Genomic DNA, 45,292 nt, shown 5'->3' with positions numbered 1-45,292 from the left:
CGTGGGCACCCTCGTCGCCTCCCTCGTCGCCTCCCTGCGCGCACAAGGCGACGGCGGCCTGGACCACTCCGCCCTCCTGCGCGGCGTCGAACGCCTCTCCGGACACACCACCGAAAGCTGAGACGGTGGCGGCGCAGCGGATTCCCGCCATACGGGCGGCCGTCCAGATCATGCGGGACGAGGGCGTGGAGATCGCCTTCGGCTGCCCCGGTGCCGCGCTACGCCCGCTCTACGCGGCGATGGAGGAGGCCGGCGGCATCGAGCATCTGCCGGTGCGCCACGAAGAGGCCGCCGCGCACATGGCGGACGGCTGGGCCCGTACGAGCGGGAAGGTCGGCGTCGCCGCGGTGGCCGCGGGTCCGGGGGCCGCACGGCTGGTCACCGGGCTGTACGCGGCCCAGCAGGACGCGGTCCCCCTGGTGTGCCTCACCGGTCGGGAGGGGGCCGGTCCGGGGTCCGGCGGCCGGTTGCGCCACGCGGGCTTCCGGCCGCCGGACCTCCTCCGGCTGGCCGGGGCGGTCACCAAGCGCGCCGAGCGGATCGAGGATCCGGCACGGATTCCGGGAGCCTTCCGTGAGGCGTTCCGGATCGCGCGGGACGGCCGTCCCGGCCCCGTCCTGATCGACGTCCCGGCCGACCTGGCCGCGGCGGAGATCGTCTACGACGCCGAGCGCACCGCGGAGTCCGGTTTCCGGCCTCCGCAGGCCGGGACCCGGCGGGCGGCCGCCGAGCGAGCCGCCCCGGCCGGGGACACCCGCCCCGCGCCCGCCGCCGTCGCGGAGATCGCCGGCCTTTTCGGGCCGGACGCGTACGTCGTCAGCGGCGCGGTCGGCGCCTATGCCCGCAGCGGTCCTCCCGGTTGGGAGGTGCCCGCCGCGATCGGGGTCCGCAAGGCCCTGGACTCCCGGGGTGAGCGGGACGCCGAGGTCGTGGTGGTCGTCGACGGCCACGGCTGGCCGTTCATGGCCGAGGAACTGGCGGCCGCGGCCCGGCACGAGGTGCCGTTCGTACTGATCACGCTCACCCCTCCCGGCCAGGACACGGACTTCACGGATCCCGTGAAGCTCGTCGAGGCGTACGGCTGCGCAGGCCGGCACCTCGCCGGTCCGGCCGACCCCGCGGAGCTCCGCTCGGTGACCGAGTGGGCCCGCAAGGAAGCCGTCTCCACACGGCGACCGGTCCTCATAGCGGTCCGGCCCGCCTGACGGCCTCCCCCAAGCTTCCGGGCGGTGGCTGCGCTGACACCTGTCCTGTCGCGCCCAGGCGCGGCCGCCGTCCGGAATACCCCTCGCTACAGCCCAGGTTGTTTCAACAAACTGTTGACGTTTGGTCGGAGCCCTTCTTACGCTCCGACATGCGGAAGCCAACTTCCGCGCTCTCGTACGGAAGGTCACCATGTCGAAGCCCACGCCGACGGCGCGCGTTCTCACTACGGAGGCTGGCGCCCCCGTCGCCGACAACCAGAACTCCTCAACCGCCGGCGTCGGCGGCCCGATCATCCTCCAGGACCAGCACCTGCTGGAGAAGCTCGCCCGCTTCAACCGCGAGCGCATCCCGGAGCGCGTCGTGCACGCCCGCGGCTCGGGCGCCTACGGCTACTTCGAGGTGACCGACGACGTCACGGCCTTCACCCGGGCCGACTTCCTGAACACCGTCGGCAAGCGGACCGAGACGTTCCTCCGCTTCTCCACCGTCGCCGACAACCTCGGCGGCCCGGACGCGGCCCGCGACCCGCGGGGCTTCGCCCTGAAGTTCTACACCGAAGAGGGCAACTACGACCTCGTCGGGAACAACACCCCGGTGTTCTTCATCAAGGACCCGATCAAGTTCCCCGACTTCATCCACTCGCAGAAGCGCGACCCCTTCACGGGCAAGCAGGAGCCGGACAACGTCTGGGACTTCTGGGCGCACGCCCCCGAGGCCACCCACCAGATCACCTGGCTCATGGGCGACCGCGGCATCCCGGCCTCCTACCGCCACATGAACGGCTACGGCTCGCACACCTACCAGTGGACCAACGCCCAGGGCGAGTCCTTCTTCGTCAAGTACCACTTCAAGACGAACCAGGGCATCCGCAGCCTGAGCAGCGAGCAGGGCGCCGAGCTGTCGGGCAAGGACCCCAACAGCCACCAGACCGACCTGCTGCAGTCGATCGAGCGGGGCGTGTACCCCTCCTGGACGCTGTACGTGCAGGTCATGCCGGCGGCCGAGGCGGCCAACTACCGCTTCAACCCGTTCGACCTGACCAAGGTGTGGCCGCACGCGGACTACCCGCTGCAGCGGGTGGGCCGGCTGGTCCTGGACCGCAACCCCGACAACGTCTTCGCCGAGGTCGAGCAGTCCGCGTTCTCGCCGAACAACTTCGTGCCCGGCATCGGCCCGTCCCCGGACAAGATGCTCCAGGGCCGGCTGTTCGCCTACGCCGACGCGCACCGCTACCGCCTGGGCGTCAACCACACCCAGCTGCCGGTGAACGCCCCGAAGGCGACCAAGGCCAACAACTACGGCCGGGACGGCCTCATGGCGACCAACGCCTACGACCGGCACGCCAAGAACTACGAGCCCAACTCCTACGACGGCCCGGCCGAGACCGGCCGGCCGCTCTCCGCCCCGCTCGCCGTCTCCGGCTACGTCGGCACCCACGAGGCCCCGGCGCACACCAAGGACGACGACTTCTTCCAGGCCGGTGAGCTCTACCGCCTGATGTCGGAGGACGAGAAGAAGCGCCTGGTCGACAACATCGCCGGCGGTCTGTCCCAGGTCAGCCGCGACGACGTGATCGAGAAGAACCTCGCCCACTTCCACGCCGCCGACCAGGACTACGGCAAGCGCGTCGAGGCGCGCGTCCGCGAGCTGCGCGAGGACTGACGGGAGGTCAGTTCCTTGCGCATCCGTACCGGCCGGCCCGTTGAGGGGTGGTCGGCCGGTACGGAGAGGAAGCGCGAGCTCCGCGGTACGCGGGGAGAATCCAGTGCGGTGGCAGTGCTCGCCCGAAAGGAAGGGCGAGCCACCTCCCCCGCCGCGGAGCCCGCCTCCTCCCCCTTCCCCACCCCCGCCCAGACTCCGTCCGGCGGTGCGATGTCCCGTCGCGCCCAACTCTCGCACTGTCGGACGGGAACCACGGCACAGGCCCGGAATCCGTACGGTCACGGATTCCGGGCCCTGTGCGTCGGCCCGCCCCGGGGAGCGGACGCGGTGCGCGGCCATGCGCCCCACGCGCGCCGTGGCTCCCCCCGCTTCTTCCGCGAGCTGGCGTTCTCGTCGCGATTCGGCCCCGGGCACCCGGCTTTGGCGAGACGATGGGGGCAGCGGCAGAATCGAGTGGACAGCCGCCCTACCCGCCAGGAGCCGACCATGGCCGACAGCGTGCCGGTGCGGTGCCCCACGTGCCGCCGCGAGAACGCCTTCACCCCGCCCACCTTCCCGTGCGCATGTGGTGCCCCGCTGACCATGCCCGTACTGCGCGGCGGAGTGCCGGTCGAGATACTCCACCGCACCTGGCAGGCGTCCTGGGTCGAGGTGCGCTGCGAGGTCTGCGGCCGGCAGGACGAGTGGCCGGCGCCGGAGTCCGGCTGCGCCTGCGGCACGGTCGTCCGGGTCCCGGTGGCCCCGGCGCCGCCTCTGCCGCCGCCCAACTTCCCCTCGCCCGGCACCGGCAGGCAGACGTCCCGGCCCGCCCCGCCGGCGGCCACCGACGACCCGCCGCGCGCCATCCTGCGGCCCGCGTTCCGCCCGGTCACGATCCGTACGGCCCGCGACTGCGTCACCGCCGCCGAGCAGTATCTGAAGTGGCTGGGCTACGCCGATGTGGCACGGACCCAGGAGCGCACCGCCTCCGGCGTCGACCTGCGCGGCACCGGCGTGGTCGCCCAGGTCGACCCCACCACCCGGGCCACCAAGCTGCGGGAGATCGAGTGCGTCTGGCTCAACGGGCTCAACGACTCGGCCCTCGCCGTCTTCTTCTCCCTCGCCGGCTATGCGCGGGACGCCCGGACCCGCGCGGACGAGCTGCGCCTCCCGCTGTTCGTCATGGACCTCACGGGCACCCCGCAGCCGGTCAACGACTCGGCCGACGAGCTGATCAAGTACGGCGCGGACGGGCGCTGACCCGGCCCGCGCCGCCCGCCCCGGCCAGCCGCCGCAGGGCGGCCGCCGAGGCCGACCCGGGCTCCGCGTGGTAGAGCACCACCCGCTGCCCCGGGTCGTCCGGCAGCGTCAGCAGTTCGTCGGTGAGCGTCAGCGGCCCGACGACCGGATGGCGGTAGGCGCGGGTGTGCGTGGCGCAGGTCCGTACCGGGTGGTCCGCCCACAGCGCGGCGAACTCCGGGCTCTGCAGGGCCAGTTCGGCGAGCAGTGCGCCGATCCGGGGCGCTTCCGGCCACCGTCCGGCGATCAGCCGCAGATCCCCCACGGTGTCCCGGCACTTGGCCCGCAGGTCCGGGTACAGCGCGCGGGTCGGCGGATCGAGGAACATCATCCGCGCGATGTTCGGCCGCCCCCCGGGCTCCTCCGGCGCGTCGTACGGCAGATGACCGGCCAGCAGCGCGTGCCCCGCACGGTTCCAGGCGAGTACGTCCACGAACCTGCCGAGCACCAGCGCGGGAACGTCCTCCCCCAGCGAGCCGATCATGTTCCGTACCGAGGGCCGCAGCCGCTCCACCTCGTCCTCGGGCCCCGCCGCGCGCCGGGCGGACCGCCGCGCCGGCCGGGCCAGCCCGTACAGGTGCCCCCGCTCGGTCTCGTCCATCCGCAGCACCCGGGCGAGCGCGTCCAGTACGGCATCCGAGGCGCTCGCCCCGCCCGTGCCCTGCTCCAGGCGGGTGTAGTAGCCGACGCTGATCCCCGCCAGCCGGGCCAGTTCCTCCCGGCGCAGCCCCGGCACCCGCCGCCGGCCGCCGTACTCCGTCAGCCCGGCCTCGCGCGGTGACAGCCTCGCCCGCCGGGTCCGCAGGAACTCCCCCAGCTCCGTTGTCCGGTCCATCCGGCAAGTGTGCCGGGCGGACGCCTGCCTGCACCCGGCAGGGGTAGGCACCGCGTTCCTACCCTTGGTGGAGGGCTGGGTGACCGGCCCCGGACACGGCACGCTCATGCCCATGACGAACCCCCTGAAGATCATCGTGATCGGCGCCGGCGGCACGCTCGGCAGCGCCGTCGCCCGCCGGTTGGCGGACCACGGCCACCAGGTCGTACCCGCCGCACGCCGCGGCCCCGTACGGGTCGACCTGGCGGACCCGGCCACCGTCGACGCCCTCTTCGCCTCCGTACGGGACGTGGACGCGGTCGTCTGCTGCGCGGCGAGCGGCCGGCTGACGCCGCTGGACTCCCCCTCGGACGAGGACTTCACGACCGGCCTGCACGGCAAGCTCCTCGGTCAGGTGCATCTGGTCCGGCGCGCGATCCACCATCTGCGCGACGGTGGCGGCATCGTCCTCACCGGCGGAACGTTCGAAAAGCCCACGCCCGGCGGGTCGTTCGGCGCCCTGGTCAACGCCGGCCTGGAAGCCTTCGTGCACGCCGCGGCCCCGGAGATGCCACGGGGCCTGCGGCTGTCCGTCGTCAGCCCCGGCTGGCTCGCCGAGACCCTCGCCGCCATGGGCCTGGACCCGGCCGACGGCACCCCGGCCGACGAGGTGGCCCGGCGCTACGTCGCCCGGATCGAGGCCCTCCCGGCGGCCGGCTGACCGCCCTCGGCCGACGGCGCCGGCGGGCGGGCGTCCTCTCCGCTCACGCTCCCGGGGGCGCCGGGCCTGATCACCCGGCCCACGTCGGGGTCCAGGTCGTGGTGTCGGAGGGGCCGAACGGCCCGGAGCGGAGGTGGTCGCGGAGCGCAGCGAGCGCCGGGTGCGGGTTGTCGCGGTGCCAGACCAGTGAGTGCGGGTAGACCGGTGTCGGGTCGTGTACGGCGATCCGCCGCAGGCCGTGGTCGGCGGGCCAGACCAGGTTGGTCTGCTCGCCGACGAAGGTCGCCAGTGACCGTGAGTCGGCGATGGTGTCCAGCAGGGGCTCGGTGCCGAAGTCGGGGCCGGTGCTCTCGATGGTGAGCCCGAACGCGGCGGCGAGTGCGTCGTAGTAGGCGGCCCACTCGGTTCCGGGCACCAGGCCGGGCATCCAGATCCGGTGCCCGACGAGCTCCGCGGGCGTGACCTCGCGGGCCGCGGCCAGCTCGTGGGCCGGTCCGGTGAGCAGCTGGATGGGCTCGTCGAAGACCCGGGCGACCCGGATGTCCTCGGGGTGCTGCCGGCCGGACATGGTGACGGCGCGGAAGGACGCGTCGATCGTGCCGGACCGGACCGCGTCGATGGCCGCGTCGGCGTCGAAGAGGGTCACCACATCGAGCTCGACCTCGGGTTGCGCGCGATGGAAGTCACGCAGCAGGGCGGCCGGGGCGAGCCGTCGGCCGATCACGTCGACGCGCAGCGCGCGGCGGCCCGGACGCACGGAGGCGATCGCGCGCTCCTCGGCCCGTAGGAGGTCGCGGGCGTGGGGCAGGAACGCCTGTCCGTCGATGGTGAGCTTCGCTCCGCGCGCGGTGCGGGTGAACAGCCGCACCCCGAGGATCTTCTCCAGTGTGGCGATGCGTTTGGAGACGGCCTGCTGGGTGACCGACAATTCCGCGGCGGCGTCTTGGAACCGCCCCGCGTCCGCGGCGGCCACGAAGGTGCGCACAGCGTCCAGATCCACGCTGCCCAGGATATCTGCACAACGCATGGTTGTGACTCCCTGGCTGATCGGTTGTTTGATCCGGGCCTCCGCGAGCCGCTTTGATGGCCGACGGTCAACGTGAGGTTGTTCGGATCGACGAGATGGGCGTGGGGGATGACGGGTCGGCGGGCGCTGGGGCGGCAGTTCGGGTGGTTGTGGGCGGCGTTTGTCGTCAGCTCGTACGGCACCGGGCTCCGGTTCGGTGCGTTTCCCATGATCGCGGTCCTCGTGCTGCACTCCGGGCCGACCCAGGTGGCGGCGCTGGCTGCCGCGGGGCGGGCGGTGGGAGCGCTGGTCGCGGTGCCGCTCGGGCCGTGGGTGGAGTTCCGCCGCAAGCGGCCGGTCATGGTGGCGATGGACCTGATCCGGTGCGCGGCGTTGCTGAGTGTCCCCGCCGCGTTCGCGCTCGGCCGGCTCAGCTTCGCCCAGCTCCTCGTCGTGTCCGTCGCCGTCGCCACGGCGGACATCGCCTTCCGGGCCGCCAGCGGGGCGTATCTGAAGGGGCTCGTGCCGCCGGAGGACCTGCTCGTCGCGAACGGCCGGTTCGAGTCCACGACGTGGACCGCGACGGTGGTCGGACCGCCGCTGGGCGGGGCCGCGATCGGGATGTTCGGCCCGATGACGACCGTGGTGGCCGATGCGGTCAGCTACCTGCTCTCGGCGCTGGGCCTCCGCGCCATCGGCGGGACGGAACCGCGCCCCGCGCGAGCCGGTGCCGCACGGCTGCGAGCAGGCGAGCTGCTGGAGGGCTGGCGCTACGTCCTCGCCCACGCCACGCTGCGCCCGCTGTTCTTCAACGCGATCGTGGTCAACGGCCTGATCATGGCGACCGAGCCGCTGCTCGCCGTACTCCTGCTGGGCCCTCTCCGGTTCGCACCCTGGCAGTACGGTCTCGCGTTCGCGGCCCCTTGCGTCGGTGGCCTGATCGGCTCGCGTCTGGCGCCCCGCCTCGTGGCGCGGTTCGGGCAGCACAAGGTGATGTTCTCGGCCGGGGTGCTGCGTGCGTGCTGGCCGGTCGGACTGGCATTCGTCCGGCCCGGTGTCCCCGGGCTCGTACTCATCATGGTCGTCCAATTCGGCCTGGTGACCTGCTGCGGCCTGTTCAACCCGGTGCTGGCCACCTACCGGCTCGACCACACTCCCAGCGACCGGGTCGTCCGCACCCTGACCGCGTGGTCGGTCAGCAGCAGCGCCGCCATCGCCGCCATGACCGCGGTGTGGGGCCTGCTGGCCGCCCTCACCGGCCCGCGCACCGCGATCGCGGTCGCCGGAGTCCTCCTCCTCGCCACCCCGCTGCTGCTCCCGCGCCGCGAGCACGCGCCCCTGGACACGAGGGAACAGGCCGCGAGCCTGACCTGACACCCGGCACGACGTGGGCGAAATCCACTCGTCAGGGGCGACGGCACGGAGGACACTGGCCCGGTGATCATCCGCCCGCCGTCCCCCGACGATCTGCCTCTGCTGCGCGCCATCGAGCGGGCCGCCGGTGAGCCGTTCCGTGCCCTGGGCATGGCGGCGGTCGCGGACGACGAGCCGCCGACGCTCGCCGAGCTGACCGCTTTTCAGCGGGCCGGACGGGCGCTGGCCGCGTACGTGGAAGGCCGGCCCGTCGGCTATCTCCTGCGGGCGCCGGTCGACGGCTGCACCCACATCGAGCAGGTGTCGGTGCACCCGGAGCACTCCCGTCAGGGCATCGGCCGGGCGCTCATCGACCGCGCGGAGCGGGACGGCGGGCCGGTCGCGCTGACGCTGACCACCTTCGCGGAGGTGCCGTGGAACGCGCCGTACTACGCCCGCCTCGGCTTCCGGCTGCTGGCCGACGCCGAACTCACCCCGGGGCTGCGCGCCCTTCGCGCGCGGGAGGCGGAGCTGGGACTGGACCGCTGGCCGCGGGTGGGCATGCGACGGGAGCCCGGCGGGCGGTCAGGGGCCGGCGACTGAGCGGCCGGGAGCGACGCACGCGATGACAGCTCATCACATCTTTCTGACCGCTCCGGACATAATGGCGGGATGATCGACGCGAACGCCCTCCGGGCCACCTGCCTGGGCTTCAACGGCGCGACCGAGGAATTTCCCTTCCCCCGGAACCCGGACGTCTCGACCTTCAAGGTCGGCGGCAAGATCTTCGCGCTGACCACACTGACGGGCGCACCGCTCACCGTGAGCCTCAAGTGCGACCCCGAGCTGGCCGAACGGCTGCGCGCGGCGCACCCGGAGGTGGTGCCCGGCTATCACCTCAACAAGCGGCACTGGAACACCGTCTCGCTGGACGGCGCGCTGCCCGACCGGCTGGTGCGCGACATGATCGAGGACTCCTACGACCTGGTGGTGGCCTCACTGCCGCGTCCCCAGCGGCTGTTGCTCGACTGGCCGGGAGAGCGGCAGCGCTGAAGCTGCCGCAGGATCGCCAAGTGAACGACGGCTGGATACTCCTCCTCCCGTACGACAACGAAGAGGTCGGCGCCCACCGGGCGATGCCCGGTGGTGGCCTGGACCCGGGCGAGACCCCGCGCTCCGGCGGGACTGGGCCCCGCCCGGGTCGGAACCGGCCGGCGGAACACGGCGTCCGTACCGGACACACCCGCCCGCACCACACCCACCATCCTCACCACACCCACCCCACGCATCAGGAGTCGCATGACCCCCTTCGGTAGCCCAGGCCGGCCCGAGTTGCTGCCCTCCCCCGAGGTGCTCTGGCAGCATGCCGCCACCCTGGCGGCCTGGAGTGCGGAGAGCCCGTTGCCCGTGCACAACTACCGGGTGGACGGGACGGGGTTGCGCTCCGACGACGTGGGGAACGGGTGGTGGGCGCTCACCTGGGTCGAGGGCGGCCGAGCCGTGCTCCACGGCATCGACAACGACTACAGCGAGACCGTCGGCCGCCCCCGGCCGGTGGATCTCCTCGCCGGCGGACCGCACTGGCTGCCGTGGGAGTGGCTGACGGCGGAGATCGAAGGGGACGAGGAGATCGGCTTCGTCTACTGGTGGGCGGACGGGGCATGGGGCCGGGCCCCGTACCCCGCGGAGGTGCGCGACGACGGGGTGGCCGCCATGGTCCCCGCCGATGACGCCGAGGTGCGGGCGGTCCTCGACGCGCTGCGTGCGGACGGCGCCGACCCGGACGAGGTGCGGCGCAGGGGGACGGAGGAGGCGCGGGCCGCGGCCGCACGCTCGGTCGGCCGCCCCGAGCTGCCGGCCGGCCGGGGAGAGCCCGCGGGCCGCCGGGTGCCGTGCTGGCTGCCCGAGCAGTACGCGGCGGTGCTCGCGGTCGCGATGCGGGCGTCCGGTGAGGCGGAGCGGGCGCCGGCCGCCGAGAGCGGCGCCCTGGGTCGGCTGGTGACCTGGATGCGCGCCAACCATCCCTGGGAGGACGGGAGTTGCACGGTCACCGCGGCCTTCGTCGACGGCGCGGACCCGGGGAACCGGTACCGGGCGGACGGCTTCCTCGACGAGCAGGGCAGGAGGCTCGGCGAGGAGCTGTGCGCACTGCTGGGGGACCTCCGGCTGACGGATGCGGTCGGGGACGCGGACGGGGACGCGTCCGGACGGTGGCTGTACGTCCGGGTGCGGATCACCGCCGACGAGGTCACCGTGGACCGCGCCCATGACCACCTCCCCCGCTGGTGGCGGGCCCGTACCGGCACGGCCGAGGCGTGGCCCGGCACCGTCGCGCGCGAGATGGCGCGCCGGGCGCCGCACCGGCGGCCGTCCTGGGCCGGGCTCCTGGCGGAGGACATCCCCCGCACCGGGGCGCCCGCGCACCTCTGCGCGGTGCCGGTCCCGGAGGGTGCCGGCGCGCCGGCCGGGTGAGCCCACCCGCACCGGCGCCCCGGAAAGGCCCGTCGGGCCGGGGGCGCCTCGACGGCGCCCTCCGGCCGCGAGGACCTACGACGACACCGCGCCCAGTTCCTTGGCCAGCCGCTCGCGCAGCTCGACCTTGCGGACCTTGCCGCTGACGGTCATCGGGAAGGCGTCGACGATCTCCAGGTACCGCGGCACCTTGTAGTGGGCGAGCCGGGAGCGGCAGAAGCGGGCCAACTCATCGCGGGTGAGCGGGTCTTCGGGGTCCCGCAGGATGACGCAGGCGGCGATCTCCTCGCCGTACTTCTCGTCGGGGACCCCGACGACCTGGACGTCAGCGATCTTGGGGTGGGAGTAGAGGAACTCCTCGATCTCTCGCGGGTAGACGTTCTCCCCACCCCTGATGATCATGTCCTTGATGCGGCCGACGATCCGGACGTAGCCGTCGTCGTTCATCACCGCGAGGTCACCGGTGTGCATCCAGCGAGCCGCGTCGATGACCTCGGCGGTGCGCTCGGCGTCCTCCCAGTAGCCGAGCATCACGCTGTAGCCGCGGGTACACAGCTCACCCGGCGTGCCGCGGGGCACGGTCACCCCGTTCGCCGGGTCGACGACCTTGACCTCGATGTGCGGCAGCACCCGGCCGACGGTCGCGGTGCGGTGTTCGAGGTCGTCGTCGCGGCGGGTCTGGGTGGAGACCGGGGAGGTCTCCGTCATGCCGTAGCAGATGGAGACCTCGGCCATGTTCATCTCGGCGACGACCCGCTTCATGACCTCCTCCGGGCAGGGCGAGCCCGCCATGATGCCGGTGCGGAGGGAGGACAGGTCGTAGGTGGCGAAGTCGGGGTGGTTGAGCTCGGCGATGAACATGGTGGGGACGCCGTAGAGGGAGGTGCAGCGCTCGTCCTGGACGGCCTTGAGGGTGGTGCCGGCGTCGAAGGCGGGGCCCGGGATGACGATGCAGGCGCCGTGCGAGGTGCTGCCGAGGTTGCCCATGACCATGCCGAAGCAGTGGTAGAAGGGCACCGGCAGACACACCCGGTCCTGCTCGGTGTAGGCGATGGTTTCGCCGACCCAGTAGCCGTTGTTGAGGATGTTGTGGTGCGAGAGGGTGGCGCCCTTGGGGAAGCCCGTCGTGCCCGAGGTGTACTGGATGTTGACCGGGTCGTCGGCGGTCAGCGCCTTCTCGCACTCGGCGAGCCGGGACTGCGGGACGGCCGCGCCGGCGGCCAGCAGCCCGCCCCAGGTCGGGTCGCCGATGTAGACGACGTCGCGCAGCGCCGGGCTCTCGGCGCGCACCTGCTCGATCATCCGGCGGTAGTCGCTCGTCCTGTGCTGGATGGCGGAGACCAGGACGGTGATCCCGGCCTGCTGCAGGACGTACGCCAACTCGTGCACGCGGTAAGCGGGGTTGACGTTGACGAGGATGGCGCCGATCTTGGCAGTGGCGTACTGGACGAGGACCCATTCGGCGCAGTTGGGCGCCCAGATGCCGACCCGGTCGCCCTTGCGGACCCCCTTGGCGAGCAGGCCGAGGGCCACCTCGTCGACGGCGCGTCCCAGTTCCGCGTAGGTCCAGCGGCGACCGCTCGCCACCTCGACCAGCGCCTCGCGGTCACCGAACCGGGCGATGGTGCGGGTCAGGTCGGCGCCGATGGTGTGGCCGAGCAGCGGCCGTTCGGCGGCTCCGCTGGCGTAACTGAGCTCCTGGTGGCGGCTCATCGGTGGTTCTCCTCCCAGTACTGGGCTCCGCCGACGCCGCGCGCGGTGCGCTCGCGCGGGTCGATGCGGCGGATCCTGCCGGAGACGGTCTTCGGCAGGTCGGCGCACTCCCGCCGTCGGCTGCGCCGGCAGGGGGCCGGGACGTGGCGGGAGTGCGCGAAGGCCGGCGTCGCGGTCCCCGGGCCGGGCGGCCACCCGGGCGCCGGCAACGAGGACGGATCCTGCTTCCTCAACAGCCGGGCATCCACGCGTCCCCGGCCCTCAAGGGGCGGAGGCATCGCTCCACCCTTCGGTGGCGCCTCCCCCGGCGCCTCCACCCATGCGTTCATCAACTGCTCCCAAAAGCCCGATGCCGGCCATCGCTGCCGCACGCCCGGAGGGTTGCCCGCCGAAGAGGACGAGCCCTCCGCAGGACACCCGGTGCGCGCCTGCGTACAGCATGGCGTCCAGCGTGCCCCGAGGATCCCGCAATCGCCTGCTCTTTCGCTCAACGAAGCAAGGTTCGGCCGCCGTCCGGGCGTCATCCGTCAGCAGCGGAACGCGTCGCGCACGCTCCCGGAACCACCCACCCGGCACCGCATGCGCCGCGGATCTCCCTCCGGATCTCGCCCGGAATGATGACCGGGGTCTCCCGCGGGCCGCCGGGCGACGTCACCGGAAAGGGATCATCAGCCGGTTCCGGCACCGCGCCACCCTGCCGAGCCGCCCGCGGGCGCGCGGTCCCGCCGGCTCGGGCAGTGCTCGGTCATCCGGTAGGGCAGGGGCCGACGGGCCTGCGGCAGAGGGGCCGTGGCAAGATCCGCGAGCATGAGCAAGGAACAAGCGGATCGGCCCGTCGCCCTGGTCAGCGGGTCCACGTCGGGAATCGGGGAGGCCGTCGCGCGGCGGCTGGCGGCGGACGGGATGCGGGTGGTGGTGCACTCGCGGCGCAGCGCGGAGGCCGGGGAGGCACTGGCGGCGGAACTCGGCGGGGCCTACGTGCGGGCGGATCTGGCGGTGGAGGAAGAGGCCCGCGGGCTGGTCGAGGCGGCGCTCGGCCGGTACGGCCGGCTGGACGTCCTGGTGAACAACGCGGGCATCAGCTGGCCGATCCCGCACGACGACCTGGCCGCGGCGACACCGGCGGACTGGCGGCAGCTGCTGGAGGTCAACCTGATCGCCCCATGGGTGCTGTGCACGGCGGCCCTTCCCGCGCTGCGCCGCTCCCCCGCGGGCGGCAGCATCGTGAACATCACCAGCCACGCCGGAGTGCGCCCCAAGGGCTCGTCGGTGCCGTACGCGGCGAGCAAGGCCGCACTCAATCACGTGACCCGGCTGCTCGCGGCGGCGCTCGGGCCCGAGGTGCGGGTCAACGCGGTGGCGCCGGGACTGGTGGACACGCCGATGACGAAGGACTGGGCGCAGGCGCACGAGCTGTGGCGGGACCGCGCGCCCATGCACCGCCCGGCCCAACCCGCCGACGTGGCCGACCTGGTGGCGTCGGTGCTCGCCAGCACCTATCTCACCGGCGAGGTCATCGTGCTCGACGGCGGGCTGAATCTGACCTGAGAGGCCGGGTCCTGGACCTCGACGAGGCGCCGCCAGACGTCGGGCCGGCTCTCCTCGCTCACGCAGTCGTGCGCGAGCTCAGCGCGTCGCGAGGTCCACGAGACGCTCGATCAGGTCGGGATAGGTCCAGCCGGCGCCGGCCGCCGCGCGCGGCAGCAGGCTCGCCGCCGTCAGGCCCGGGAGCGCGTTCACTTCGAGGCACATCGGCTCGCCGCCGGCGTCGCAGCGGAAGTCGGCGCGCGAGTACGCGCCGCTGCCGAACCCCAGAGCCTGGTGCGCGCGCCGGGCCAACTCCTGGAGACGGGACGCGAAATCGTCCGGGACGCGCGCCGGGCACACTTCGCTGACGGCTCCCGGTTGGTACTTGGCGGCATAGTCGAACACCGGCGTCGTCAGCTCGATCTCGACGACGGGGAGCACCTGGTCGCCGACCACGGCCACGGTGAACTCCCGTCCCGGCAGGAACGGCTCCACCAGCAGCTCCCCCTCACCGGAGCGCACCTCGGCCGCGACCTGTGCCAGCTGCGACAGCGAGTCGACCCGGTGGACCGACACACTCGAACCGTCCGCCACCGGCTTGGCCACCACCGGCCCGGCCGCCACCAGCCGCTTCACCCCCTGCGGCACCTCCCCCGGTCCCGGCCGCCACAGCACCCGCTCGGCCACCGGCACGCCGGCCGCACCCAGCACCGCCTGCGCCCGTCCCTTGTGCCACGCCGCCGCACACGCCGCACTGCCCGCACCGGTGAACGGCACGCCGGCCATCTCCAGCAGCGCCTGCACGTGACCGTCCTCGCCCCAGCCGCCGTGCAGCGCCACGAACACCCGCTCCGCGCCGCGCAGCAGGTCCAGGACCGGACCGCCGGTCAGGGCGGCGTGCAGACGCCTCCGCAGCTGACCTCGGTCCGACAGGGACGGCGGCTCCTTCCCCACTGTGGCCCCGTCAACCACCGCACCGGGCCGCAGCGGCCCGGCCAGGACGGGTTCCGCGGCGGCCGGGTCGACCAGGACCACCTCGTGCCCCCGCTCCAGCAGGGCACCAGCGACCGACCACCCCGAGGCCAGGGAGACGTCTCGCTCCGGGCTCTCGCCACCACACAGGATCACCACACGCACAGGGGATTCCTCAGTCAGTTCTGTGGCGCATCGCTGCACCGCGCCGGATTCAGGACCATCAAATGCTCCGGGTGCGGGAAGGGCACGAAGCCGGCCTTCGAGTAGACCTCGTGAGCATCGAGGGTGGAGAGCATCACGCGCTTGAGCCGGTAGGGAGCAAGGTGGTCGCGCACCGCGCCGGCCAGCCAGGTGCCGAGCCCTTTCCCGCGGTGTGCGGGGGCGACGTAGACATCGCACAGCCAGGCGAAGGTCGCCCGGTCGGTGACGACTCGCGCGTACGCGACCTGAGGACCGGCGGCTTCATGGACGGCGAAGTTGAGAGAGCCGCGCACCGACCTCTCGACCGTTTCCCGGCTGCGACCCAGCGCCCAGAACGCATCGGTCGAGAGCCAGTGGTGTACCAGGCCGACGTTGAGACGGTCCGGATCCGTGGAGAGCTCGTAACCCACTACGCCGCTTGTGCTCATGCCGAGCAGCCTAGCGAGCGCAGTTGGAATTTCCAAGCACTAACTTGGAAATTCCAATCAGCCCCAGGGGGCACGCCGCTATCGGCTTCGCGGTGCCCACGGCGTGCGGGCCGGCGCGTTCCACTTCGTCCCTGGGACGGCTGGGACACATCTTCAGGTGCGTCGTCGGAAACGTTGAGTGACGCAGGGTCACGCTCCGGTGCTCCTGCCGCTCACTCGAGGAGAACCCGATGAATCGACGCACGATGCGCAGGGGTGTGGTCGCCGCGGTCGCCGCCCTCGCCATGGTCCCCACGCTGGCGTTCGCCAGCTCCTGCCCGCACCCCGCGCCCGGCCGGCACGTCGCGCACCAGGGCACGGCACCGATGAGGACCACCCCTGCGCACGGCCGCGTGACAACCCCGAACGGCGTCGACCTGAACGTCCGCTCGGGCCCGAGCACCGCCTACCGCGTGGTCGGCACCCTGCGCGACGGCAGCGTGCAGTCCCTCCGGTGCAAGAGCAACGGCAGCTCGGTGCACGGCACCGAGCGCTGGTACAAGCTCCCGCACCACCGGGGCTACGTCTCCGCGCACTACGTCCACGCCTTCCGCGCCGTCCCGTGGTGCCGCATCCTCGGCAGCTGATGCCACCGTCCGTGGTGACGCCGCAATGACCGCTGGCTGCCCGTCCGTTCGAGGGGGCGAACGGACGGGCAGCCGATCCGATTCCTTGGAGCGCGTGATGGTCGGAGACATGCAGGGGCCGCGACGCAGGACCGTGTGCGGCCTCGGGGTGATCGCGGCGGCCGCTGCCGTGGTGCCGGCGCAGGGGGCACGGGCGGCACCGGCGTCGAGCCGACAGCCACCCGCCCTGGCCGCGGCGGGCCGGCAGTTCCTCGCCGGGCGGCTGCGCCACACCACGGTGCTGCAGTCCTTCGCCGTCGACGAACGGCGAGGTCACCTCTACGCCCTCCAGCTGGTGGCGGGCGGGGTCCGGCTGCCGGGCGAAGGGACGGCGCTCCCGCACGCGGAACGCGCCAGGAACGGTGACCTGTGCCTGAACCGCCTCACCCTGGACGGCTCCGCGGCCGGCCACATGTACCTGAAGGGCTTCGGTCACGGAGGCTCGATCGGGCTGGAGGAAGCCGCGGGCGGCGTCACCCTGTGGACGGAGTGGAATGCCAACCCGTCGTCCGGCTACGGGCGCGGGGTGTGCCGTTTCCGCTTCACGGACGGGCGGCTGCTGGAACGGGGCAGCGGCGAACTCGCCACGTACCGCCCCGTCCCCGGCTCCACCAGCAACGCCCCCGCCGTTGATGTGACACACCGACACCTGCTGCTGCGGTACAAGAGGCACGGCATACCGAGGTTCGCCCTGTACGACCTGGACCGGTTCCGGGCCCGTTGGTACCTGCCGCTGACCGACTTCGCCCAGCCGGGCGCCGATCTGGGGCTGCCCTTCCAGGGCATGGCCCTGTACGGCAACTACGCCTACCAGCTCCTGGGCAGTGCGTACGGAAGGGGGAATCCGGCGTCGTCGGGCGGGAACACCCGGTTGTACCGCATCGATCTGCGGACGGGACGCGTGGTGTGGCAGCAACTGGAGCGGACGGCCCCGGGGCTCTCGCCCCGCGAGCCGGAGGGCCTGGCCGTGTTGCGGGGCGGTGGCACACCACGACTGTGCCTGGGCTTCGTCGAGGGTCCGGCAGGCAGCCGCACTTTCCGCCTGTATGACAAAGCGCTCAGCTGACCTGTTGCGTTCGGTGCGTTCAGGGTGTCGTCGGCCACCACCAGTGGGTACACATTCCGCCATCCGGGAGAAAACAGACCCCCGGACCCTCGGGTCAGGGCCGCTGAAGCGACCACTCCCGGGTCGGAGGCAGGTGGTGAGGGGAGGCGCACACGGTGTCCCACTGGCGGCCGCTGCCCGACACGCTCGGCACCGACGCGCAACGCCTGGCGGAGGAGTTGCGTGTCCTCAAGGAACAGACCGGACTGAGCCTGGACGGGCTGGCCAGGAAGACCCCGTACAGCAGGTCCGCCTGGCACCGCTATCTCAACGGCGAGAAGCTGCCGCCACGAAGCGCGGTGGAGGCGCTCGGCCAGGTGGCGGGCGCGGATCAAAAACGGCTGCTCGCGGTCCACGACGCCGCGTACCGCGCCCGGACCGCTCCGGTGGCCGCCCCGGCCGAGGCGCCCACGGCGCCCGTCGCGACGGAACGGGGCGGGCCGGCCCGAAGGACGCTCCTCGGCGCCGGGGTGCTGCGGACCGCCGGGGCGCTGGCGGCGCTGATGGCACTGGTGGCGACCATGGGAGCGGCAGCCTCGCTCGTGAAGATCCCCGCACGTGCCGCGCGTACGGACGCGGGCGCGCCCGACGCGTGCCACGGCCACAGGTGCCAGGGACGGTATCCGTGGAGGTTCGGCTGCAATCGCGACGCACGCACGGAGAGCACCATCGTGGACTCGACCTACACCGTGCGGCTTCGCTTCAGCCCGTCGTGCGGCTCCGTCTGGTCGGAGGTGGAGCCGCGCTCCGGCGGCGCGCAGAAGGTGTCGATCTGGGTCGGCCGTGACGCGCGGCTCACCTCCCACCCCGATGGCCGCGAGGGACTTGCCGTCAGCCCCATGCTGGCCACGTCCGACCTGCGGGAAGCGGTGGCGTGCGCGAAGGTCACGGACCGGGTGGCGTGCACCGGTGCCGTCGAACTGACCAGCCCGGCCCGCCCCCAGGACGGTGACGACTTCCCCGGCCCCAAGTTCCTTGAACGGGTGATGCGTTGAGGCACCCGGTGACTGACAACTGCTCAGCAGTCCCACTCGTCCCGCACGCCGAGTTCACCGCGGAACCTCCAGCGCTCGTCGCCGGAAGTCCCGCGGTGGGGTTCCGTATGCGCGGCGGAAGGCGCGGGTGAAGTCGGCCGCCTGGGGGAAGCCCCAGCGGGCGGCGATGGCATGGACGGGTGTGGTGTGCAGCACCGGGTCGGCGAGGTCGCGGCGGGCGGCCTCCAGCCGCCGGCGGCGGATCCAGGCGGCAACCGTGGCCTCCTCGTCCTGGAAGAGGCGGTGCAGGTAGCTGGTCGATATGTGGTGCGCGGCGGCGAGGGTGGCCGGGGTGAGGTCGGGGTCGTGCAGGTGGTCCTCGATGAAGCGCTTGAGGCGCAGGACGAGAACCCGCCGATGGGTGTCCGCGGGCAGGACGTTGCCCGTCTCGAAGAGGTGCGCGAAGAGCGCGGTGACCAGGTCGATCAGCACCCTGCCCAGCCGGGGTCCGTCCGACGGTTGATAGGCCGTGCTGTCCCTGCACACCTGGGTGAGGAACTGTGCCAGCAGGGCGCCGATGCCCTCTTCGGCCGGCAGGCGCCGCGGGAGCATGCGGCTCGTCATGCCGCGGGGCAGCGGCACCAGGGTTTTGGGCACCTCCAGCCCCAGCGCCGTCGCCGGGGTGTCCGATCCGGAGCGGATCTGCCACGGAATCGAGGAATCGTTGAGGTGCAGGTCGGACGCCCGGTAGACGGCTTCACAGTCGTCCCAGGTGCCGACCCCGGACCCCCGCGCAACGAGGGCGAGATGGAACCGCTCGGGATCGGACTGCCGGATCAGCTTCGGCGTACGCCGGATCACCAACTGCTGGAAGGTCGCCGGCCACAGCGACACGACACCCAGGTCAAGCACCCGTTGATGAGCCCGGAAGTCGTGGGCCCGCTCGCTGGACAGGTGTACGGGAGCGTGCGTCGCCCCCACGCGCTCCGCCCAGTACTCCAGGCGGTCCGCCGCCGGTACATCGTCACTACGGAAAACCATCTCGTTCAGCACGTTGGCCCCCACTCTGTCTCACAGGAGATCACACAGGGCGGCGATAAGCGTGCGATAAACGCAGCTCAGAGCGGACGGACCACCGCGTGGTCTCCCTCGCCCCCCTGCGGCCCGGCCGCGCTCGTACGCCTGCTCAGTCCGGCCGGGAAGAATCCCGGCGGGCCGCGACCGCCTCTTTCCTCGCCCGCGCCCGGTCGAGTGACCAGGCGCCCAGACCCGTGAGTACGGCCGCCCCGAGCCCGTACAGCGGCAGCCACAGGGTCGTCGTGGCTGACAGGCAGTCGGCCACAGCGACATGGCTCTGGTGGGCTTGCGCCTGAGCCAACGCGCCGCTGTCGCGGCCGGCCAGGTTCGCCAGCGCGGCCTCCGCCCGGATGCGCTCGTACGTGCCCAGCTCAGGACACGCGCCACGCGTGCCCGGCATCGGGAAAAGCCACGCCCAGCGCTGCAGCACGGGGGCCAGGGTGATCGCCACGCACAGGCCGACGACCAGTGAATACGCCGCCAGATTCCGGAAGTACGTCGAGCCGAGGCCGGGCTGCCTCGCCGGCAGCCGGTAGAAGGAGAAGATCACCGCAAGGAGCGTCACTCCGATGTAGGTGGAGAACCATTGCCAGGACCCCTGCGCGAGCGTGGCCGTCAGCACGGCGGCGAGCGCGATGCCGATGACCCCGGGCTGACCGGGTGTGTCATGGCCCGTGCCGGTGGAGGTCGCTTGCCGCGCTTGCCGAAGCCCGGAGTGGTCGCCCATGGTCTCTCCTGCACACGTCGGAGACCCTCAGCATCCGGACACCTCACGCCTCGTCATGGCGCCATGCCGGTCCGCGCCGCAAGCCCCGCCCGGTTGGCGGGACTCGCGGGGGCGTGCCGTGCGTGTGCAGCGGCCCGCCCCCGTTCGTGCGGCTTCGGTCAGTTGACTCCCCGGTCGGTGCCGGACCAATACGGCTGGCGGAGCTTGAACTTCTGGATCTTTCCGGTGGCCGTGCGGGGGATGGTGTCGCGGAACTCGACGGACGTCGGCGCCTTGTAGCCGGCCATGTGCTGCTTGCAGTGGGCGATGATGTCGGACGCGTCGGCCGTCGCCCCCTCGGCCAGGACGACCAGGGCTTTGATCGTCTCGCCCCACTTCTCGTGCGGGACGCCGATGACGGCGACCTCGGCGACCGCCGGGTGGCTGAAGATCGTGTCTTCCACCTCGATCGACGAGACGTTCTCCCCGCCGGTGATGATGACGTCCTTCTTCCGGTCGGAGATCGTGAGGTGGCCGTCGGCGGGGTCGAGGGTGCCGCCGTCGCCGGTGTGGAACCAGCCGTCCTCCAGCGCCGACGCCGTCTCCTCCGGCTTCTCCCAGTACCCGTCGAGGACCGTGTTGGAGCGGGCCAGGACCTCACCGGACTCGGAGACCTTCAGTTTCGTCCCCAGCACGGGGATGCCCGCACGGGACAGCTTGCGCGCCCGCTCCTCGGCGGGAAGGTCCGCGTCAGCCGGCTGGGTGCGGTTGAAGGTGAGCAGCGGTGACGTCTCGGTCAGGCCGTAGAGCTGGGTGAACTCCCAGCCCAGTTCCTCCTGCACCCGCTGGATCGTCCTGGTGGGCGGCGGGGCGCCCGCGCAGATGACCCGTACGCGGTCGCGGCCCGGGATGTCGCCCTCCCAGGTCGCCGCCGCGTCGAGCACCATGTTCCAGACGGCCGGGGCACCGCACATGACGGTGACGCCGTGCTCGTCGACGCGTCGGAGGATCTCGGTGCCGTCGACCTTGCGCAGCACCACCTGCTTGACGCCCAGACCCGCCATCACATACGGCATTCCCCAGCCGTTGCAGTGGAACATCGGCAGGGTGTGCATGTACACATCGCCCTCCCACACTCGGGTGTGCAGGCCGAAGGTCATGCCGTTGACCCAGATGTTGCGGTGGGTCAGTTGGACGCCCTTGGGACGGGCGGTGGTCCCCGAGGTGTAGTTGATCGTCGCGGTGGCGTCCTCGTCCGGGTTGGACCACGGACGCGGCTCGATCCCGAACCGCATCAGCGCCTCGGTCTCCTCGCCGAGGACGAAGCGGTGGCGCACCTTGACGTCGGACAGCGCGGCGTCGAGTTCCGGGTCGACGAGGAGCACCGAGGAACCGCTCTGCGCCACCAGGTAATCGACTTCTTCCGGCTTGAGGCGGAAGTTCACCGGGACGCAGATGCGGCCGCTCATGGGCACCGCGAACAGCAGCTCCAGCATGCGGGCGGAGTTGTGGCTGGCCACCGCCACCCGCTCCCCCTCGCCGATCCCGAGGGCGTCCAGGCCGGCCTGCCAGGCACGGACCCGTTCGGCGAACCGCCCATAGGTCGACACGGGCACCGGCGGGGCGGGCTGACGCGGCTCGTCGACCACGCCCGGGCTGTCGCGGAAGCCCAGGTCGGCGCGGTCGAGGAAGTCCGCGATCGTCATCGGTGTCCGCATGCTCTCTCCTGTGTTTCGGATGGATCCGGTACGACGTCTCTCGAAGGTGAAAGGGAGTCTGACAGGTCCTGGGCCGGAAGGAGTTGAGGCTACGAGATGCACGATGGCGAGGGTCAAGAGGTCGGACGGAGGTGGGGGAACGGCCGGGCGTGGCGTCCTGCTGGGGCGGGGCCGGCCTTCCCCCGTGGAGGCCGGCCCCGCCGCGTCGCCTACTTGTCAGCGGTCAGGGTGCCTGCCGCGCCCCAGCTGTCGGTGGGCACCTCGTGGATCCAGACCTGGACGGTCTCGGCGGGGATCCGGTACGCGTCGACGAACGCGTCGGTGATCTGCTTGACCAGCTCGCGCTTGAGCTCGGTGCTGCGCGGTCCCTGCTGGACGGTGACGATCGGCATGACGGAACTCCCGTTTCTCATCAGGCGGTTCGGGGCTCACGGGATCAGGGAGATCTCCGTGTTTCCCGGCCTGGGTTTCCCGGGTTCTCCCCGGGTTTCCGGTGCGGTACCGGCGTGCGTCCAGTCCATCGCGAACGGCCCGCGCGACCAAGAAGCGGATCGCGAACGCAGCGATCACCGATCGAGATCGGCGTCCCGGCCCGGGTCCGGGACCGCGCACGCCTTCAGCAGCAGGTCCAGTCCGGCGGGCGGGTCGGTGCGGCGTATCGCGAGGTAGGTGGTGAGTTCCATGCCGAGGTTGCGGAACGGCAGGAAGGCGACCCGCGGGGTGCTCAGCCGGGCGGCGTGCGCGGCGTAGACAACGGTCCACAGCCCCTCGGTGGGGACGCCGGGCGCGCCGATCGCGGTCAGGGTGTCGTCCAGCGACCCGTAGGTGGGCCCCGGCCGGGGGGTGAAACCGGCGTCGTGGCAGGCGTTGACGACCAGATCGACCAGGGCGCGGTTGTTGCGCCGCTCGGTCAGCACCAGCGGTACGTCCGCCAGCTCGGCGAGGGAGACGGTGCCCGGTACGGCGGCGAGCCGGTGCCGGGCCGGGACGACCGCCACCAGCGGGTCCTGCCACAGCGGGACGAAGCTCAGACCGTCGCGCCCACCGCCGTCCGGCTCGCCGCGCAGGAACGCCGCGTCGAGATCGTGGGACGCGACCCGGTCGAGCCGCTCCCGCGCCCGTACGGACACCAGCTCCACCCCGATCTCCGGGGCGATCCCGGCGAGCGCGTCCAGCACCCGGTCCAGATGGGCACCCAGGCCCGTACTCGTCCCCAGCCGCAGGGCGCGGGCACGGCCGGCGGTCAGCTCGGCGACCACCGCCAGCGCCCGCTGCTCCGCGGCCAGCAACGCCCGCGCTTCCGGCAGGAACCGCTCGCCGACCGCCGTGAGGCGCACCTGCCGCGCCGACCGGTCGAACAGGTCGGTCCCCAGCTCCCGTTCCAGCCGTCTGATCTGCTGGCTCACCGCCGACTGGACGATGTGCAGCCGTTCGGCCGCCCGCCCGAAGTGCAGCTCCTGCGCCACCGTCACGAAGTACCGCACCTGCCGCAGCTCCATGGTTCCCCTCCCCGGCCGGCTCGGGCCGCCGCTCAAATGCCTTGCCGTGGCGGCCGTGGCACCGACATCATCCCGCCATGATCGATGCCACCGCACTCGCGGAGAAGCCGGTGCTCCCCGGCACCCGGATTCAGCTCGTGCCGCTGTCGCCACGGCATGCGGCCGCCTTCCACGCGACCTTCCAGGACCCCGGCGTACGCCGGCTGACCGGCACCCACCACGACTGGACCCTTGCGGAACTCCAGGACTGGTGCGCCCAGGCCGCCACGCGCACCGACCGTCTCGACCTCGCCATCGAGGACCGGGAAACGGGCGAGTACCTGGGCGAGCTGGCGCTGAGCGGGATCGACAAGGACAACGCAAGCGGCACCTTCCGCATATCCCTCGCCGCGAGCGCCACCGATCGCGGCATCGGCAGTGAGGCGATCCGGCTGCTGCTGGACCACGCCTTCGACCGGGTGGGCCTGCACCGCGTCCAGTTGGAGGTCTTCCCGTTCAACCCGCGCGCCCGCCGTGCGTACGAGAAGTGCGGCTTCGAGGTGGAGGGCCGCCTGCGCGAGGCCCTCTTCTGGGACGGCGAGTGGCACGACGTCCTGGTGATGGCGGCGGTCGCCTCGCGGCGGAAGTAGCTTCCCACGTGTTTGTCCGTCCCGCCGTGGTGATTGCTCGCCGTTGCGCCTGCGGCGGGCCGGGTTGCTGTCGGGTGCGGTGCCGGCCCTCCAGACTTCGTCCTCCGGTCCGGCCCCTCCCGTTGGGGGAGAAGTTGAAGGCCGGTGGGGGCGAGCGTCGTTACTGACGCCCGCCCCCACCGGCCTTTTCCCACCCCCTACGGGAGGGGCCGCGCCGCAGGACGAAGTCCGGAGGAGCGGCACCGCACCCATCAACAACCCAGCCCGCCGCAGGCGCCACGGCGAGACGAAATACGGCGGGAAAGCCGACAACGTGCGGCGGCGGCGCACAGCGCAACGGCGAGCAACCACCACGGCGCCGCAGACAAAAACGTGGGAAGTCAGGCCACCCGGCCCACCACCGCCCCCGCCTCATGATGGATCGGTGTGTGCGCGCCCTTCAGGGGCAGGCCGGTGCCGCCGCGGCGGTTGGCGACTATTTCGGCGGCGATCGACAGTGCGGTCTCCTCGGGCGTGCGGGCGCCGAGGTCGAGGCCGATGGGTGAGCGCAGGCGGTTGAGTTCGAGTTCGGTCAGGCCGACGTCGCGCAGCCGCTGCTGGCGGTCCAGGTGGGTGCGGCGCGAGCCCATGGCGCCTACGTAGGCGACCGGGAGCTTCAGGGCCCGTTCCAGGAGCGGGACGTCGAACTTGGCGTCGTGGGTGAGGACGCACAGCACCGTGCGGGCGTCGAGGTCCTGGGAGTCGAGGTAGCGGTGCGGCCACTCGACGACGATCTCGTCGGCGTCCGGGAAGCGCGTCCGGGTCGCGAAGACCGGACGCGCATCGCACACCGTGACGTGGTAGTTGAGGAATTTGCCGACCCGTACCAGCGCGGACGCGAAGTCGATGGCGCCGAAGACGATCATGCGGGGCGGCGGCACGGAGGATTCGACGAGGAGGACCACCGGCTGACCGCACCGGGCGCCGTCCACCCCGATCTCCACCGTCGCGGTACGCCCGGCGTCGAGCAGGGCGCGGGTCTCCTCGATCGCGGTGCGGTCGAGGGCGGGGTGGCCGCCGAGGGTGCCGGTGTGGCTGCCGTCGGGGCGGACGAGCAGGGCGCGGCCGAGGAGTTCGGCGGGGCCCTGGACGATCCGGGTGACCGCCGCCGCCTCCCCCGTTGCGGCAGCGGCCAGTCCGGCGGCGAGCGTGCCGGCAGTGCTGTCCACCAACTCCCCGGCCCCGCCGCCGTCGTTCGCGGGGCGCGGGACGCTCGTCCGTACCGGGTGGACGAGGATGTCGATGATGCCGCCGCAGGTCAGGCCCACGGCGAAGGCGTCCTCGTCGCTGTACCCGAAGCGCTCCAGCACCGGCCGACCGGTCTGCAGCGCCTCCTGGCACAGTTCGTACACCGCTCCTTCCACGCATCCGCCGGAGACCGACCCGACAGCCGTGCCGTCACTGTCGACGGCGAGGGCGGCTCCGGGCTGGCGGGGCGCGCTGCCGTTGGTGGCCACCACGGTGGCCACCGCGAATTCGCGGCCCTGCTCGACCCACCGGTGCAGCTCTTCGGCGATGTCCAGCATGTCGGTCTCCTTACGGATTACGGAGGTGAGGAACGGCGGGTCAGTGGTGGACTCCCAGCCAGTTCTCGATCGGGTTGAGCGAGAAGTAGGCCAGGAACACCAGGGAGAGCACCCACATCAGCCAGCCGGGCTCGCGCCACTTGCCCTGGACGGCCTTGATCGCGACGTGCGCGATGACGCCGGCCGCGATGCCCGCGGTGATGGAGTACGTGAACGGCATGAGCACGGTCGTGAGGAAGACCGGGATGGAGGTCGCCGGGTCGTCCCAGTTGATGTGCTTGGCGTTGGTCAGCATCATCGAGCCGATCACCACCAGGGCGGCGGCCGCGACCTGGGTGGGGATGACCTGCGCCAGCGGGGTGAAGAAGAGGCACAGCGCGAAGCCGAGGCCGGTGACGACGCTGGCGAGGCCGGTGCGCGCACCGTCGCCGACGCCGGCGGTGGACTCGACGAACACGGTCTGGCCGGAGGCTCCGGTGAGACCGCCGACGATGCCGCCGGCACCGTCGATGGCCAGGGCCTTGTTGAGACCCGGCATCTTGCCGTCCTTGTCGGCGAGGTTGGCCTGCTGGCCGATGCCGATGATGGTGCCCATGGCGTCGAAGAAGCCGGCCAGTACGAGCGTGAAGACGATGACGCCGATGGTGATGCCGCCGACGCCGCCCAGGCCGCTGAAGGAGACGTGGCCCAGCAGTCCGAAGTCGGGCCGGGAGACGATGGAGCCGGAGATCACCGGCGCGTTGCGGCCACCCCAGTCCTTGACGGTCAGCCCGGCGAGCTGGTGGACGAGCGCGGAGAAGACCGTGCCGCCGACGATGCCGATGAGGATCGCTCCGGGCACCTTGCGGACCTGTAGCAGGAAGATCAGCAGGACGGTGAAGGCGAAGCACAGGACGGGCCAGCCGGTGAGCATGTCCGCGCTGCCGAGCTGGATCGGCTTGGCACCGGCGAGACCGCCCGGGCCGGGCATGGAGGTGACGAAGCCCGCCTGGACCAGGCCGATCAGGCAGACGAACAGGCCGATGCCCATGGTGATCGCGTGCTTCAGCGGCAGCGGGATGGCGTTCATGATCAGTTCCCGCATGCCGGTGAGCACCAGCAGCACGATCACGGCACCGTAAATGATGCACATCGCCCAGGCGTTGTCCCAGGTCATCTGCGGGGCGACCTGGAACGACATCACCGCGGAGACGCTCAGGCCGGCGGCCAGCGCCAGGGGCACATTGCCCAGGAAGCCCATCACGATCGTGGTGACGGCGGCGGCGAGCGCGGTCGCCGTGGTCACCTGGTCGGCATTGAGGGTGGCGCCGGTGATGTCCTTCGTCGTGGTCAGGATCACCGGGTTGAGGAGGACGATGTACGCCATCGCCATGAAGGTGGTGACGCCGCCACGCACCTCGCGGCCAAGGGTCGAGCCTCTGTCGGATATGTGGAAGTACCGGTCGAGCCAGGACCGGCCGGCGGGCTGACGTGAGCCGTCGCCCGCGTCTTCCGCCGTGGTCCTCGGCTCAGTGGACTGCTGGGTCATGGTGCCTTACTCCCAAGGTTCAAAGGGGCCCTCGCATCACGTGCGAGATTTGGGATGGATCTTCGGCTGCACGACCCGGGGGACGGCCCGAGGCGAACGGGTGCTGGCTGCGTCGAAGGGCAGCAGCGACTGCGTGGTGCGGGGAGGGACTCCGGGCGGTACGCGGAGGAGGACGGACAGGGACACCCCTGACACGCACCGCCCGGAGAACCGGGTCCGGGGAGGGCCCCGGACTGCTCTCTATGTGCCGGTGAGGTGCTCGGGGCGGACCGGCGTCTTGTTGAGCTCCAGCCCGGTCGCGTTCCGGATCGCCGCGAGGACGGCCGGGGTGGACGACAGGGTCGGGGCCTCGCCGATGCCGCGCAGCCCGTAAGGCGCGTGCTCGTCGGCGAGTTCGAGCACATCGACCGGGATGGTCGGGGTGTCGAGGATCGTGGGGATGAGGTAGTCCGTGAAGGAGGGGTTGCGCACCTTCGCGGTCTTGGGGTCGACGATGATCTCCTCCATGACCGCGACGCCCAGGCCCTGGGTGGTACCACCCTGGATCTGACCGACGACGGACAGCGGGTTGAGCGCCTTGCCGACGTCCTGGGCGACGGCCAGCTCGATGACCTTCACCAGGCCGAGCTCGGTGTCCACCTCCACGACCGCGCGGTGCGCGGCGAAGGAGTACTGGACGTGACCGTTGCCCTGGCCGGTGACCAGGTCGAACGCCTCGGTGGGGCGGTGCCGCCACTCGGCCTCGACCTCGACGGCCTCGCCTTCGAGCACGTCCACCAGGTCGGCGAGGACCTCGCCGCCGTCGGTGACGACCTTGCCGCCTTCCAGGAGGAGTTCGGCGGTGGCCCACGCCGGGTGGTACGTGCCCAGCTTGCGGCGGCCCAGCTCCAGGACCTTCTCGCGGACGAGCTCACAGGAGTGCTTGACGGCGCCGCCGGTGACGTACGTCTGACGGGACGCCGACGTCGAACCGGCGCTGCCCACCTGGGTGTCGGCGGGGTGGATCGTCACCTGGGCGACGCCGAGTTCGGTGCGGGCGATCTGCGCGTGGACGGTCACGCCGCCCTGGCCGACCTCCGCCATCGCGGTGTGCACGGTGGCGACCGGCTCGCCGCCCACGACCTCCATGCGGACCCTGGCGGTGGAGTAGTCGTCGAAGCCCTCGGAGAAGCCGACGTTCTTGATGCCGACCGCGTAGCCGACGCCGCGCACCACGCCTTCGCCGTGGGTGGTGTTGGACAGGCCACCGGGCAGCTGGCGGACGTCGGCGCCCTCGCTGGACTCCCACTGGCGCTCGGGGGGCAGCGGGCGGGCCTTGACGCGGCGCAGGATCTCGGCGACCGGGGCCGGCGAGTCGACCGGCTGCCCGGTCGGCATGATCGTGCCCTGCTCCATGGCGTTCATCTGCCGGAACTCGACCGGGTCCAGGCCCAGCTTCTTGGCGAGCTTGTCCATCTGCGCCTCGTAGGCGAAGCACGCCTGGACCGCGCCGAAGCCGCGCATGGCGCCGCAGGGCGGGTTGTTGGTGTAGAGCGCGACGGCCTCGATCTCGACGTCGTCGACCACGTACGGGCCGACCGCCAGCGAGGCGGCGTTGCCGACCACGGCCGGGGAGGCGGAGGCGTACGCGCCGCCGTCCAGCACGATTCGGCACTTCAGGTGGGTGAGCTTGCCGTCCTTGGTGGCGCCGTGCTCGTACCAGAGCTTCGCCGGGTGCCGGTGGACGTGGCCGAAGAAGGACTCGAAGCGGTTGTAGACGATCTTGACCGGCTTGTTCGTGCGCAGCGCGAGCAGGCAGGCGTGGATCTGCATCGACAGGTCCTCGCGGCCGCCGAACGCGCCGCCGACGCCGGAGAGCGTCATCCGCACCTTCTCCTCGGGCAGGCCGAGGACGGGGGCGATCTGGCGGAGGTCGGAGTGCAGCCACTGGGTGGCGATGTAGAGGTCCACCCCGCCGTCCTCGGCGGGCACCGCGAGGCCGGACTCCGGGCCGAGGAACGCCTGGTCCTGCATACCGAAGACGTACTCGCCGGAGACGATGACGTCGGCCTTCTTGGCGGCCTCGGCGGCGTCGCCGCGGATGATCGGCTGGCGGTGGACGATGTTCGGGTGCGGTACGTGTCCGGCGTGGTGGTCGTCGCGGCCCTCGTGGAGCAGCGGCGCGCCGTCGGCGGTCGCGGAGCCCTCGTCGGTGACGACGGGCAGCTCCTTGTACTCGATCTTGATCTTGGCGGCCGCGCGCCGCGCCGTCTCCGGGTGGTCGGCGGCGACGAGAGCCACCGGCTCGCCGTGGTGGCGGACCTTGCCGTGCGCGAGGACCGGGGTGTCCTGGATCTCCAGGCCGTAGTTCTTGATCGACGTGGGCAGGTCGTCGTAGGTCAGCACGGCGTAGACGCCGGACTGGGCGAGCGCCTCGGAGGTGTCGATGGAGACGATCTCGGCGTGCGCGACGGTGGAGCGGAGCGTGAAGCCCCACAGCATGTCCTCGTGCCACATGTCCGAGGAGTACGCGAACTCGCCGGTGACCTTCAGGGTGCCGTCGGGGCGCAGGGTGGACTCACCGATGCCGCCCTTGGTCTTCGACCCCTGGGTGATGTTGGTGGGAGTACCGGTCGTTGCCATGGGTCAGACCGCGCCTTCCTGGACTCGATCCTGACGGGCCGCGGCCAGCCGGACCGCGTCGAGGATCTTCTCGTAGCCGGTGCAGCGGCAGAGGTTTCCGGACAGCGCCTCGCGGATGTCCGCGTCGGTCGGCTGCGGGTTGCGCTCCAGCATCTCGTCGGCCGCGACGAGCAGGCCCGGGGTGCAGAAGCCGCACTGGACGGCGCCGGCGTCGATGAACGCCTGCTGGATCGGGGAGAGTTCAGCACCCTCGCCGGTCTGCGAGTCCTGCGGCTTGGCCTCCCACTGCTGGGCGTCCTGGAGCGAGGTGCCGCACGCGCCGGTGCCGCAGCCGCCGTGCTCGGCGCGCTGCCTGGCGAAGTCGGCCAGGCCCTCAACGGTGGTGACCTCGCGGCCCTCGACCTGGCCGGCGGCGACCAGGCAGGAACACACCGGCACCCCGTCCAGGCGGACCGTGCAGGAGCCGCACTCGCCCTGCTCACAGGCGTTCTTCGAACCCGGCAGGCCCATCCGCTCGCGGAGGACGTACAGCAGGCTCTCGCCTTCCCAGACGTCGTCGGCCTCCTGCTGGCGGCCGTTGACGGTGAATGTCACGCGCACTGTGCGCTCCTCTCGTTGCCGCGGTAGGACTCCCAGGTCCAGCCGAGGGTGCGGCGCGCCATGATGCCGACGGCGTGCCGGCGGTACTTGGCGCTGCCGCGCACATCGTCGATCGGGTTGCAGGCTCCGGAGGCGAGCTGCGCGAACTGCTTGGCGACGGACGGCGGGATGGGGGCGCCGGACTCCCAGAAGCCGCCCTCGTCCAGCGCGGCGGCGAGGAAGTCCTCGGCCTCCTTGGCGCGGACGGGGGTGGGGGCGGCGGAGCCGATGCCGGTGCGCACCATGCGGGTCTCGGGGTGCAGCGCGATGCCGAACGCGCAGACCGCGATGACCATGGCGTTGCGGGTGCCGACCTTGGAGAACTGCTGCGGGCCGTCGGCCTTCGGCAGATGCACCGAACGGATCAGCTCGTCGGGCTGCATGGCGTTGCGCTTGACGCCGACGTAGAACTCGTCGATCGGGATCATCCGGCGGCCGCGGACCGACTCGACCTCGACCTCGCAGCCCGAGGCGAGCAGCGCGGGGTGCGCGTCGCCGGCCGGGGAGGCGGTGCCGAGGTTGCCGCCGACGCCGCCGCGGTTGCGGATCTGCGGGGAGGCGACGGTGTGCGACGCCAGCGCCAGGCCCGGGAGTTCGGCCCGCAGATTCTCCATGATCTTGGTGTAGGGAACCGAGGCGCCCAGCCGTACGGTCTTCTCTCCGACCTCCCACTCGCTCAGGTCACCGATGCGGTTCAGGTCGAGCAGGTACTCGGGACGGCGGTGGTCGAAGTTGATCTCGACCATCACGTCCGTGCCGCCCGCGATGGGCACAGCGGTGGGGTGCTCGGCCTTAGCGGCGAGCGCCTCCTCCCAGCTGGCGGGGCGAAGGAAGTCCATGGTTGGCCTCTTCTGCGAAATCGGGTCATCCGTTGCTCAGGGTGAGGGCGCCGGGCCCTCATCGCCATGGAGCTGTTCATGTCTTGTTAACGCGGTTGGCCTTAGTGAACGCTTCGGGGACCCACCCGGTGCAGTCACCGAAACCATGAAGCGGTTGGCTGGCCAAGCCACCTGTCTTGTAGATTCGAACGAAAGACGAGGCTCTGAAACCTCGCGGCATTCCACCGGCAACACCAGACAGCAAAGAACGGCGGGCGAGGTCATGCGGCTCCGCGCACTCCTGGACACCCGAACCCTGGGCCTTCGGCTGCTCGGCGGCGAGGACGAGCTGGACCGCACGGTACGCGGCGTGATGACCACGGACCTGCGCGATCCCAGCCGCTACCTCTCGGGGGGCGAGCTGGTGCTGACCGGCCTGGCCTGGCGCCGCGAGCCGGCGGACTCCGAGCGGTTCGTGCGCATCCTGGCGGCGGCCAACGTCGCCGGGCTGGCGGCCGGCGAGGCCGAGCTCGGCGCCATCCCGGACGACCTGGTGCAGGCGTGCCTGCGGCACCGGCTGCCGCTGTTCGCGGTCGAGGAGGCGGTCTCCTTCGCCTCGATCACCGAGCACGTCGTACGGCAGGTCTCCAGCGAGCGGGCCGGCGATCTGGCCGCCGTGGTGGACCGCCACCGCCGCCTGATGACGTCCGGACCCGCCGGCGGCGGCCCCGAGGTGGTCCTGGACCTGCTGGGCTCCGACCTGGACCTGCGGGCCTGGGTGCTCTCCCCCACCGGCCGGCAGATCGCCGGGTCCACGCTCGCGGACTCCGGTCCCGAGCTGTCCGGTGAGCTGGCCGCCCGGCTCGCCGGCGAGCACCTGGCCGCGGCCCGCACCGGCCGCCGCGGCCCGCACCGGGTCACCCTCGCGGGCTCCACGTACTCGCTCTTCCCGATCCGCTACGAGGGCCGTGACCTGCGACAGACGGTGCTGAGCGACTGGCTGCTGGCCGTCGAGGCGGACGCCGGCGACTGGCCCGAGGAGCGCCTGGACCTGCTGCACGGCGTCACCCAGCTGATCGCCGTGGAGCGCGACCGGCGGGACGCCGCCCGTACGGTCCGCCGGCGCCTCGCCCAGGAGGTCCTGGAGCTCGTCCAGACCGGTGCGCCGCCCGCCGAGATCGCGGCCCGGCTGCGGGTGGCGGCACCGGTGCTGCTGCCGGGCCTGGGCACCGCCCCGCACTGGCAGATCGTGGTGGCCAGGGTCGAGTGGGAGGGCGGCGACGTGCCGGGCGGGCCGGTGGCCCAGAGCCTGCTGGAGGAGATGCTGGTCGACCCGGGCACCTCCGGCCCCGAGCCCTCCGACCGGATCGCGGTGGCCCACACGGGTGACGAGGCGGTGGCACTGGTGCCGCTGCCGGTCCCGGACGAGTCCGGCGACTCCTCCGCGACCGGGCTGCACGCCGAGGAGCTGCTGCCCCTCGTCCGGGAGCCGCTCGGCCGCGGGCTGGCGGACGACGGCCGGCTGACGGTCGGCGTGAGCGCCTCGGTGCACTCGGCGGAGGGACTGCGCGGCGCCCTGGAGGAGGCCCGGCACGCCCGCCGGGTCGCCGCGGCCCGCCCGGGCCGGGTGTGCGCCGCCGGGCACGAGGAGCTGGCCTCGCACGTGCTGCTGCTGCCCTTCGTCCCGGACGACGTCCGCCGCGCGTTCACCGCCCGCCTGCTGGACCCGCTGCGCGACTACGACCGCCGGCACCGCGCCGAGCTGATCCCCACGCTGGAGGCGTTCCTGGACTGCGACGGCTCCTGGACGCGCTGCGCCACCCGCCTCCACCTGCACGTCAACACGCTCCGCTACCGGGTGGGCCGGATCGAGCAGCTCACCGGCCGCGACCTGTCCCGCCTGGAGGACAAGCTCGACTTCTTCCTCGCGCTGCGGATGAGCTGACCGCGGACGGCGAACGGACCCCGGGCGTTAGGCCATTCGGGGTAACTCGATCGGGCGGCATCGCCTGACCGGTCCGTGTGACGGAACCGGCGGCGATGCGCCGCGACGCGGCCGTTCAGGGCCGTTGGAGCCGCCCGGGCCGCCCTCCCGGTGATTGTGAAATCATTCACCCACCCCCTTGGCCCGGCGACGGAATTCGTGCTGAGATTCGCCCACGGCTTCCATTTTCCAGCTCGATGGCGCGCTCGGGGAGGGCAACGTGGCGGATACCGCCATGCCAGGATCCGCAGATTCCGCGGATTCAGTCAGTTCTGCGGATCCCGTCGATTTCACGGACCAGTTGAGGTCCACGGCCCCGGTACCGGTTCCGGTACCAGGACCGGCATCCGCACCGGAAGTACCGGAAGTACCGCCAGTCAGAGGGTTCGAGGGGGACGATCCCCTCGACCGCGCCGTGTGGCGCCTGCGCTCCCGCGGTTGTTGGGACGACGCGGCCGCGCTCCTCGAACCGCACTCCGTGGGGCACGCGTCCGCGGCACTGCGCCGCGCCGCCCTCCTGGTGGAGCGCTGCATGTTCACCGCCACCGGCTGGGCCGAGGCCGAGGACGCGCTGCGCAACGCCGAGGCGCTGGCCGGGGACGACGACGAGCGGGGCGGCGCGGCCTGCGAGCGCGGCCACCTGGCGTACGCCGCGACAGTCCTGGGCGTACGGGACCGGGCGGACGAGGCGCGCTCCGCGCTGGGCCGGGCCGCCGCACTGCTGGCCCCGGCGGCCGCCGGCCGTCCGCTGCTGGACTTCCGGCGCGGGCTGATGGCCGAGCACGTCGCCGACAGCCCGGACGCGGCCCGCGCCGCCTACCGCCGCGCACACGCCGGCGCCACCGCGCAGGGCGACGCCCTGCTGCTGTCCTTCACCTGGCGCCATCTGGCCGGACTCGCCCTGCGCGACGGCGAGTTGACCGAGGCCAGGCACGGTTTCGCGGAGTCGCTGCGGATCCGCGAGGAGCTGGGCTTCCTCATCGGTACGGCGCCCGCCCTCGCGGCGCTGGCGGACGCGGCGCCGGAGGGCGACGCGGACCGGCTGCGCGCCGAGGCCGCACGCCTCTTCCGCCTCATGGGTGGCGTCCCCACCTGGCTCGCCGACCATCTCTCCGCGGCTCCGGCGGCGACGTAGGGCGCGCCGCCCGCCGGGGTGCCGGCGTACCGGAACGGCCGGCCCGCCGCACGCCGCGGCGGGCCGGCCGTCTTCCGTACGCCTTGCCATGGCCCGCTCCTCCCGTGCTGTCAACCCCCCGTCGTCGGCCATGCGGGGCGAGGCGGCGAATGGCCGGATAACGACGGTCCTCGCGGCGGATCGGCCGGGGCACGACGGTTGCCGCCTCCCCCGGGCTTCGACGCGCCGGGCGAACGGGGAGGTGGGACCATGAGCCAAGGCCCTGGGGTAGGTGCACCCCCCTTGCACCTCCCGACGCCCCACAGGCCCCGAGAATGGCCGCAAGTCGCACTGTGACGCGGCGGTGGGGACACGATGCTGGTCCGGAACCGGCTGGGCCCTCCCATTCGCACAGCCTGTCAGGAGGCGATCCATGGCAGCAGCAGTGACCAGGACGACCACGACGACCGACTGGGGCAAGGCAGATTTCGAGGCGATCTACAACTGCCCTGATCCCCGTCGGTACTTCACCACCCTGCAACCCCTGGAGTACCAGATTCCGCACCACGGCCAGGCGGTCTTCCGCGCCGTGGCCGAGACCCTGCAACGGCACCGCGGTGCCCACCGCCCCCTGAACGTCGTCGATCTGTGCTGCTCATACGGGGTGAACGCGGCACTGCTCAACCATCGGCTGTCCCTCACCGACCTCTACGCCCGCTACACCGACCCCCGCCCCGACACCCCGACACCTGATCAACTCCGCACCGACGACCGCACGTTCTTCGCCACCCGGCGGCGCGCCGAAGCCTTCCGGGTGACCGGCCTCGACGCGGCCGGGCAGGCGGTCGACTACGCGCGGTCGGTCGGTCTGCTCGACGGCGGCTTCTCGGAGAACCTGGAGCTCGAAGAGCCGAGTCCGGCGTTGCGCCGCACGCTGGCGGACACCGATCTGATCACCGTCACCGGCGGCGTCGGCTACATCACCGCACGGACCTTCGGCCGGCTCGTCGAGGGGATGTCCACCCCGCCCTGGGTCGCCGCGTTCGTGCTGCGTGAGGTGCCCTACCGGCCGATCTCCGCGCTGCTGGCCCGGGCCGGTCTGGTCACGGAGAAGCTCACCACCCGTACGTTCCGCCAACGGCGGTTCGTGGACGGCGCCGAGCGGCGGGCGGCCCTGGAGGCACTGGCCGGGCGCGGTCTGTCCGTCACCGGGAAGGAGTCCGACGGCTTCTACCACGCCGATCTGTACGTCTCCCGGCCCGCCGCCGATGTCGCGGCATTCCCCTTGGTGGGCCTGCTGCCGGGCTGAGCGCGTCAGTGCGGGTGGCGCGCCACGGAGACGTGCTCGCGGGCGATCCGCTCGGCCACCGCGTACTCCTGGGCGATCAGGGCGTCGAGCAGCGCCGTGTGCTCGGAGGCGTCGGCCAGCAGCTCGGCCGTACGCAGCCGGGAGCCGCCGGCCGCCGACCAGTGGACCCGGCGCAGCAGATCGCCGGTGACCTCGGTGAGCCGGCGGTTCCCGGTGAGCGACATCACCGCCCGGTGGAAACCGTGGTCGGCTTCGGCGTAGCCGGCCCGGTCTCCGCGGGCGGCGGCCTCGACGCCCTCGGCGGCGAGCGGGCGCAGCTCCTCCCAGCGCTCCGGGGGCAGCGCCCGGGCCAGCCGGATGAGGGCGGGCACCTCCAGCATGGTGCGGACCTCGGCCAGCTCGGCGAGGTCGCGGGCACCGCGCTCGGCGACCCGGAAGCCGCGGTTGGGTACGACCTCGACGGCGCCCTCGCCCGCCAGCTGCTGCATGGCCTCGCGGACCGGGGTCGCGGACACGCCGTAGCGCTCGGCGAGCGCGGGGGCGGAGTAGACCTCGCCGGGGAGCAGCTCGCCGCCGATCAGGGCGTGGCGCAGCGCGGTCAGCACCTGGCCGCGGACGGAGTGCCGGCGGGGCACGGCGGGGCCGGCCTGCGCGGGCACCCAGGCCCGGGTGCGCGGCTGCTGTTCCGCGGTGCCCTGCTCCATGGCGGTCCCTTCTGACGTTCCCAGCACCATAGGCGGCCTCGGCCACAGTTCAAATCCGGGCGCCGGTCCAGGACGGCCCGCGGGCGGTCAGGACTGGCTCTCGGCGGGCGCGGGTAGAGTCTTCGGATAAGGTAAGGCTTACCTGCTAACGATCGCGATTCGGTGGTCTCCCGCATGACTTCTGCCCTCGCCGCCCCGCCCGTCGCCCACCCCGTCGCCGATGCCTACGCCCGGCTCTCCGCGGTGTTCCCCGGTCTGCAGGTGGCCACCTGGGGCGAGGCGCCGCCGGTGGGCGACGGTTGGGTGACGGCCGCCGGACTCGCGGCCGGCGGCGAGGCGCTCGACGCCTTCCTCGCCTGGGACGACGCACAGATCCTGCGGGACTACGGGCAGCGCGCCCGGCCCGATGTGACGGCCAGCTTCGCCCTGCACCGCTACGCCTGGCCCGCGTGCCTGCTGATCACCATCCCGTGGTTCCTGCACCGCCGGGTCCCGTACCTGCCCGTCGGGAACGTCTCCTTCCAGCGCGAGCTGGGCCGGATGGCGGTGCGTATCGACGCGTTCGGGTGCCTGCCGGACGATCCGGCCGCGGGGCTGCCCGGCGCCCGGGTCGTGGCGGACGAGGAGGCGCTGCGCGCGGAGGTGCGGTCCGCGGTGGCCGAGCACCTCCGGCCGGTGCTGGACGGGTTCCGCACCCGGATGCGGCGCGGCCCGCGGGCACTGTGGGGCATGGCGACCGACGAGATCGTCGAGGGCCTCTGGTACCTGGGCCATCTGCTGGGCGAGGAGCCGCGCGCGGTGGCCGAGCTGGAGCGGCTGCTGCCGGGCGCCACCGCGCCGTACGTGGGCAGCGCCGCGTTCCGGACCCTGACCGGTCCGCGCGGCGAGGCGCTGCCGACCCGCGACCGCGCCAGCTGCTGCATGTTCTACACGCTGCGCCCCGAGGACACCTGCGTCACCTGCCCGCGCACCTGCGACGCGGATCGCATCAGCCGCCTCACCGCAACCAGCTGACCCGCACACCACCCGTTCGAGTCGTCGTATTCGAACTCAACCCCCGCCCTTTGCAAGGGAGTTCGAGACGACACGCGCCAACTGCCGTGCCCTGGACCTCCTTGGCGTTCTCTTCCCTCGAAACCCCCTGGGCCGGGGGTGGATTCCGCCAGGATGTCGCGCGAAATCGCGTATCCAAGGCAAGGGATCCCCACCATGAGAACGACGGACATATCGCTGGACTGGCTCGTTCCCGGCGTGCTGTCGCTCGGCGCCGTGACGGTTGCCGCGGCGCTGGTGGTGCGCGGCAGACGCGCCGCCGCGAAGGCCGGCGGCGAGGACTCCTGGGAGCGCAGCGAGGAGCGCCGGCGCCGCAAGGAGGCGGTCTTCGCCTCCGCCTCCTATCTGTTGCTCTTCTGCTGTGCCGCGGTCGCCGCCGCACTGTCCTTCCACGGGCTGGTCGGCTTCGGCGTGCAGAACCTCGGCCTCTCCGGGGGCTGGGAGTACCTGGTGCCCTTCGGCCTCGACGGCGCGGCGATGTTCTGCTCCGTACTGGCCGTACGGGAGGCCAGCCACGGCGACGCCGCGCTCGGCTCGCGGATGCTGGTGTGGACGTTCGCGGGCGCCGCGGCGTGGTTCAACTGGGTGCACGCACCGCGCGGCCTGGACCACGCGGGCGCCCCGCAGTTCTTCGCCGGTATGTCGCTCTCCGCCGCGGTCCTCTTCGACCGGGCGCTGAAGCAGACCCGCCGGGCGGCGCTGCGCGAACAGGGCCTGGTGCCCCGTCCGCTGCCGCAGATCCGGATCGTGCGCTGGCTGCGCGCCCCCCGTGAGACCTTCGCGGCCTGGTCGCTGATGCTGCTGGAGGGCGTACGGACGCTGGACGAAGCGGTCGAGGAGGTCCGTGAGGACCGGCGTGAGCACGAGCAGAACCGGCTGCGCAGGCGGGAGCAGGGCAAGCTCGACCGGGCCCGCATCAAGGCCCTCAACCGGCAGCACCGTTCCTGGGGTCTCGGCCGCGGTGGCGGCCGGCAGCTGGCGATGAGCCCGGCGGCGGCCGGCCCGGGGGAGGTGGCCGGTCCGGACCCCGCCATAGCCGGCGAGTCCGTGCCACTGCTTCCCGGAGACCTGCCCGTGCGCTCCCGCCCGGCCCTCAAGGCCGTATCGGGCGCTGAGACCGACCCCTTCGACGTCTCGGCCGCCCCCCGGCGGACCGTGGATCTCACCGCCGAGGACGACACCCAGACGCTGCCCCGTCTGGACTCCCTGGAGGAGAAACTCGCCGAGATCGAACGGCACATCGGCTGACAGGTGGCGGACCGCGCCGGCCCACACCCCCCGCTTCCGGTCAGGCCGGTCCGCCGCCCAGCTCGAACCACACGCACTTGCCGAACCCGTCGGTGCGTATGCCCCAGGCGTCGGCCAGCGCACGCACCAGCATCAGCCCCCGCCCGGAGGTCCCGTCCGTCGTCGGCGCCTGCACCTCCGGACGCCCGCCGTCACAGTCCCGCACCTCCACCCGCAGCCGGTCGCCGACCCGGGCCGTGACCATCGCACCGCCCTCCGCGTGCACCAGGGCGTTGGTCACCAGTTCGCTGGTCAGCAGGGTCGCGACCTCGGCGAGTTCGCCGTCGACCGGTGCCGACCAGCGGCTCAATAACTGCCGCAGCTCCCGGCGCACCTCGCCGACCGCCCGTAGATCCGCTTGACGCACCCGGCGCTCCAGCACGCCCGGTGCCCGCGCCGCGGTCCCCCCGCCCCGGCCCGGCCCGTCCGTCTCCTGTGGTCTTTCCCGTCCCTCGCGCCGCACAGGCTGACGCATTCTCTCCCCCGCCCCCATGAACCTCGGCGTCCGGTCTCGAACAGCCTCACGGTCAGCATGCCCATCGGATCAGTCGCCATGCTTCCGCTTGCGGGTCGGCCGACTTCCGCTCCCCCGCGCGCCGTACGGGCCGGGCCCCAGTGGGTATGTCTGATCCGAGCCGGCCACGATCCCCGGCCGGGCCCCGGACGCGACCCCGTCCCTGTGAGGAGCCGCTGTGCACGACGACCGACTGCTGGTGGAAGGGCGCCTGGAGCGGGCGCTGGAGCAGTTCATCCGGCCCGCGCAGTACGCGGCGCGGGTGCCGCTGCGGCTCGCCGTCCGGCAGGCGCCCGGCACCGGGGAGCCCCCGGCACAGGGGGGTGCCTCCGGTTCGGGCACCGCCGAGGGCTCGGGGGACAGAGCCGGGGGAACGAGGCCGGTCGACGAGGCGCTGCGGGCCGCGTACGAGCCGTTCCGGGCCGGTGAACCGTGGGGTCCGCCGTGGTCCACGAGCTGGTTCCGGCTGGCCGGCGAGGTACCGGAGGACTGGGCGGGGCGGCGGGTGGAGGCCGTCATCGACCCCGGCTTCAGCGGCGACGGGCCCGGCTTCCAGGCGGAGGGCCTGGTGTACGACGCCGACGGCGTCCCCCTCAAGGGCATCCACCCCCGCAACCGGCACGTGCCGGTCGCCGCCCCGGCGCGCGGCGGCGAGGAGGTGCGGCTGCTGCTGGAGGCCGCCGCCAACCCCGCGGTGCTGCGCGACTTCCGCCCCACCGACCTCGGCGACATCCGCACCGCGCCGGACCGCCCGCTGTACGTCTTCGCCTCGGCGGACCTGGCCGTCCTCGACGAGGAGGTCTGGCATCTCGTCCTCGACATCGAGGTGCTCTCGGAACTGATGCACGAGCTGCCCGCCGACCGCGCCCGCCGGCACGAGATCCTGCGCGCACTGGAGGACATGCTGGACGCGCTCGACCTGCACGACGTCGGCGGCACGGCGGCGGCCGGGCGGGCCGCGCTGGCCGACGTCCTGAGCCGCCCGGCCGCCGCCGGCGCCCACCGCGTCTCGGCCACCGGGCACGCGCACATCGACTCCGCCTGGCTGTGGCCGCTGCGCGAGACGGTGCGCAAAGCCTCCCGCACCTTCGCCAATGTCACCCAACTGGCGAAGGAATACCCGGAGTTGGTGTTCGCCTGCTCCCAGGCGCAGCAGTACGCCTGGGTCAAGGAGCACCAGCCGCACATCTGGGAGCGCATCAAGGAGGCCGTGCGGGAGGGCACCTGGGCGCCGGTCGGCTCGATGTGGGTGGAGTCGGACGCGAACATGCCGGGCGGGGAGGCGCTGGCCCGGCAACTCGTGCACGGCAAGCGGTTCTTCCTGGAGGAGCTGGGGGTGGAGACCGAGGAGATCTGGCTGCCGGACTCCTTCGGCTATACCGCCGCCTTCCCGCAGCTGGCCCGGCTCGCCGGTGCGAAGTGGTTCCTGACCCAGAAGCTGTCGTGGAACCAGTCCGACCGGATGCCGCACCACACCTTCTGGTGGGAGGGCATCGACGGCACCCGGGTCTTCACCCACTTCCCGCCGGTCGACACCTACAACGCCCAGTTCCACGCCCGCGAACTGGCCCACGCGGAACGGAACTTCGCCGAGAAGGGCCGCGCCACCCGTTCGCTGGTGCCGTTCGGCTGGGGCGACGGCGGCGGCGGGCCGACCCGCGAGATGCTGGAGCGGGCCCGCAGACTGCGCTCCCTGGAGGGCTCCCCGCGCGTCGCGATCGAGCCGCCGGCCCGCTTCTTCGAGGCCGCCCACGAGGAGTACGGGGCGGCGGCGCCGGTCTGGTCGGGCGAGCTGTACCTGCAGTTCCACCGCGGGACGTACACCTCGCAGGCGAAGACCAAGCAGGGCAACCGGCGCAGCGAACACCTGCTGCGGGAGGCCGAGTTGTGGGCGGCGACGGCGGCGGTGCGGTCGGGCCCCGGCGGGCCGTACCGGTATCCGTACGAGGCGCTGGACCGGCTGTGGAAGACCGTGCTGCTGCACCAGTTCCACGACATCCTCCCGGGCTCGTCCATCGCCTGGGTGCACCGGGAGGCGCGCGAGACGTACGCGGCGGTGACGGCCGAGCTGACCGAGCTCACCGAGGCGGCGATCACGGCACTGGGCGCGGCCGGTCGCGGCCCGGGCGACGGCGCACCAGCCGTGTTCAACGCCTCGCCCTACGACCGGGACGAGGTCGTCGAGCTGCCCGGCGGGCGCCCGGTCCCCGTCCACGTCCCCGCCCTGGGCTCGGCCGTCGTCCGGCTTCCCGCACCGGACTCCGCCCCGCCGCCGGCGCCGGTACGGACGAGCAGCGAGCGGCGGGAGGGCACCGTCACCCTCGACAACGGGCTGCTCCGCGTCCGGATCGACGCCGACGGCCTGCTGGCCTCCGTACGCGATCTGCACGCCGGGCGGGAGGTCCTGGCGCCCGGCTCCCGCGGCAATCTGCTCCAGCTGCACCCCGACCACCCCACCCGGTACGACGCCTGGGACCTCGACCGGCACTACCTCCACCGGCACACCGACCTGACCGACGCCGAGTCCGTCGAGCTGCTCCCGTCCGGGCCGCTGTCCGCGACCGTGCGGGTGACCAGGGCGTTCGGTGCGTCGCGGATCACCCAGGAGCTGACCCTGCGCGCGGGCTCCCGTCGGCTCGACATCACCACCGACATCGACTGGCACGAGTCGGAGAAGGTCCTCAAGGCCGCGTTCCCGCTGGACGTCCACGCCGAACGGTCCACCGCGGAGATCCAGTTCGGGCATCTGCACCGCCCCACGCACACCAACACCAGCTGGGACGCCGCCCGTTTCGAGATCTGCGCCCACCGCTGGCTGCGCCTCGCCGAGCCCGGGTACGGCGTCGCCCTCCTCAACGACTCGACCTACGGCCACGACGTCAGCCGTACCCCGCATCCGCGGGGACTCGGCACCACCGCCCGGCTGACCCTGCTGCGGGCCCCGCACAGCCCCGACCCCGGGACCGACCAGGGACACCACCGTTTGACCTATGCGCTGCTGCCGGGCGCGGAGGTGGGCGACGCGGTGGCCGAGGGCCTGGCGCTGAACCTCCCGCTGCGGACAGCTGCCTCCGCACCGCCCGTCGCGCCGCTGATCCGCGTCGACCAGCCGGCGATCACCGTCGAGTCGGTCAAGCTCGCCGAGGACCGCAGCGGCGATGTGGTGGTCCGGCTCTACGAGTCCCGGGGCGGCCGGGCGACGGGCACGCTCTCCCCGGGATTCCCCGTCGAACGGGTCACCGTGACGGACCTGCTGGAACGCCCGCTGCACGACGAGGAGGAAGGACCGACCTCGGACGTCGCCCTCGCACTGCGCCCGTTCCAGATCCTGACGCTACGGTTGCGGCCGCAGCGGCACGGCGGGTAGCGGCGCCGGTCTCCCGTCGTCCGCGGGGAGGCCCGCCGGCAGGAGCCGCTGCCGTCCGCGCGCTCACCGCCGGGGGACGTTGCGCAGGTTGGACCGCGCCATCTGGAGCATCCGTCCCACGCCGCCGTCCAGCACGATCTTTCCCGCCGACAGCGCGAAGCCGGACACCATCTCCGCGCTGATCTTCGGCGGGATGGACAGGGCGTTGGGGTCGGTGACCACGTCGACCAGCGCCGGGCCCTTGTGCTTGAAGGCGTCGCGCAGTGCGCTGCGCAGCTGCTTGGGCTTCTCCACGCGCACGCCGTGCGCGCCGGCCGCGCGGGCGATGGCGGCGAAGTCGGGGTTGCGGTAGGTGGTGCCGTACGACGGGAGACCGGAGACCAGCATCTCCAGCTCGACCATGCTCAGCGAGGAGTTGTTGAACAACACCACCTTCACCGGCAGGTCGTACTGGACGAGGGTGAGGAAGTCGCCCATCAGCATGCTGAATCCGCCGTCGCCGGACATCGAGACGACCTGGCGTCGGCGGTCAAGAAACTGGGCGCCGATCGCCTGCGGCAGCGCGTTCGCCATCGAGCCGTGGCTGAACGAACCGATCACCCTACGGCGGCCGTTGGGGCTGAGGTAGCGGGCCGCCCACACGTTGCACATGCCGGTGTCGACGGTGAAGATCGCGTCGTCTGCGGCCTCCTCGTCCAGGATGGAGGCGACGTACTCCGGGTGGATCGGCGTGTGCTTCTCCACGTTGCGGGTGTATGCCTTTACCACGCCCTCCAGGGCGTCCGCGTGCTTCTTCAGCATCCGGTCCAGGAACTTGCGGCTGGTCTTCTCCCGCACCCTGGGGATCAGCGAGCGCAGCGTCTCGCGCACGTCCCCCCAGACCGCGAGGTCGAGCTTGGTGCGGCGGCCCAGGTGTTCGGGCCGGACGTCGACCTGGACGATCTTGACGTCGTCGGGCAGGAACGCGTTGTAGGGGAAGTCGGTGCCGAGCAGGATCAGCAGATCGCACTCGTGGGTGGCTTCGTAGGCGGCGCCGTAGCCGAGCAGACCGCTCATCCCGACGTCGTAGGGGTTGTCGTACTGGATCCATTCCTTGCCGCGCAGCGCGTGCCCGACCGGGGCCTTGACCCGCTCGGCGAACTCCATCACCTCGGCGTGCGCGCCGGCCGTGCCGCTGCCGCAGAACAGCGTGACCTTGCCGGCCTCGTCGATCATCCGGGCCAGCTTGTCGATCTCCGCGTCGCCGGGGCGTACCGAGGGCCGGGAGGTGACCAGCGCGTGTTCGATCGTCCGCTCGGGGGCCTGCTCGGCGGCGATGTCACCGGGCAGGGAGACGACCGCGACCCCGCTCTGGCCGATGGCGTGCTGGATCGCCGTCTGGAGCACCCGCGGCATCTGCCGGGTGCTGGAGATCAGTTCGCTGTAGTGGCTGCACTCGGCGAACAGCCGGTCGGGGTGGGTCTCCTGGAAGTAGTTGGTGCCGATCTCGCTGGAGGGGATGTGGGAGGCGAGGGCGAGGACCGGGGCCATCGAGCGGTGGGCGTCGTACAGACCGTTGATGAGGTGGAGGTTGCCCGGCCCGCAGGAGCCGGCACAGGCCGCGAGCTTGCCGGTGAGCTGTGCCTCCGCGCCGGCCGCGAACGCGGCGACCTCCTCGTGCCTGACCTGGATCCAGTCGATCCCCGAGGTCCGGCGCACGGCGTCCACGACCGGGTTCAGGCTGTCCCCGACGACCCCGTAGAGCCGCTGCACCCCCGCCCGCACCAGGATGTCCACGAACTGCTCGGCCACGGTCTGCTTCGCCATGTCTCTGTCGCTCCTTCGCCGGGTGGGGCGGCTGCCCGCTGACGGGTCCCCTGGCTGCCCTCCCATGAACCCACGGGTCGCCGGGGCCCGCCTCCGGGGTGCGCCTCCTCCGGTCCCCGCGTGCGCTCCGCGCTACGCCTCCCACACCGCGACGGCCGTGCGGTCCTTGGCGTGGCCCTTGGCACGCAGTTGCGCGGTGGCGAGGAACGGGACCAGGCCCGGCGGCTCGGGCGTGGACCACCGATCGGCCAGATGGGCGGCGAAGGCCGGCTCCTGCCGCAGGGGGTCGGCGAGTCCGGCGCTGCACAGCAGCAGGGCGTCACCCGGCCGGCCGAACGCCGCGTGGAAGAGGAACGGCTCCGGGCGCGCCGGGTACTCCGCCGTACCGGGGCCGTGCGGCAGACCCGGGCCGGGGCGGGCCGGGGCGTCGGTGACGGGGATGGGGGCTGGGATGGGGTCGGGTGTGCCGTGGTCCGTCGCGACCGGCTCCAGGTCGGTCCAGGCGCCGTCGCGCAGCCGGAACAGGCCGCCCGCACCGACACCGAAGAAGACCCGCGTCCGGCAGTCCGGGTCGGCGGGCAGCAGCAGGCAGCGCAGGGCCGCCGTGTACTGCTCCGGCGGGCCGCCGCGCTCCAGGGCCCGGGCGCGCAGCTTGCCGTAGCTGCGGTCGGTGAGCCGCTGAAGGCCGGCTTTCAGGTCACCGCGACGGTCCGCGCGGATGTCCTCCGCCAGTTGGGTGTAACTGCGGCCGACCGCGCTGCCGATCCAGCCGCAGGCGTCGCGCGCGGCGCGATGGGCGCCCTCGACGGCCGGCCGGCCGGTGGCCACCGCGACCAGGATCAGCGCGTGCCGGCCGGCACCGAAGCGGGCGGTGAGCAGCGCATCGCGGCGCACGTCGCCGCGGTAACGGGCGGAGTCGCCGCGCTGGGAGGCGGCGCGGAGGGTCAGCGAGCCGTACTGGGCACCCTCCAGCGCGGTGTCGGGCACCAGCTCGTCGAGCGCGGCGGGGTCGGCGGCGGGCAGCGCGGCCGGCTCGGCCTCGTAGGTGGGGGGCCGGTCACCGATGTACGTGACGGCCGGAGCCGGCGGGGGCGCACTCCGGGCGACCTCGCGCGGACGCGCCCCCGGGCCGGTGGCCTTGAGGGGGATCGGTTCGGAAGGCGGCGGGGGCGGCGACGGAACGCGCCTGGCGGGGGGCTCACCGGGCGGGACGGGGCCCGGCGTCGGCGTTTCGTCAGCGGGCGGGGCGGGGC

At 72.5% G+C, this 45,292-nt stretch carries 39 protein-coding genes and 1 pseudogene; 20 read left to right on the top strand and 20 right to left on the bottom strand.

All coding sequences use genetic code 11. The features are described from left to right. The 4 genes and pseudogenes from OO62_RS39245 to OO62_RS32595 all read left to right on the top strand — a co-directional run. Positions 1-121 (top strand): annotated as a pseudogene (locus OO62_RS39245) (2-hydroxy-3-oxopropionate reductase); the annotation flags it as partial. Positions 122-125: 4 nt separating this feature from the next. After that, complete coding sequence (locus OO62_RS32605; protein WP_228332566.1) at positions 126-1,205, top strand: thiamine pyrophosphate-binding protein; 1,080 nt, start codon at positions 126-128, stop codon at positions 1,203-1,205. 190 nt (positions 1,206-1,395) lie between these two features. After that, positions 1,396-2,868, top strand: a complete 1,473-nt coding sequence (locus OO62_RS32600; RefSeq protein ID WP_033271285.1) for a catalase — start codon at positions 1,396-1,398, stop codon at positions 2,866-2,868. A 486-nt stretch (positions 2,869-3,354) separates the two neighbouring features. Continuing rightward, positions 3,355-4,107: a hypothetical protein gene (locus tag OO62_RS32595; protein WP_033271284.1), complete on the top strand. Its 753-nt coding sequence runs from the start codon at positions 3,355-3,357 to the stop codon at positions 4,105-4,107. Here OO62_RS32595 and OO62_RS32590 read toward each other — a convergent pair. After that, the gene (locus OO62_RS32590) at positions 4,082-4,981 is read right to left on the bottom strand and encodes a helix-turn-helix domain-containing protein (protein WP_033271283.1); all 900 of its coding nucleotides are present in this window, start codon (positions 4,979-4,981) and stop codon (positions 4,082-4,084) included. The genes OO62_RS32595 and OO62_RS32590 overlap by 26 nt on opposite strands. A gap of 124 nt (positions 4,982-5,105) precedes the next feature. Between OO62_RS32590 and OO62_RS32585 the strand changes: the two genes are divergently transcribed. Further along, a complete protein-coding gene (locus OO62_RS32585; protein ID WP_033271294.1) occupies positions 5,106-5,681 on the top strand; it encodes a short chain dehydrogenase in 576 nt (191 codons plus the stop codon). 70 nt (positions 5,682-5,751) lie between these two features. Here OO62_RS32585 and OO62_RS32580 read toward each other — a convergent pair whose 3' ends face one another. Then, positions 5,752-6,681: a LysR family transcriptional regulator gene (locus OO62_RS32580; RefSeq protein ID WP_033271282.1), complete on the bottom strand. Its 930-nt coding sequence runs from the start codon at positions 6,679-6,681 to the stop codon at positions 5,752-5,754. Positions 6,682-6,816: 135 nt separating this feature from the next. Between OO62_RS32580 and OO62_RS32575 the strand changes: the two genes are divergently transcribed. The 4 genes from OO62_RS32575 (at position 6,817) to OO62_RS37235 (ending at position 10,512) form a co-directional block, all read left to right on the top strand. Continuing rightward, the gene (locus OO62_RS32575) at positions 6,817-8,061 is read left to right on the top strand and encodes an MFS transporter (protein ID WP_033271281.1); all 1,245 of its coding nucleotides are present in this window, start codon (positions 6,817-6,819) and stop codon (positions 8,059-8,061) included. A 63-nt stretch (positions 8,062-8,124) separates the two neighbouring features. Continuing rightward, a complete protein-coding gene (locus tag OO62_RS32570) occupies positions 8,125-8,643 on the top strand; it encodes a GNAT family N-acetyltransferase (RefSeq protein ID WP_206738442.1) in 519 nt (172 codons plus the stop codon). 69 nt (positions 8,644-8,712) lie between these two features. Beyond that, positions 8,713-9,093, top strand: coding sequence for an MmcQ/YjbR family DNA-binding protein (locus tag OO62_RS32565; protein ID WP_033271280.1), 381 nt, complete (start codon positions 8,713-8,715; stop codon positions 9,091-9,093). A gap of 246 nt (positions 9,094-9,339) precedes the next feature. Next, on the top strand, positions 9,340-10,512 hold the full coding sequence (locus OO62_RS37235) for a hypothetical protein (protein ID WP_051733809.1): 1,173 nt from the start codon (positions 9,340-9,342) through the stop codon (positions 10,510-10,512). A 75-nt stretch (positions 10,513-10,587) separates the two neighbouring features. Here OO62_RS37235 and OO62_RS32555 read toward each other — a convergent pair whose 3' ends face one another. Both OO62_RS32555 and OO62_RS32550 read right to left on the bottom strand, forming a co-directional pair. Beyond that, positions 10,588-12,225, bottom strand: a complete 1,638-nt coding sequence (locus OO62_RS32555; protein WP_033271279.1) for an AMP-binding protein — start codon at positions 12,223-12,225, stop codon at positions 10,588-10,590. Then, on the bottom strand, positions 12,222-12,503 hold the full coding sequence (locus OO62_RS32550; RefSeq protein WP_143686353.1) for a hypothetical protein: 282 nt from the start codon (positions 12,501-12,503) through the stop codon (positions 12,222-12,224). The genes OO62_RS32555 and OO62_RS32550 overlap by 4 nt, the downstream gene beginning before the upstream one ends. A gap of 529 nt (positions 12,504-13,032) precedes the next feature. Between OO62_RS32550 and OO62_RS32545 the strand changes: the two genes are divergently transcribed. Continuing rightward, positions 13,033-13,773: an SDR family NAD(P)-dependent oxidoreductase gene (locus tag OO62_RS32545; protein WP_033271277.1), complete on the top strand. Its 741-nt coding sequence runs from the start codon at positions 13,033-13,035 to the stop codon at positions 13,771-13,773. A gap of 78 nt (positions 13,774-13,851) precedes the next feature. Here OO62_RS32545 and OO62_RS32540 read toward each other — a convergent pair whose 3' ends face one another. Further along, positions 13,852-14,889, bottom strand: a complete 1,038-nt coding sequence (locus OO62_RS32540) for a D-alanine--D-alanine ligase family protein (RefSeq protein WP_033271276.1) — start codon at positions 14,887-14,889, stop codon at positions 13,852-13,854. Positions 14,890-14,903: 14 nt separating this feature from the next. Beyond that, a complete protein-coding gene (locus OO62_RS32535) occupies positions 14,904-15,356 on the bottom strand; it encodes a GNAT family N-acetyltransferase (protein ID WP_033271275.1) in 453 nt (150 codons plus the stop codon). 230 nt (positions 15,357-15,586) lie between these two features. Between OO62_RS32535 and OO62_RS32530 the strand changes: the two genes are divergently transcribed. The 3 genes from OO62_RS32530 (at position 15,587) to OO62_RS37230 (ending at position 18,121) form a co-directional block, all read left to right on the top strand. Beyond that, entirely contained in the window at positions 15,587-15,982 is a 396-nt protein-coding gene (locus tag OO62_RS32530; protein WP_033271274.1) for an SH3 domain-containing protein, read from the top strand. Between the two features lie 109 nt (positions 15,983-16,091). Next, positions 16,092-17,087, top strand: coding sequence for a phage baseplate protein (locus OO62_RS32525; RefSeq protein WP_129322883.1), 996 nt, complete (start codon positions 16,092-16,094; stop codon positions 17,085-17,087). 155 nt (positions 17,088-17,242) lie between these two features. Continuing rightward, a complete protein-coding gene (locus OO62_RS37230; RefSeq protein WP_051733807.1) occupies positions 17,243-18,121 on the top strand; it encodes a helix-turn-helix domain-containing protein in 879 nt (292 codons plus the stop codon). A 54-nt stretch (positions 18,122-18,175) separates the two neighbouring features. Here the strand turns inward: OO62_RS37230 and OO62_RS32515 are convergent, their stop codons facing one another. From OO62_RS32515 to OO62_RS32495, 5 genes are all read right to left on the bottom strand, one after another. Continuing rightward, positions 18,176-19,153: a helix-turn-helix domain-containing protein gene (locus OO62_RS32515; RefSeq protein WP_033271289.1), complete on the bottom strand. Its 978-nt coding sequence runs from the start codon at positions 19,151-19,153 to the stop codon at positions 18,176-18,178. A 133-nt stretch (positions 19,154-19,286) separates the two neighbouring features. Further along, positions 19,287-19,904, bottom strand: a complete 618-nt coding sequence (locus OO62_RS32510) for a hypothetical protein (RefSeq protein WP_033271273.1) — start codon at positions 19,902-19,904, stop codon at positions 19,287-19,289. Between the two features lie 158 nt (positions 19,905-20,062). Beyond that, positions 20,063-21,601 carry an AMP-binding protein gene (locus OO62_RS32505; RefSeq protein WP_033271272.1) on the bottom strand — a complete coding sequence of 513 codons (1,539 nt, stop codon included), beginning with the start codon at positions 21,599-21,601 and terminating at the stop codon, positions 20,063-20,065. Between the two features lie 209 nt (positions 21,602-21,810). After that, entirely contained in the window at positions 21,811-21,993 is a 183-nt protein-coding gene (dmpI, locus tag OO62_RS32500) for a 4-oxalocrotonate tautomerase DmpI (RefSeq protein WP_033271271.1), read from the bottom strand. A gap of 174 nt (positions 21,994-22,167) precedes the next feature. Next, complete coding sequence (locus OO62_RS32495; protein WP_051733806.1) at positions 22,168-23,100, bottom strand: LysR family transcriptional regulator; 933 nt, start codon at positions 23,098-23,100, stop codon at positions 22,168-22,170. Positions 23,101-23,177: 77 nt separating this feature from the next. Here OO62_RS32495 and OO62_RS32490 point away from each other — a divergent pair, with 77 nt between their 5' ends. Further along, positions 23,178-23,729, top strand: coding sequence for a GNAT family N-acetyltransferase (locus tag OO62_RS32490; protein ID WP_033271270.1), 552 nt, complete (start codon positions 23,178-23,180; stop codon positions 23,727-23,729). Between the two features lie 380 nt (positions 23,730-24,109). Here OO62_RS32490 and OO62_RS32485 read toward each other — a convergent pair whose 3' ends face one another. The 5 genes from OO62_RS32485 to OO62_RS32465 all read right to left on the bottom strand — a co-directional run bounded on the left by OO62_RS32485 (position 24,110) and on the right by OO62_RS32465 (position 30,922). Next, positions 24,110-25,294, bottom strand: coding sequence for an XdhC family protein (locus OO62_RS32485; protein ID WP_033271269.1), 1,185 nt, complete (start codon positions 25,292-25,294; stop codon positions 24,110-24,112). 40 nt (positions 25,295-25,334) lie between these two features. Further along, positions 25,335-26,822 (bottom strand): NCS2 family permease, encoded by a 1,488-nt coding sequence (locus OO62_RS32480; protein ID WP_033271268.1) that lies wholly within the window; start codon positions 26,820-26,822, stop codon positions 25,335-25,337. Positions 26,823-27,062: 240 nt separating this feature from the next. Continuing rightward, positions 27,063-29,444, bottom strand: a complete 2,382-nt coding sequence (locus OO62_RS32475; RefSeq protein ID WP_033271267.1) for a xanthine dehydrogenase family protein molybdopterin-binding subunit — start codon at positions 29,442-29,444, stop codon at positions 27,063-27,065. Positions 29,445-29,447: 3 nt separating this feature from the next. Beyond that, a complete protein-coding gene (locus OO62_RS32470) occupies positions 29,448-30,044 on the bottom strand; it encodes a (2Fe-2S)-binding protein (protein ID WP_033271266.1) in 597 nt (198 codons plus the stop codon). Continuing rightward, positions 30,035-30,922 (bottom strand): FAD binding domain-containing protein, encoded by an 888-nt coding sequence (locus OO62_RS32465; protein ID WP_033271265.1) that lies wholly within the window; start codon positions 30,920-30,922, stop codon positions 30,035-30,037. The genes OO62_RS32470 and OO62_RS32465 overlap by 10 nt, the downstream gene beginning before the upstream one ends. A 262-nt stretch (positions 30,923-31,184) precedes the next feature. Between OO62_RS32465 and OO62_RS32460 the strand changes: the two genes are divergently transcribed. From OO62_RS32460 to OO62_RS32450, 3 genes are all read left to right on the top strand, one after another. Beyond that, positions 31,185-32,846, top strand: a complete 1,662-nt coding sequence (locus tag OO62_RS32460) for a PucR family transcriptional regulator (RefSeq protein ID WP_033271264.1) — start codon at positions 31,185-31,187, stop codon at positions 32,844-32,846. A gap of 259 nt (positions 32,847-33,105) precedes the next feature. Continuing rightward, the gene (locus tag OO62_RS32455) at positions 33,106-34,020 is read left to right on the top strand and encodes a hypothetical protein (protein WP_228332564.1); all 915 of its coding nucleotides are present in this window, start codon (positions 33,106-33,108) and stop codon (positions 34,018-34,020) included. Positions 34,021-34,432: 412 nt separating this feature from the next. Next, a complete protein-coding gene (locus OO62_RS32450; RefSeq protein ID WP_033271262.1) occupies positions 34,433-35,308 on the top strand; it encodes a hypothetical protein in 876 nt (291 codons plus the stop codon). Between the two features lie 5 nt (positions 35,309-35,313). On the opposite strand, the gene OO62_RS32445 is transcribed toward OO62_RS32450, so the two are convergent. Then, positions 35,314-36,012: a GntR family transcriptional regulator gene (locus OO62_RS32445; protein WP_033271261.1), complete on the bottom strand. Its 699-nt coding sequence runs from the start codon at positions 36,010-36,012 to the stop codon at positions 35,314-35,316. 174 nt (positions 36,013-36,186) lie between these two features. On the opposite strand from OO62_RS32445, the gene OO62_RS32440 reads away from it, so the two are divergent. Both OO62_RS32440 and OO62_RS32435 read left to right on the top strand, forming a co-directional pair. Next, positions 36,187-37,026, top strand: coding sequence for a (2Fe-2S)-binding protein (locus OO62_RS32440; protein WP_033271287.1), 840 nt, complete (start codon positions 36,187-36,189; stop codon positions 37,024-37,026). Between the two features lie 195 nt (positions 37,027-37,221). Further along, positions 37,222-38,313: a DUF2637 domain-containing protein gene (locus OO62_RS32435; protein ID WP_033271260.1), complete on the top strand. Its 1,092-nt coding sequence runs from the start codon at positions 37,222-37,224 to the stop codon at positions 38,311-38,313. A gap of 40 nt (positions 38,314-38,353) precedes the next feature. Here the strand turns inward: OO62_RS32435 and OO62_RS32430 are convergent, their stop codons facing one another. Then, complete coding sequence (locus tag OO62_RS32430) at positions 38,354-38,719, bottom strand: ATP-binding protein (protein ID WP_310717948.1); 366 nt, start codon at positions 38,717-38,719, stop codon at positions 38,354-38,356. 325 nt (positions 38,720-39,044) lie between these two features. Here OO62_RS32430 and OO62_RS32425 point away from each other — a divergent pair, with 325 nt between their 5' ends. Further along, positions 39,045-42,233, top strand: coding sequence for an alpha-mannosidase (locus OO62_RS32425; RefSeq protein WP_033271259.1), 3,189 nt, complete (start codon positions 39,045-39,047; stop codon positions 42,231-42,233). 63 nt (positions 42,234-42,296) lie between these two features. On the opposite strand, the gene OO62_RS32420 is transcribed toward OO62_RS32425, so the two are convergent. Together OO62_RS32420 and OO62_RS32415 are read right to left on the bottom strand one after the other, a co-directional pair. Next, positions 42,297-44,039: a pyruvate dehydrogenase gene (locus tag OO62_RS32420; RefSeq protein WP_033271258.1), complete on the bottom strand. Its 1,743-nt coding sequence runs from the start codon at positions 44,037-44,039 to the stop codon at positions 42,297-42,299. Between the two features lie 132 nt (positions 44,040-44,171). Then, positions 44,172-45,292: protein phosphatase 2C domain-containing protein (locus OO62_RS32415; RefSeq protein WP_033271257.1), on the bottom strand; the 1,121-nt coding region annotated here is incomplete at its 5' end.

The sequence above is a fragment of the Streptomyces lydicus genome (genome assembly GCF_000717345.1).
GTDB lineage: Bacteria > Actinomycetota > Actinomycetes > Streptomycetales > Streptomycetaceae > Streptomyces > Streptomyces lydicus.
Note: the sequence above shows the minus strand (reverse complement) of the source record. Positions and strands in the feature narration are given on the sequence as shown.

Excerpts from the sequence above, each read along its gene's own strand:
- OO62_RS32600 (WP_033271285.1), top strand. The coding sequence starts at position 1,396 with ATGTCGAAGCCCACGCCGACGGCGCGCGTTCTCACTACGGAGGCTGGC.
- OO62_RS32595 (WP_033271284.1), top strand. The coding sequence starts at position 3,355 with ATGGCCGACAGCGTGCCGGTGCGGTGCCCCACGTGCCGCCGCGAGAAC.
- OO62_RS32590 (WP_033271283.1), bottom strand. The coding sequence starts at position 4,981 with ATGGACCGGACAACGGAGCTGGGGGAGTTCCTGCGGACCCGGCGGGCG.
- OO62_RS32575 (WP_033271281.1), top strand. The coding sequence starts at position 6,817 with ATGACGGGTCGGCGGGCGCTGGGGCGGCAGTTCGGGTGGTTGTGGGCG.
- OO62_RS32565 (WP_033271280.1), top strand. The coding sequence starts at position 8,713 with ATGATCGACGCGAACGCCCTCCGGGCCACCTGCCTGGGCTTCAACGGC.
- OO62_RS37235 (WP_051733809.1), top strand. The coding sequence starts at position 9,340 with ATGACCCCCTTCGGTAGCCCAGGCCGGCCCGAGTTGCTGCCCTCCCCC.
- OO62_RS32555 (WP_033271279.1), bottom strand. The coding sequence starts at position 12,225 with ATGAGCCGCCACCAGGAGCTCAGTTACGCCAGCGGAGCCGCCGAACGG.
- OO62_RS32550 (WP_143686353.1), bottom strand. The coding sequence starts at position 12,503 with ATGCCTCCGCCCCTTGAGGGCCGGGGACGCGTGGATGCCCGGCTGTTG.
- OO62_RS32545 (WP_033271277.1), top strand. The coding sequence starts at position 13,033 with ATGAGCAAGGAACAAGCGGATCGGCCCGTCGCCCTGGTCAGCGGGTCC.
- OO62_RS32535 (WP_033271275.1), bottom strand. The coding sequence starts at position 15,356 with ATGAGCACAAGCGGCGTAGTGGGTTACGAGCTCTCCACGGATCCGGAC.
- OO62_RS32530 (WP_033271274.1), top strand. The coding sequence starts at position 15,587 with ATGAATCGACGCACGATGCGCAGGGGTGTGGTCGCCGCGGTCGCCGCC.
- OO62_RS32525 (WP_129322883.1), top strand. The coding sequence starts at position 16,092 with ATGCAGGGGCCGCGACGCAGGACCGTGTGCGGCCTCGGGGTGATCGCG.
- OO62_RS32510 (WP_033271273.1), bottom strand. The coding sequence starts at position 19,904 with ATGGGCGACCACTCCGGGCTTCGGCAAGCGCGGCAAGCGACCTCCACC.
- OO62_RS32505 (WP_033271272.1), bottom strand. The coding sequence starts at position 21,601 with ATGCGGACACCGATGACGATCGCGGACTTCCTCGACCGCGCCGACCTG.
- dmpI (WP_033271271.1), bottom strand. The coding sequence starts at position 21,993 with ATGCCGATCGTCACCGTCCAGCAGGGACCGCGCAGCACCGAGCTCAAG.
- OO62_RS32495 (WP_051733806.1), bottom strand. The coding sequence starts at position 23,100 with ATGGAGCTGCGGCAGGTGCGGTACTTCGTGACGGTGGCGCAGGAGCTG.
- OO62_RS32490 (WP_033271270.1), top strand. The coding sequence starts at position 23,178 with ATGATCGATGCCACCGCACTCGCGGAGAAGCCGGTGCTCCCCGGCACC.
- OO62_RS32485 (WP_033271269.1), bottom strand. The coding sequence starts at position 25,294 with ATGCTGGACATCGCCGAAGAGCTGCACCGGTGGGTCGAGCAGGGCCGC.
- OO62_RS32480 (WP_033271268.1), bottom strand. The coding sequence starts at position 26,822 with ATGACCCAGCAGTCCACTGAGCCGAGGACCACGGCGGAAGACGCGGGC.
- OO62_RS32475 (WP_033271267.1), bottom strand. The coding sequence starts at position 29,444 with ATGGCAACGACCGGTACTCCCACCAACATCACCCAGGGGTCGAAGACC.
- OO62_RS32465 (WP_033271265.1), bottom strand. The coding sequence starts at position 30,922 with ATGGACTTCCTTCGCCCCGCCAGCTGGGAGGAGGCGCTCGCCGCTAAG.
- OO62_RS32460 (WP_033271264.1), top strand. The coding sequence starts at position 31,185 with ATGCGGCTCCGCGCACTCCTGGACACCCGAACCCTGGGCCTTCGGCTG.
- OO62_RS32450 (WP_033271262.1), top strand. The coding sequence starts at position 34,433 with ATGGCAGCAGCAGTGACCAGGACGACCACGACGACCGACTGGGGCAAG.
- OO62_RS32445 (WP_033271261.1), bottom strand. The coding sequence starts at position 36,012 with ATGGAGCAGGGCACCGCGGAACAGCAGCCGCGCACCCGGGCCTGGGTG.
- OO62_RS32440 (WP_033271287.1), top strand. The coding sequence starts at position 36,187 with ATGACTTCTGCCCTCGCCGCCCCGCCCGTCGCCCACCCCGTCGCCGAT.
- OO62_RS32435 (WP_033271260.1), top strand. The coding sequence starts at position 37,222 with ATGAGAACGACGGACATATCGCTGGACTGGCTCGTTCCCGGCGTGCTG.
- OO62_RS32420 (WP_033271258.1), bottom strand. The coding sequence starts at position 44,039 with ATGGCGAAGCAGACCGTGGCCGAGCAGTTCGTGGACATCCTGGTGCGG.